Raw genomic sequence first — 55370 nt, 5'->3', positions numbered from 1 at the left:
GCCGCAACCCAGGCCAGCCCCAAACCGAGGATCCTCGACGGCGTGGAACTCACCGTCGAGACCGATGGCAACGACGCCGTGATCGCCAGGACGGCAACGCCCGATCCGCTGCTCCCCCAGCGCCTCTCCAGCCCGCAGCTGGCGGTCTTTGCCGCCGCGGCGTACAAGGAGGGCGGCGTCGTTGATCCGGTGAACGCCGGAACCGGCCCCTACCGCCTGGTGTCGGTGAACGGGACCTCCTCGGCGCGGCTGGACCGCTTCGACGACTACTGGGGCGAGAGGGCAGAGGCGCCGGGCGTGGATGTCCAGTTCGTTCCGGATGGCACCGCGCGGGCTGCGGCGCTCCGGACCGGAAGCGCCGACGTCGTCGAGGCCATCCCGGTGGGACAGGTGGCCCAGATCGACCCTGCCCTGGTGCATGAGGTTCCCATGCCGCGGACCAACACCCTGTACCTCAACACCAAGTCAGGCCCCTTCGCCGACCCCGCCGTCCGTGCCGCGGCACGCAGCGCCATCGACGCCGGCACAATCGTGGACAGGGTCTATGAGGGACGTGCGGACCAGGCGTCTGGGCTCCTTGGGCCTGCGCTGCCCTGGGCAGCCGGGGAACGCACCAGTGACTCTTACGTGGAGGCGCTGGCCGGCAGGGTTGCCGCCACCGCAGTGAAGGGGACCCCCATCCGGCTCGGCACCTTCACGGACCGCGCCGAACTCCCGGAAGTAGCCGTCCAGCTGGAGCAGCAGCTGGAGGCTGCCGGCTTCACCGTGGAACAGGATGTCCGCGAGTACCAGCACATTGAGTCGGATGCCCTGGCGGGCGCCTTCGACGCGTTTATCCTCTCGCGCGCCACCGTCCTTGATTCCGGTGACCCCGTGGCCTATCTGTACAGCGACTTCTCCTGCGCCGGCTCGTTCAACATCTCGCAGTTCTGCGATCCGGCAGTTGACGAGGCATTGGCGAAGGCTGCGGGGATCCCCGCAGGACCGGAACGCCGCTCAGCCATTGCAGCAGCAGAGAGCCTCATCCTGGCCCGCGACGCCGCAATCCCGCTGCTCCACGAGCGTGTCATCCAAGGGGAGTCCAGCCGGATCCGCGGCGTGGAGCGGGATCCGCGCGAACGCGCGCTGATCTCCAGCGGAACAGGCCTCACCGGCGATTCCCCGAAGTAATGCCCGCCGCCTTCATCAAGGTCACCGCGTCCCGGATTGCTGCCCTGCTGGGGCTGGTGGGCCTGATCGGCCTGCTGCCGTGGCTCTCCGGGCGCGGGGCTGAATACACCATCCTTCGCGCCCGGTACTCGGACCGGGAGCCCACCCCTGAGGCACTGGCTGCCGTCCGCGCCGAACTCGGCCTGGACCAGGGCCCGGTGGCGATCCTGTCTGCGTGGGCCCGCGGCGTTTTCTCCGGCGACCTGGGGACGTCCTGGATCAGCAACACCGCTGTGGGCCCGGGTATCGCGGCAGCCTTGGCCGTCTCAGTCACGCTGATGGGTTTTGCCATCGCCGTTGCAGTGCTGATTACCCTGCTGACGTGCATCCCCGCCGTCACGGACGGTATACGCCAGCGGCGCAGGCCGGCATCCGGAGCATTCTCTGCTGCCCTCACCTCGCTTCCCGAGTTCCTGCTCGCAGCCGTGCTGCTGGTGGCGGGGAGCATCTGGCTCCAGTGGTTCCCGCCCTTCGGGTGGAAGGGCCCGGAATATGCCGTGCTGCCGGCACTCGCGCTCGGCATTCCCGCCGGAGGCCTGATAGGCCTGCTGCTCTCCGATGCCCTTCGCGCAGGGTTCAGCGAAAGCTGGGTGGCAACCTGGCGGCTCGCCGGTGCCGGTCCTGCCCGCCTTACTGCCGCCGTCCTCCGGCGTTCGCTGCCGGCGGTCCTGCCGCAGATCGGGCTGGTCCTGATCGGCCTGACCGGCGGCGCGGTGGCCGTGGAAAAGGTCTATGCCATACCCGGGCTGGGCCGCGCCCTGCTTGGTGCTGCCAGCGCCCAGGACATTCCCACCCTGCAGGCAGGCATGCTGGCGCTGATGGGCTTGGCGCTGGCGGTGGGGACAGTATCCACAGCATTGCGTTACCTGTTGCTGGGACCCGCCGTCCGCTTTGGCACGCTCCCCCTGCCTGCGCCCTCCCGCGCACGGAACCGAAGAGCGCTGGCTGTGCCAGCCGCGGCCGCCACCGCCCTGCTGCTGATCATCGGGGCGGGACTGCTGCGAGATCCCTACACCTCCGCCCACAGCAGGCTGGCAGTACCCGGGTGGTCGCTTCCCTTTGGAGCCGATGCAAGCGGACGAGATTTGCTGGCACGGGTAGGGCACGGTGCGGTGGGAACCTTGGGTACCGCGCTCCTGGTGGTCCTGGTGTGCCTGGCAGTGGGGATCGCAGTCGGGCTGTTCCCGCTTGCTGCCGCCGGCCCCCTGGAGGTCACCAATGCCGCGCCGCCCATCCTGGCCGGCCTGGTGGTGGCAGCGCTCATCGGCCCTTCAGCACACGGGGCTGCCCTTGCCGTCGCGGCCGTCAGCTGGGCTCCGCTGGCGGCCCATACGGCAGCGCTGGCGCAGGAGGCCAGGGCACAGCCGTATGTGCAGATCCTGCCGGTGCTCGGGGTGGGACGTGCCCGGATTATGCTGCGGTACATCCTGCCGGCCGTTGCGCAACCACTGGTGCGCCACGCAATGCTCCGACTGCCGGGCATCGCGCTCGCCCTGGCCGCGCTGGGTTTCCTGGGCCTGGGTCCCCAGCAGCCGTCACCGGAGTGGGGACTGATCCTGGCCGAAGGCATCAATTACGTCGAGCGGGCACCGTGGGCTGTGCTGGCTCCGGCGTCAGCGCTGGTCCTCGCCTCAGTGCTCGCCGTGAGCCTGGCCGGTGCCGGCTCGGATGTCAGGCCTGCCCGGCCGCGTGCGGATGGCGTTGCCGCGAAATAGCAGCAGAAAGCCCGCTGCCTGCTCCGTTTCCGGTGCGGGCAGCGGGCCCAATAACTGAAGTCAGCCCCTGCGGTCCAACGGGACCGGGGAGCCGAAAAGAAGCGCTGCACTGGCCTAAAGACCAGGATCCATGTACTGGGTCCACTGGTGCTGCGGCGTCACCAGGGCTGCCCCGTTACGGCAGCAGCACCTTGCGACAACTAGCCGATCCGACGGGTGTCTACCTCGTCGTCGTCTTCTTCCAAATCATCCGCGTACTTATCCACATAAGCCGAATAGTCAGGTTCGACTGGCTCATTCGCATAATGGCTCGTGGCACGACTGCCAGGGCCCGTCAGCTCACGCTGAAGTGCCGAGTAGTCAGTGTTCGGGGAGTAGTACTTGATGTCCCGAGCCTGCTTGGTAGCTTTTGCCTTTTGACGGCCGCGCCCCATGGCGTGACCCCCTTTTGTACTTGGACCGGAGGTGGTCACCTTGGCGTAGGTGAGGCCCCGGAATGTTTGGTCAATTTGTCGTACACCTAGATTACATGCTTTCGACTGCCCCCGCTTGCCACAAGCGCCCCCCGAAGGGGGCGTGGGTTACCATCAGGGCGCCAAACCGCGGGTTTCCCGCTTTTTTCTTCGGTAGAGTCGCTAAAACATCTGTTGATATCCGGGCAGCGGGCTGTCCCGCCGCTGCGCAGAGAACCAGGAGGATGCACCACGTGAACCACCAGGACGTCCCGCCCAAGCCGGCCTCGCCGCCCACGGCTGGCCTGCCGCGCGTGCCTGCACCCGCAGCCGAACCGGTCCTGCACCCCCGCATGGAACCGCAGGCCGGAACTGAGGGGCGCTCCGGGAGGGTCAACGGGCGGACGCTGTGGATAGCAGTATTCGTCGTTGTGCTGCTGGCGGTCATCGGCTCCCTGGTGTGGCTTGCCCTCTGGCTGAACTCCAACCAGGATCCGGAAACTTCCGGGAGCGGCGCTACGGGCGTGCTGGAAACCGCGGTGACGCCTCCCGCCACGGCGCTGCCGCTGCCGCGGGAGGGAGTTCCGCCCGCAGAATTCGCGCTCGGCGACTGCTTCAAGGATTTCGATCCCGAGGCACTCGCATCCACCGTAGTGGCATGCGACACCGGGCACTCGGCCCAGCTCGTGGCGTTATTCCGGTACCCGGAGGATGATTCGTATCCCGGCGCCGAGGCGTTGAAGGCCAAGGCGCTCGAAGCGTGCCAGGCCGCCAGGCTGGGACCGGCCGCCAACGACTACGACCTCAACTACGAGCGCAGCTTCCCGAGCACCACCAGCTGGGAATCCGGAGACCGCAGGGTGGACTGCTACGTGACGGCACCGGGCGGCAACGTGGTCAACGCAAGCGTGCTGCCCTAGCGGCCAAACCGCCAGGGCAGCACCCCTGCCTTCCTGTCCTTCCGGCCTCCTTAGTCCTTGCGGCGGACGGAGAGGCCGCTGCTGCGCCCTTCCGCGGCCGGCAGGTCGGTTCCGGCTGCGGTGAGTTCCCCAACGTCCGCTGCCGTGTCCACCAGCACCGTGTCGCCGTCGCTGATTTCGCCGGCCAGGATGGCCTTCGCCAGGCGGTCGCCGATCTCGCGCTGCACCAGGCGGCGCAGCGGCCGGGCACCGTAAGCGGGATCGAACCCGGAGAGGGCGAGCCAGGCCCGCGCACCCTCCGTCACCTCGAGCGTCAGGCGGCGGTCGTGGAGGCGGCGGCCCAGTTCGTCCACGTGCAGCTCCACGATATGCGCCAGCTCTTCGACGGTGAGTGCGTCGAACAGCACCACCTCGTCCAGCCGGTTCAGGAACTCCGGCTTGAAGGATGCGTTGACGGTAGCCATGACGGCGTTGCGCTTGGCGTCCGCCTCCAGGGTCTGGTCCACCAGGAACTGGCTGCCCAGGTTGGAGGTCAGCACCAGGATCACGTTGCGGAAGTCCACGGTGCGGCCCTGCCCGTCGGTGAGCCGGCCGTCGTCGAGCACCTGCAGGAGGATGTCGAAGACTTCCGGGTGGGCCTTCTCCACCTCGTCCAGCAGCACCACCGAGTAGGGTCGACGGCGGACGGCTTCGGTGAGCTGGCCGCCTTCCTCGTACCCTACGTACCCCGGAGGCGCACCCACCAGCCGGGCCACGGAGTGCTTCTCGCCGTACTCGGACATGTCGATGCGCACCATGGCGCGTTCGTCGTCGAACAGGAAGTCCGCCAGCGCCTTGGCCAGCTCGGTCTTACCGACGCCGGTGGGCCCCAGGAAGAGGAATGATCCGGTGGGGCGGTTGGGGTCGCTGATACCTGCCCGTGCGCGCCGGACGGCGTCCGAGACTGCCGTGACGGCCTTCGCCTGGCCGATCAGCCGCCTGCCCAGTTCCTCCTCCATGTGGAGCAGCTTCTGGCTCTCGCCCTGCAGCATGCGCCCGGCCGGAATGCCGGTCCAGGCGGAGATGACCTCGGCGATGTCGTCAGCGGTCACCTGTTCGGCAACCATCTGCGTGGATTTGTCCACGACGGCGGCTTCGGCCTCCGCGGCAGCGTTCAGCTCGCGCTCCAGGGCGGGAATCTCGCCGTAGAGGATGCGGGAGGCTGTTTCCAGGTCGCCTTCGCGGGCGGCCTTGTCGTAGGCGCTGCGCAGTTCATCCAGCTTTGCCTTGAGGTCGCCCACGCGGTTCAGTCCCGCCTTTTCGGCCTCCCAGCGGGCCTTGAGGGCGTTCAGCTCCTCTTCCTTGTCGGCCTTGTCCGCCCGGAGCGCCGCCAGCCGTTCAACGGACGCGGCGTCCTTTTCGTCCTGGAGGGCCAGCTCCTCCATGGTGAGCCGGTCCACCAGCCGCTGCAGCTGGTCGATTTCCTCGGGCGCCGAGTCGATTTCCATGCGGAGCCGGGACGCTGCCTCATCCACCAGGTCGATGGCCTTGTCCGGAAGCTGGCGGCCGGAAATGTAGCGGTTGGAGAGCGTCGCAGCTGCCACCAGCGCGGCGTCCGCGATGGTCACCTTGTGGTGTGCCTCGTACCGCTCCTTCAGGCCGCGGAGGATGCCGATGGTGTCCTCCACGCTCGGCTCGCCCACGTACACCTGCTGGAACCTGCGCTCCAGGGCGGGGTCCTTTTCAATGTTTTCCCGGTACTCGTCCAGGGTGGTTGCACCGATCAGCCGCAGCTCGCCGCGGGCCAGCATGGGCTTGAGCATGTTGCCGGCGTCCATGGATGAGTCGCCGGTGGCCCCGGCGCCCACCACAGTGTGGATCTCGTCGATGAACGTCACGATCTGGCCCTCGGAGTTCTTGATCTCCTCCAGGACTGCCTTGAGCCGCTCCTCGAATTCGCCGCGGTACTTGGCGCCCGCCACCATGGATGCCAGGTCCAGGGCGATGAGGGTCTTGCCGCGCAGGCTCTCCGGCACGTCCCCGGCGACGATCCGCTGGGCTAGGCCCTCCACCACGGCGGTCTTGCCGACGCCGGGCTCGCCGATGATCACGGGGTTGTTCTTGGTGCGGCGGCTCAGGACCTGGACGATCCTTCGGATTTCCGCGTCCCGGCCGATCACGGGATCAAGCTTGCCGGAGCGGGCCATGGCGGTCAGGTCCGTACCGAACTTTTCCAGCGACTGGAAGGTGTTTTCCGGATCCGGGCTGGTGACCTTGCCGTCGCCGCGGACACCCGGCAGGGCGGCGAGCAGCGCCTCGTGGGAGGCGCCGGCGTCGCGCAGCAGGCGGGCCGCGGCATCGTTGCCGGCCGAGATCCCCAGGAGGAGGACCTCGGTGGAGACGAAGGTATCGCCCAGCCGGTCCGCTTCCTCCTTGGCATTCTGGATGGCCTGCAGTGCCGGGCGCGAGAGCTGGGCCTGCTGGCTGGACCCGCCCGAGGTGGCCGGAAGCGCCTTGATGGCGCTGCTCGCCTGCACGCTGACGGAGTCCGGGTCCGCGCCCGTGGCGCGGAGCAGCGCCACGGCGACGCCTTCACGCTGGTCCATCAGCGCCTTGAGCAGGTGGGCCGGCTCAACCTGCGGGTTTCCGGCCGTGGAGGCGTTCATGGCAGCAGCCGAGAGAGCCTCCTGGCTCTTGGTGGTGAATTTGACGTCCAAAGAGAGCTCCTTCCGGGGGCAGTTTTTATTAACTTGAGTCTACTACGCTCAACTTTGGTTTGGTGCCGTTCCTGACGACTGTTTGCCTACAGCGAAACAGCTCCAGGCGGCGACCGACAGAGTCGACAGACCCTAGTTCCGGGTGGCGGCGGTTTGGCCCCGCAGCGGACAGTCCTACAGCGGGTAGACGGACACTGCTGCGGCCTTGACCACAAGGTGCACCGTCATCCCCGGGACCAGCCCGAGGTCCGCCAAGGCGGCCGGGGTGATGTCAGCCGCCAGCCCGCCGCCCCGCACGCGGATCTGGTCTCCATGAGGTTCCAGGTCCGTAATGGCCACCGCGAAGGTGTTCCGGGGGCTGCCGTGCGCGTCTGTGAGGAATACAGAAACGGCCGACGGCGGGAACGCGGCCACCGCGGGACGGCCGGCGGGGACGGGGTCCTCGCTGTGGCCGGCAATATGCCCGCGGGCGGCCAGGATGCCGTCACCGGCGGAGGTTCCCACCACAAAATTGAGGCCGGCCAGCCCGGCCGCGAACGCGCTGCGCGGCTTCTGCAGGACCTGCCGGGTGGGGCCTTCCTCTGCAATCCGGCCGCTTTCCAGGATGACCACCCTGTCGGCGAGCATCAGGGCGTCCAGGACATCGTGGGTGATGATGATGGCAGGCCGGTCCGCCAGGACGCGCTTGAGCAGGCGCCGGAGCAGCGGGGCTGAATGGATGTCCAGCGCGGCCATCGGTTCGTCCAGGAGGAGGAGCCCGGGATCCGCGGCGAGCGCACGGGCCACCGCCACGCGCTGCGCCTGTCCGCCGGAGAGTTCGGCGGGATGGCGGTCCGCAAGGTCCCCGGCCTCAACGTCGGCGAGCCACCGCACCGCCTGCTGCATTGCCTGGCGTTTCGGCGTCCCCGCGCTCCGCGGCCCGAAGGCCACGTTCTCAGCGGCGGTGAGATGCGGAAAGAGCAGCGGCTCCTGGGCCAGCAGCGCGGTCCCGCGGCGATGGGGAGCGGCCCACCGCGGCTGCCCTTCGCCCAGGCGGAACAGGGTCCGGCCGTCCAGCTGGGCCTGCCCCCTGTCCGGCCTCACCAGCCCGGCGATGACCGAGAGCAGGGTGGACTTGCCGGCACCGTTGGGACCCATCACGGCCACCGTCTCCGTGGGGCCGAGCGAAAGGGCGGCGTCGAAACCGCGCCCGGCCAGGGCTGCCTGGAACGAGAACGTCACGGAACGCCCCCGCCCGTGCCGGCAGCCGTCGTCGGCCGCTCCCCCGAAGCCTGCTGGTTTCGCGCCTTCCCGCCCGGGCGCCGGTAGGCCAGGGCCACCACCGCGATGGCCACGGCCACCAGAACCAGGGAAAGCGCGACGGCGGCGTCCGGGTCGGTTTCGCGCTGCAGGTAGATTTCGAGCGGCAGTGTCCGGGTCACCCCCTGCAGGCTGCCCGCGAACGTCAGCGTGGCACCGAATTCACCGAGGCTCCGGGCGAAGGAGAGGACAGCCCCGGAGGCCAGCCCCGGCAGGACCAGCGGGAGCGTGACGCGCCGGAAGACCGTTCCGGGTGATGCCCCCAGCGTCGCCGCCACCGCCTCATACCGCTGGCCGCCGGTCCGGAGGGCGCCTTCGAGGCTCACCACCAGGAACGGCAGGGCCACGAATGTCTGGGCCAGCACCACGGCAGTGGTTGAAAACGCGATCTGCAGTCCCAGCACCTCCATCGCCCCGCCCAGGAGTCCCTGCCGGCCGAACGTGTACAGGAGGGCGATGCCGCCCACCACCGGTGGCAGGACCAAAGGGAGCAGCACCAGCGCGCGCAGGATCCCCAGCAGCGGAAACCTGCCGCGGGCCAGGACCACCGCAAGCGGAACCCCAAGCACGATGCAAAGGGCGGTGCTGGCCGCTGCCGTGCGGAGGCTCAGGCCCAGCGCTGCCAGGGCTGGACCGGAGGTGACCAGCGGGATGAAGTTGGCCCAGTTGACCCGTGCCACCATCGCCACGAGCGGGAGGACCACCACCAGGGCCGCCAGGACTGCAAGCGCATACAGCCAGCGGGGAACGCCGGTGTACCCAGGCAGGCCGGCCTGCCAGCCAGCCACCTTGTGCCCAACGGGTGCGCTACGCATTATGTGGTTCCCGGTCCGAAGCCTGCCGACGCCAGGACCTCCTGGCCTTCGGGTCCGGCTACGAATTCCAGGAACTTGGCGGCCGCGGCTTTGTTGCCGCTGCCGGCCAGCACGGCCGCCGGATAGGGGTTCACTGCAGCGGCTGCCTCGGGGAACGGGACGCTCTCCACCCTGCTGCCGGCTGACCGGACATCCGTGACGTAGACAAGCCCTGCATCCGCTTCCCCGGAGGTGACCTTGCCCAGGACGTCCGTCACGGAATTTTCCTCGCTGACCGGGCTGAGGACGGTTCCGGTGCTGCCTGCCACCCTGGCCGCAGCTGCCCCGCAGGGCACTTGCCTGGCGCAAGCCACAAGCCTGGTTCCGGTCCTGCCCAGGTCTGCGAAGGAGCTGATGCCGGCCGGGTTTCCTGCCGGGACGGCGATGGCCAGGGTGTTGGTGGCCAAAACGCGCGGTTCGCCGTCCACCAGGCCGGCCTCCTGCACCTTTTCCATGGTGCCGGCATCCGCCGATGCGAAGACATCCGCCGGCGCCCCCTGGCTGACCTGGGCGGCCAGGTCCGCTGACCCCGCGAAGCTGAGGGTGACGGTGGTGCCCGGGTTCTCCCCTTCGAAGCGTTCGGCGATCTCGGTGAAGCTGCCCTTGAGCGAGGCCGCCGCGAACACAGTGAGCGTACTGCTGCCACTGCCGGTGCACCCGGCCAGCGTGCCGGCCAACAGTACCGCCAGCAGCAGCGCCGTCAGTTTTTGTTTCCCCGTCACAGCGCCTTGCCCCGCGGCGTTTCGATGATGACCGTGGTGGCCTTGACCACCGCGGTGGCCACAGAGCCGGGCTCCAGCCCCATCTCCCGCACGGCCTCGCTGCTCATCAGCGACACCACCCGGAAAGGGCCGCACTGCAGTTCCACCTGGGCCATGACCTTGTCTGCGGTGATGCTGGTGACCAGGCCCACGAACCGGTTGCGGGCGGAGCTGCCCGTGCGGTGGGGATCGTCCGGAAGCTGCGCCAGCTTCTGCGCGTGCCGGGCCAGCTCCAGGCCGTCCACCGCCAGCCGGCCGGCGTCGTCCCTGCGTGGTGTCAGGCTCCCGTTCTCCGTCCAGCGGCGGACGGTATCGTCGCTGACGCCCAGGAACCGGGCGGCCTCGGCCACGCGGATAATAGTCATGGGGCAACTCTAGTCCGCACTTGCGGAAGATGCAGGAGTTTGTTTCCGCATCTCCGGATGCGGTGTTCGCGGTGCTGGCTGTTGGGCCGCTGCCCTTCGAGGCCGGCGTGCGTTCCCGCCCAGTTGCCTGCCCCGACACACCCAATCTGACGGCGCGCCGGTGCGGAAACCGGCTGCCGCCGGCACGTAAGCGGGCAGGAGCGCACCTCCGCCGCGAGCACCGCCCCACTAGACTTCCCCCATGGCCATCTTCATCGACCCGCCGCTGTGGCCTGCGCACGGAACCCACTTCTCCCACCTCGTTTCGGATGAGTCCCTCGAGGAGCTGCACGTGTTTGCAGCTGCGGCCGGCATTCCGGAGCGGGCGTTCGACGGTGACCACTACGACGTCCCGGAGCGCCGCTTCGAGGACCTGGTGGCGGCCGGTGCTGCTCCCGTCGAAGCCCGGATCCTGGTCCGCAAGCTGATCGCCAGCGGCCTCCGCATCCCCGCCCGCCGGCGCAACAAATCGTTGAAGGTTCCGCTGCTGAACCGCTGGAACACGGTCATGCCCGGCCACGACGCCCTTTTCCTGGACCTCCTGGACCGCTGGAGCGAACCGCACCGCCGCTATCACGGCTGCACCCACCTGCTCTCGGTCCTCGAATCCCTCGACCTGCTCACCGATCCCGCCGACCCGCCGCGCACGGTCCTGCTGGCGGCTTGGTTCCACGACGCCGTCTACCGCGGGGTGGCCGGCCAGGATGAGGAGGAGTCCGCCCGCCTCGCCGAAGAGCGCCTGCTGGCGGCAGGGCTTCCGGAGGAGGAGGCGTATGAGGTGGGTCGGCTTGTCCGGCTGACCTCGGACCACCGGCCGGAACAAGGGGACGACGACGGCGCCCTCCTCTGCGACGCCGACCTTTCCGTCCTGGGCGGGGAACCTGGGGAGTACGCGCGCTATGTAGCCGCCGTCCGCCAGGATTACGCGCACATTGGCGACGCCGACTTCGCAGCCGGACGCGCCGCCGTCGTGCGCCGCCTGCTGGAACTGGATCCGCTGTTCCACAGCGGCAGGGCAAAGGAGCTGTGGCTGGACGCCGCGCACCGCAACTTGAAAGGCGAACTGGCGTGAACGCATCCCCCTCCAACCCCCGCCACACCGTGACAGCAAGCGCGGCGCACCGGCAGCTGCCCTCCACGGTCCGGATGGAGTGGGGGCTCGACGGCGGCAGGACAGTAGCGTCCGGCGCCGACCTTGCCGTGGTGGTGGACGTCCTGTCCTTCACCACGTGCGTCAGCGTTGCCCTGGACCGGGGCGCGGAGGTTTTCCCTTTTCCCTGGAAGGACACCGGCGCCGAGGACTTCGCCGCACACCACGGCGCCCAGCTGGCCGGTCCCCGCGATGGGGGCGGTCTCAGCCTCTCCCCCTCGAGCCTCCGGGCGGCGGCATCACTGGACCGGGTGGTCCTGCCGTCACCGAACGGTTCCGCGCTGTGCCACGACCTGGCCGGCGACGTCCCGCTGGTCGCCGCAGTGAGCCTCCGCAACGCTGCGGCCACCGCGGAGTGGGTGGCCGCGAACCTCCCAGCGGATGCCGTCATCGCGGTGGTTGCCGCCGGGGAGCGCTGGCCCGGCGGCGGCCTCCGCCCCGCCGTGGAAGACCAGATCGGTGCAGGCGCCTTCATCGCCGGCCTGGTGGCCGCGGGAAAGGGCGGCTACGAGCCCGAAGACGGCCGGCACGGATATTCGCCGGAGGCGGTGGCGGCCATGGCCGCCTTTGAAGCAGCGGAGCCGCGCCTTCGCGAGATGCTCCACGGCTGTTCCAGCGGCCGTGAACTCGCTGGCGGGGGTTATGGGGCCGACGTCGACATCGCCGCCGAACTGGACTGCAGCGACGCCGTGGCCCTCCTGGTCAACGGGGCCTTCAGTCCCCGCTGACCGGTCCTGTCGGCGGGCTGGCCTCTACCCGGAGGCTGGCGCCCAAGCCGGCAGGCGAAATGGCCGGCAGCTCCCGCCTACCGGTAGGTGGAGACGAACGGCTGGCTGGTGGGCACGATCTGCTTGCCCAGCGGCATCAGGGACACCGGAATGAGCTTCAGGTTGGCGATGGCCAGCGGAATGCCAATGATGGTCACTGCCATGGCGAAAGCGGTGACCACGTGCCCGATCGCGATCCAGATGCCCGCCACCAGCAACCAGATCACGTTGCCGAGCAGCGGGAAGACGCCGGTGCCGCCCGGCTTGTCCACCACCGTCCGGCCGAAGGGCCAGAGGGTGTACGCGGCGATCCGGAACGAGGCGATGCCCCAAGGGATGGTGATGATCAGCAGGCAGCAGATGACACCGGCCGCGAAATAACCCAGCGCGAGCCAGAACCCGCCAAAAACAAGCCAGATGATGTTGAGCAGTGTCTTCATCTATCCATTGTGCCCCGGAGTCTCCTGCGGGCAGCTCAGGGGCTTCCCTGAGCTGCCCCTGAACCCGGGACCCTTGAATGCTGTATGGCGGAAACGCAGGCTGGAGGAATGCTGGCTAGACCCGGGACTCGGCTTTCGCTGCCTGCACGAAAGCCCGGACCTTGGCCAGGTCCTTGACGCCGCGGGAAACCTCAACACCGGAAGAAACGTCCACTCCCCAGGCGTGGGCCGCAGCTGACGCTGTCCCAACGTTCTCCGGATCCAGGCCGCCGGCCAGCAGCCAGTTGCGGCCCTGGAGGACGGGCAGTTCGGCCACGGAGGCGTAATCCCAGGCCTCGCCCGAGCCGGGAACGGCGGCGTCGATCAGGAGCAGGTCCTCACCCCAGTCCGCCAGTTCCTCCGGGGTGGCATCCAAGGTGACGGCCCTGACCAGCTTCATGCCGGCGTCGTGCACGGTGGCAACGTCCCCGCGGGTGCGCGTGCCGTGCAGCTGGATCCATTCCAGCCCGGCGGCGCGGGCGATGGCAACGGCGTCAACAACGGGCTCGTCGCGGAACACTCCGATCGGCAAAACCCGTTCCGGCACCTCAGCCAGCAGGGCCGATGCCTGCGAGGGCGAGACGACGCGGGGGCTGGCGGTGAGGACGAAACCCACCGCATCCGCTCCGGCGTCCACAGCTTCGCGAACAGATTCTGGCGCGCTGAGACCACACACTTTGACGAACATTCCCGGCTCCTTCAGGCTGTTTTCGTGTTGTCCCCCCGGAGGAGAGTAGCAGGGAAGGATGGGGGCTGCCGACACCTGCTGCCTGCTCCTCCACGTGGGACGGGCAACTAGGCTGGGCAAATGGAGATCATCCGCTTTGCCGACCTCAAACCCGAACCCTGGCGCAACGGCGGCGGGGTGACCCGCCAGATTGCCGGCCACCCCGGCATCGCCTCCGGACCCGGCGCCGCCTCAGGACACGACGGCGGGTGGGACTGGCGGATCAGCATCGCCGAGGTCAGCAAAGCCGGGGACTTCTCGCCGTTCCCCGGAATGGAACGGGTGCTCACGGTGGTCGAGGGCGAGCTCCTGCTGCTCACCGTGGACGGCGCTGAACATCCCCTCGAAAAGTACCGTGCGTTCCGGTTTTCCGGCGAAGCCGGCACCACCTGCGCCCTTCCCACAGGAGACGTGCGGAACCTGAACGTCATCACCCGGGCGGGGAAGTACAAGGGTTTTACGTCCATCATCGAACTCTCAAAGAAACGGGCCCATCCCCTTTTCGCCGGCCAGCTGGGTGTCCTGCTGCAGGGCCAGGCCACAGCCGCCGACGGGCCTGAGGCAGGCACCGCAACAGGGACCGAAGGACCAGGGCCGGTGGCCCTGGACCGCTACGACGCCGTGGTGGGCTCGGACAGCGGCTCCCCGGAGATCCTGGGCCGCGGCTTCCTGGCCGTCGTGTCCGTCGATGAGGTCACTGGCTAAGGCTGAAGCGCCCGACGTCCACAACGGCACTGTTCCGGCGTGCTTCCTCGGCGGCGAACACGGCGGCGTGGCTGACCAGGGACTCGTCCAGCCCGGACACCACCCCGGACCAGTCGCCGCCGGCGAGCGCGGCAACCCAGGCGGCGATGAGGCCGCGGTCGCCGCCCTCGTGTTTTTCGCCCCGGACCTGCGCAATGGCGGCCGGAACAGGGTGGACAGCGGTTGTTCCGGTCAGGAAGTCGTAGACGGAGATGGCTCCGGCCTCGATGGTGATCTCCCCGTGGCTGCCGAAGATACGGGTCCGCCGGGGGCCCGCGGCGGTGAAGGCAGTGGCGGTGAACGCGGCGGTTGTGCCGTCCTCGTATTCGATGTTCACCACCTGGTGGTCCACGACGTCGTTGTCCGAGAAGTAGACGCAGCGGCCGTAGGGGCCGGTGGCCAGGGCGTGCAGCAATGATTCCGGAGTACCTCCGGGATCCACGACGTCGGCGAAGTACGCCCGTGCGGGGTCCGGCCTGCCGCCGTTCGGTGGCCGGCCGGCGCCGTAGATCTTCAGCGCGGAGTACGGGCAGCGCGGCTCAGCCGGGCAGTCGGTGCAGCGGCGGCCTGCTCCCTCCGGCGCCCCCTCGGGACGGAAGTGTGCCAGCCGCCCGAAGGAGGACACCCGCACTGGCCTGCTGCCGATAATGAAGGAAAGCCAGTCGACGTCGTGCGTGCACTTGGCCAGCAGGAACGGACTGGAGTTTTCCTCGCGGCGCCAGTTTCCGCGGACGTAGGAATGCGCGAAGTGCCAGAAGCCAACAGGTTCCAGGTGCTGGACGGAAATGATCCGGCCTACCGCCCCGCCGGCCAGGATCTGCTTGAGCAGGACCGTCAGCGGGGTGTAGCGCAGCACATGGCAGACCGTTGCCCTGGTGCCGGTTTCACGGCTGAGGCGGTCAAGGTCCGCGCAGCCGGAGGGGTTGACGGCGACGGGCTTCTCCAGGAGGATCGGGTAGCCGTGGGCTGCGGCTGCCGCGAAGGGAGCTGCGTGTTCACGGTCCGGTGTGGCGATGATGATGCCGTCGGCCGGCAGCCGGGATTGCAGCATTGCCTGCCAGTTGTCGAACACCCCGCCGTCCGGTATCCCGAGCTCGTTTGCGAGCCGGCCGCGCAGCTCGGCGCGGGGCTCGGCAAGGCCCACCACGGTGGCCAGACCGGTGGCCACGGCCAGGCGGGCGTAGGCCGCACCCCTGGCCCCGGCGCCGGCGATGAGGAGGCGCACGGGGCGCCCGTGCCGGCGCTCGCCGTCGTCGTTTGTGGGAAAGCCAGGCGGCAGGGCACCCACGGGTCAGCCGTTCTCAGGATCGGCGAGCCACTCCAGCGCCACGGCCGCTGTCCATGACTGGTCCATGCTGCCCAGCGGCTCACCGGTGAACGGCTCATAGTATTCACCGAAGTGGCCTTCCATCAGCTGGGCGAGGGAAGCCTCGCGCAGCTGGCGGTAGCGCTTGCCGTCGCCGCGCCTGCGCAGGCAGTGGGCCAGGTACCAGTTCATCACCGGCCACACCGGGCCCCGCCAGTACTGGCGCGGCTTCAACCCCTCATACGTGGTGGACGTGGACGCGGGCAGCGGGAAGGCCAGCCGCGGGTCGCCGGTCCAGTCCGGCCCCTCGAAAATCTCCAGCTGCCGGTCCAGCAGGGCCTGGTCCGCGGTGGAAATGAGGGGCGCGAAACCGGCGATGGTGGGCGGCCCGATCCATTCACCCGTCAGCACGTCCCGGTCCCGCGCAAGGCCTGTCTGCGCATCCACGGTGGCGTCCACGCCGTCGCGGAATTCCTGCGCCCACTGCCGCAGCTGGGGAGCTTCCTCCGGCAGGCCGAACTGTTCGGCCAGCACCGCAAGATCCTCGCTGGCCGCGGCAAAGATCGCAGACATAAAGACATCCTTGACCTGGAAGGACATCACCCCCGGCAGCCGTGCGTCGTCGAACCCCACCTCAGCCATCTGCTGCACCAGCCACAGGTAGCGGCTGTACTCCTCGTCGCTGGGACGCTGGCTGTGGTCCGTGACCTTCAGGGTGTCGGTCCGGACGAACGGTTCCATCTCACCGGGCTGGACCCTGGAGTACGGGCCGTCAAAGCGCGGCGAGTTGTCCATCCCGGATTCCCAGCCGTGGTAAATGGTGAGCAGGCCCGTGCCGTCCCCGCCCCGCGCGCTCCGCAGCCAGCCGTGCCAGTCGATCCATTGCGGCAGCGTCCGCCGGGTGAATTCCTCCGCGAGCCTGGCATCCTCGCCGCCGGCCGCCGTCGCCCTTTCCACGATGCGGCGCAGCATGGTGGCATGCACCGGCGGCTGGCAAATGCCGCTGGACTGCACGCCCTCCGGCGACACGCCGCGGGTCCCCCACCGGTCCACGTCGGGGAAGTAGCCCGGGACGTCGGAGAACACGATGTGCGGGATCATCCCGCTTTTCCACTGTGCGGCCACCAGGTAGTCCAGCTCCTGGAGTGCGCGGGCCACGCTCACGGTGGAGAGGCCGGTGGCTACGAAAGCGGCATCCCAGCTCCACATGTGCGGGTAGAGGTTCGGCGCCGCCGTCACCATGGTGCCGATGTCGTTCGCTGCCAGGACGTCCTTCGCCCGGCTCCCCAGCTCATCAAGGGTTCGGATTGGAAAGGTGTCCCCGTCCGGCGCCGGGCTCATGCCGTGAGTCCCAGCTGGGTTTCCGTGTCGAAGAACCGGATGGCGGCCTGGTCAAAGCGCAGGCCAACCTTTTCTCCCGGGGAGACCCGCACCGTGGAGGCGACCTGCACTTTGATGGTCTGCCCGCCCAGGTCCACGGTCAACAGCGTGGCGTGGCCCAGCGGTTCCACCACTTCCACAGTGGCGTCCAGGGTCCCCGGAGCGCCGCGCTGTTCGAGGTAGATGTTCTCCGCCCGGATGCCGACCATCACGGGGAGGCCTCCGGACCGGGCCGCTGAGTGGGCCAGGAATTCGGGGGCCTCGGTGCTCTGGCCCGCCACTTCCAGGGCTCCCTGCTGGGTGACGCGCCCCTCCAGGAAGTTCATGGGCGGGGAGCCGATGAACCCTCCCACGAACCGGTCGGCCGGTTCCTCGTAGACGGTGATGGGGTGGCCAAGCTGGGCGATCTGCCCCTTCTTCATCACGGCCACCCGGTCCGAGAGGCTCATGGCCTCCACCTGGTCGTGGGTCACGTACAGCGTGGTGGAGCCCAGCTGCTGGACGATCTTCTTCAGCTCCGCCCGGAAGTCCAGGCGCAGGAGCGCATCGAGGTTGGACAGCGGCTCGTCCATGAGCAGCACGTCGGCATCCATGACGATGGCGCGTGCCACCGCGACGCGCTGCCGCTGCCCGCCCGAGAGCTGGGCGGGGTACCGGTCCAGGTAGGGGGTGAGCTGGAGCAGGTCCGCCGCCCACGCGACCTTCTTTTCCACCTCGTCCCGCGGCATCTTCTTCATCACCAGCCCGAACCCGATATTGGTGCGGACTTTCCGGTGCGGGAAGACGGCGTAGGACTGGAACACCATGGACAGGTTCCGGTCCTGCGGCGGCAGGTAGGTCACGTCCCTGCCCCCAATGGAGATGCTTCCCTCGTCCGGGAAGTCCAGCCCCGCCACCATGCGCAGCAGGGTGGTCTTTCCGCAGCCCGAAGGCCCCAGGAGCACCATGAACTCGCCCTCGGCAACATCGAGGGAAACGTTGTTGGTGGCCAGCTCGGTGCTGCCGGGGTAGGTCTTTTTGAGACCCTTGATCGAGATGTCAGCCATGGAACAGCCTCTCTGGAACGCACTCAGCGGATGGTGGAGCCCCACATGTTGGTGAGGTAGCGGCGCATGAAGAAGATGAAGATCAGTGCCGGGATCACCAGCAGGAAGCCGCCGGCGAACCGGTAGGCCAGCGGTGACTCGGCGAGGGAACTGAGGACCTGGGCCGGCAGGGTGCGCTGGTTTAGGGTGAGGATCGACGCGCCCAGCACCTCGTTCCAGGACATCACGAAGGTGAAGATCGAGGCCGCGGCGATGCCGGGGATGGCCATGGGCATGACCACCTTGAGGAAGGCCTGCACCGGGCTGCAGCCGAAGATCCGGGCAGCTTCCTCAACGTCCCGGGGCACGCCCAGGAACACCGAGGAGGTGATGAGGATGGTGGTGGGCAGTGCCAGTGCGGTGTGGAGCAGGACAACGGCCAGGACACTGTCGTACAGCCCGGTCTGCAGGAAGAGCTGGGCCAGCGGCACGGACAGCACCACGATCGGCAGTGCCCGGGTGAACAGCAGGAAAAGCTGGTACGGGTCCCTCCCGGGGAAGGCGAAACGCGCCACGGCGTAACCCGCCGGGACGCCGATGATCAGGGACAGCAGGAGGGTGAAGATGCCCACCTGGACGGAGTTGATGAGACCGCCCAGGATGCCCGTGGACTGCAGGAACGTCTGCATGGTCTCCAGGGAGAAGTTGTTCGGGATGAAGCTCAGGGGGAACTCCTGCAGGGCAGCCCTGCTGGAGGTGGCGGACAGCGCGATCAGGTCGATGGGCAGTGCCATGAAGAGCGTGATCAGGATGCACCCAACCTGCAGCAGGATCCGGTTCCGGCGCCGCTTTGCCAGCGGCCGGCGGTCAACCTCCGGCTCCGGGCGGCCTGCCGGGGCGGTTGCCTTGTTGGTGGTGGCGTGGCTCATCGCGGGGCCTCCGACTGGTCTTTCAGGAGCTTGAGGTAGCCGACGGCGGTGACCATGGACACTGCCATGACCACCAGGGCCAGGGCCGAGGCCACGTTGGCGTCCTGGAGCCCGGTGTACCAGCGGTAGGTCTCACCGACCACCAGCGGGAAATTCTGCCCGGTGAGGGCCAGTGCCACCGCGAAGGTCTGGAAGGCCAGGATGGTCCGCAGGATCAGGGCGGTCTGGAGGCTGGGCCGCAGCAGCGGCAGGGTCACGTGCCACAGCCGGTCCCAGAAGCCGGCCCCGAAAACGCCGGCCGCTTCCTCATAGTCCTTGGGGATGGACTGCAGCCCGGCGACGACAATCACGAACACCAGCGACGTTGCCCGCCAGACTTCCGCGATCAGCACGGCCATGAACATCGAGGCGTAGTTGTCATAGGCGAGCCAGGAGACCGGTTCAAGGCCCACGGAGGCCAGGACGGAGTTGAGGTAGCCGCGGTCCGTGAACACCGTCAGCCAGACCAGGCCGGCGGCAAGGTCGCTGACCGCCAGGGGGATGGCCCAGATGTAGAAATACAGCGAGGATCCCCGCGGTTTGGCCCGGATCAGCAGGGCCATGGCCAGTGCCAGGACAAACTGGATGGGAATCATTACCACGATCAGCAGCAGGGTGTTGCCCACGGAAGACCAGAAGTAGGGGTCCTGCGCCATCCGGGTGAAGTTCGCGGTGGTCAGCCCCTCCGGGCCGCCGAACGCCTGGAGGATGCCGCTGACCATGGGCCAGCCGAACAGCAGGGTCATGAAGACAATCGACGGGGCAATCAGCAGCATTGCTGCCGAGGTTCCGCTCCTCCGCGGCGGCCGACCGCGCGGCCTGGCGGGCCGGGGCCGGGGCCTGGCGGCAGCGGGTGCGTCGGGGGAAGCCATCACGCAACCCTGCACTGGTCAGCGTCGGGATCCGGCGCCCAGCAGGGAACATTCAGCGTGTCCATGATGCCGGCCAACTCCGCCCCCTGGCGGTCCAGCGTCGCCTTGACGTCCGCGTTGTTGAGGCAGATCTCCTGGAAGCAGTTCTTGAACAGCTGCGAGACCTGCGGGTCCTTGTCGCCCAGGCCCACCGGCGGGAGCGCCAGGATGGCGTCCTGGGCTTCCTGCTGCGCCTTGACCGCCTTGGCCTCCAGGGCGATGCCGCCCGGGAGGTCGCTTCCGATGTCCGCCTCCACCACCGGGAAGAAGGCGTTGGACTTGAGCGTCTCGATCTGCGCCTCCGGCTTCGACAGCGCCTTGATCAGCTCGAAGGCCTTGTCCTTTTCCGGCGAACCCTGGGGTACGGCCATGCCGCCGACGACCAGCAGGTAGCCCTTACCCTTCGGGCCGGACGGGGCGGGCACCATCAGCCAGTCGTCAGGCTTGTCCTGGACCGCGTTGATGAGGCGTGCCACATGGTCCCACGCAACCAGGACTTCCCCGTTGCCCAGCGGTTCCTGCATGAAGTCGTAATTCGCGGAGGCCGGGTTCATGTTGGCCCAGAGGTCGCGCATGTAGGTCCAGGCGGTGACGGCATCGGCATTGCGGAACGTGGTGATCTGCCCGCCCGTGAAGCTGGGGAGCAGGAAACCCTGGTAGAAGCGGTGGTGGAGGCCCTTCGGCCCGGCAGGAATGCCGAACACCGGACGCCCCCCGTTCGCCGCCTTGGCCGCCTGGGCCCATGCCAGGAAGTTCTCATAGGTGAGGTTGTTGACGTCGGCACCTGCCGGAAGCCAGTCCAGCGCCTTCTTGTTGACCGCCACCACATACGTCGCCTGGATCCAGGGGATGTACCGGGGAGTGTCGGTGCCGAGCTTTGCCAGCTCCAGCAGGTCCTCGGAGTAGCCGGCAGACGAAAGGTCGCTGGTGAGGGAGCTGAGGTCCTCGAACTGCGACGCGAAGGGAATGAGGTCGCTGTGCAGGCCCGCGGCGATGCCTATCTCGACTTTCCCGGCGGCTAGCTGGGACTTCAGCGTGGTGTTGAAGACGCCGGTGTCAACGGGGTTGTAGGCCACCTGGATGTCCCCGGCGAACTTCTTGAGCGTGGCTTCATACCGCTGCCGCTCCTCCACCGGGGAGAACTGGGTGGAAAGGAAGTTGACGGAGCCTTCGCCTCCGCTCCCGCTGGTGTTCACGCCGCAGGCTGCAAGCAGGGGGCCGGTGGCCAGAGCCATCAGCCCTCCCTTCAACAAGGCCCGCCGGCTGACGTCATGGGCAAGATCCGACATTGGAACCTCCTGCTGCAAGGGCAGATAGTATTTTTGTCTGATGATCGATCATAATTGTGTGATCCAGACCACGTCAATGATCAGACCGCGGCACAGATACGCCGCACGGGGCAAAGGGAACGGACAGCATGATCCAGCAGAGGACGCTCATCGGGGGCTCAGGCCAGCCTCCCGCAGGGCCCGCCACGAGCGCCGGCCATATCCTCCAGCTGTTGCGCTCAAGCCCGGACGGCTACAGCCGCGCGGACCTGCTGGACATCACGGGCATGGCCCGGTCCACCCTTTACGAGCGGCTGGATGCGCTCTTCGCTGCCGGCCTGGTCTATGAATCCACGCCACTGCGCTCACAGCGCGGCAGGCCGCCCCGGGCCCTGCGCTTCGATGACCGCGGCAAGCTGGTCCTCGCGATCGAGATCGGGCACACCCACGCCAGCATCCATCTCCTCTCCCTGGGCCGGGACATCGTGGCCTCTGCACGGCTGCCCATCGAGATCAGCCTGTCCCAGGAAGGCGTGGCCGGCAGCGTCATCGAGGAGTCCCTCCGGCTCCTTGACGGGCGCCAGCCGGTGGGAGCCGGGGTGGGACTGCCTGCCCCGGTGGACCCCCTCCACCGGCTTGGCCTGGAACGCACCGTCCTTGCCCACTGGGACCTGCAGCGACTTCAGGAAGTGATGGAGGCGAGGCTCGACTGCCCGGTCCTGCTGGAAAATGATGCCCGGTCCATGGCCGTGGGCGAGGTCCGGGAGCCGCTCGAGTCCCTTGTGGCAGTAAAGGTCAGCACCGGCGTCGGCTCTGGCATCATCGTGCGGGGAGCCCTGGTCCGCGGCGCCCACGGGGCCGCCGGGGACATCGGGCACGTGCGGATTCCCGAGGCCGCGGGCCGCCGCTGCCGGTGCGGCAGGGACGGCTGCCTGGCGGCGGCGGCGTCAGGACGCGCGCTCCTCGCGGAACCGGGACTTGCCGGCTACGGCACCCTGCGGCAGCTCGTTGATGCATGCGGCAGCGATCCCGCCGTGCGCTCGGCCGTCACCGAAGCCGGGCGCGTCCTGGGACGCGCCCTCGCAGCCACCGTGGGGACGTTGAATCCCGGCCGAATCGCAGTAGGCGGGCTCGTGGGCGTACTGCCGGATTTCCTGCGGGCCTGCCGGCAGCAGATCCTCGACGACGCTTTCGAACCGTCCCTGGTTGACCTTGAGGTTGTCTCCGCGGACAGCCGGACGGCAACGGCTGTTGGACTGTGCAAGCTCGTGGAGGAGAGCCTCTACGCCCCGGAGCGGGTGGAACAGCTGCTGGCGCAGCGGGCCGGCTAAGCAGGGTGCCGGCTGAGCAGGTTGCCGGAGGGCAGCCTTGCCTTGGAGAAGCAGAGCCTTTCCACACTGGTGGCACTACCGGGCCGTCCCTAGACTCGGGCTATGACCACTTCATCCTTTAATGCGCTCCTGTCCACCCAGATCGGCAACGAGTTCACCGCGTCGCAGCAGTACATTGCCGTGGCCACCTGGTTCGCCAACCAGGACCTCCCCCAACTGGCCCGCTACTTCTACCGCCAGTCCGTGGAGGAACGGAACCACGCCATGATGATGGTGCAGTACATGCTTGACCGGGACATCCCCTTCACCATCCCCGGCGTTCCGGCCGTCCGCAACGACTTCGCTTCCGTCACCGAGCCGCTGGCCCTGGCGCTGCAGCAGGAGAAGGAAGTCACCCGCAACATCGAGGACCTGTTCCGGGCTGCCCGCGGCGAAAACGATGCCCTGGGCGAACAGTTCATGCTGTGGTTCCTGAAGGAGCAGGTGGAGGAGGTGGCCTCCATGACCACCCTGCTGAACATCGCAGAGCGTGCGGACAACCTGTTCGACATCGAGAACTTCATTGCCCGGGAAACCGTCGGCGACGGCGGCCGTGACGCCTCCGCCCCAGAGGCGGCCGGCGGCACGCTTTAGATCCCGCGCCCGCCCAACTGAGTAGCAGCAGATGTCGTTTTGACGGCTCATAACGACATCTGCTGCTACCTAGTTGGGGGGGCAGGCGCCCTGGTGAGGTTGGGCACCAAAAGTGCCCGCCGCCGTCGGGCGTTGCTACGCTGGAAACCAAGGCTCCGCACCTGAGCCTCCGGACGACGGTTCAGTACCCGGAACGCGACAAGACTGGCCAAAGGATCTGCCATGTCGTGGCTAATACTTCTTCTCTCCGGAGCGCTCGAAGCCGTCTGGGCCGCATCCCTGCACCGCGCGTTCCAGGCCTCCGGGCGGCAGCGCCTGGCTCCCGCCGCCCTCTTCCTGGCCTCCGTCGCCGCGAGCACGGGCGGCCTTGCCATCGCAATGCAGTCCATCCCCACCGGCACCGCCTACGCGGTCTGGGTTGGGGTGGGCGTGGTGCTGACCTCCGCCTACGCCATGGTGACCAGGGTGGAACGCCCGACGGCGGCGCGCCTCCTCCTGCTCTCCGGCATCGCCGTGTGCGTGGTTGGCCTGAAGGTGGTGGCGTAATGCTGCGGTGTTCACTTCCCTGGCTGGTGCTCCTGGCCTCGGCTGTCCTCGAAGCGGTGTGGGCCACCGCTCTGGGACTGTCCGACGGCTTCAGCCGGCCCGGCCCAACCCTTGTTTTCGCCGTGACAGCCACCCTCAGCATGCTGGGCCTTGGCTGGGCCATCCGCACCATCCCGCTGGGCAGCGCCTACGCCGTATGGGTGGGCCTGGGCGCCGCACTCACTGTGGGCTGGGCGATGGCCACCGGCATGGAGCCGTTCAGCGTTCTGAAGGTTGTGTTCATTGCCGGGATTGTTGGCTGCGCCGCCGGCCTCAAGGCGCTGCCAAAGGACCCGTAGAGCCCCTCAGCACCAGATCGGACCCCAGGACCACCGGCGAGTGTGAGGACCGCTCACCGGCCATGTCCGCTGCGAGCGCATGCACTGCAGCATGCGCGATCGCGGCGGCAGGCTGGCGAAGCGTCGTCAGTGGCGGGTCGGTGAGGGCCATCAGCGTGGAATCGTCAAAGCCCACGATGGATACGTCCTCAGGCACCCGCAGCCCCCTTGCCCGTGCCGCGCGGATGGCACCGAGCGCCATGACGTCGGATGCGCAGACGATCGCCGTGTGGCCCGAGTCCAGGAGTTCGTTGGCCGCGCTCTGGCCGCCTTCCACCGTGTACATGCTCGTGGCGGTGTGGGGCGCGGGATCGTCAACGCCCAGGTAGTCCGCCAGCGCAGAGCGGAAGCCTGCCAGTTTTTGCCGGCTTGGAATGAAGCGGTGCGGGCCGATTGCCAGTCCCACCTTCCGGTGCCCCAGGCTGGCCAGGTGCTGGACAGCCGTCCTGATCGCGGCGGCGTCGTCATTGGACACCGAGGCCGCCCCAAGCTCCGGGCGGGGGCCGTTGACCAGGACGTACGGGATACCCCGGCCGCGCAGCCGATGGTAGCGCTCCAGGCTGGCCTGGCCGTCCGCGTGGGCGCTGCAGATGAAGATGATGCCGGCTGCGCCCTGGGCCACGAGCATCTCGATGTACTCGTCCTCCGACCGTCCGCCGCCGGGCAGGGCGCAGATGACGGGGATGAAGTCCTCCTGGGAGAGGAGCGAGACCACCGCCTGGGCGATGGCCGGGAAGATCGGGTTGGTGAGGTCCGGGACGATGATCCCCACCTGCCCCCTGGCTGCGCTGCGGGTGCGGTCGGGTCGCTCGTAGCCCAGATCGTCCATGGCGGCGAGGACTGCCTGGCGCACCTCCCTGGAAACGCCCTTTCGCCCGTTGACCACGCGGGAGACGGTGGCAATGCTGACGCCGACCTTCCGCGCAAGGTCTTCCAGTTTTGGCCGTTCGGCCGCGGCGGGGTCCGCCCCGCTCCCGGACATGCTCATGGTACTCCTTCGCCGGAACAGCATTCCGGAAGTCTCGTGCTTCCCAGTGTACGGAAACCGGGACACGGTCGGAATGAAAACAGAGCGTGAAATTTTCAGCAAACCGTTGACGTGCGCCTGAAGCGAAACTTAGGCTCTTGGAACACCCCCGCTCCCCACCGTTGCCGTTCGGGGCGTTTCCAAGGAAGGTTCTCCATGTCCCACAAGTCCTCCCCAGCCGGGCAGCCGCCTGCGCTCAACAAAAAACTGGCAGCCGCTTTGGCGGCAGCCTGCGCCACGCCCCTTGCACTGGGCGGCCTCGCCCTCCCGGCCTCCGCGGACCACACCGCCGCGCCCCAGGCCGCGGCGCTCGTCGGTTCGCTGCAGTCCGAAATCGGCTGCCCCGGAGATTGGCAGCCCGGCTGCGGGGCCAGCAGGCTGCAGCCGGTTGAAGGGTCCGCGACGCTGTACCGCGCCACGTTCGATGTCCCTGCGGGAACGTACGGAATGAAAGTTGCCCTCAACAACTCGTGGGACGAAAACTACGGTGCAGGCGGCGCGGCCGGCGGAGGCGACCTGGTCCTCAATGCTCCGGGCGGGCCTGTGACCTTCACCTACGACCACGCCAGCCACGCACTGACGGACGACGTCCCTGATGCCCTCGGCACCGAGGCAGGAGCACACTGGCTGTCGGCGGACACCATCGCCTGGCAGGCGCCCGCAGCGGAAGGAACCACCTACCGTCTTTACAACGCGCCCGACGGCGGCCTGGCAGTAGCGGACGGCCAGGTCACCGGCGGCAGCTACGTACCGCTCGAAAAGGTGGCCGACGGACTGGATCCAGACGTTGCAGCCAAGTATCCCCACCTCGCCGGATTCGCCTCCCTGCAGCTGGCGGCAGGTGACGCGGCCCGGGCCCAGGACCTGTTGAAGGGCCAGTTGCTGGTTGCCGCCGTCGGTGCGGACGGCCAGGTCACCGCTGCCACCGGCGTGCAGGTCCCCGGGGTTTTGGACACCCTCTACCAGGGCGCGGCGGGGCGCGAACTCGGACTTGCCTGGAAGGGCAACCGGCCGGAGCTGTCCCTGTGGGCGCCCACAGCGCGCAGCGTCACCGTCCACACCTACGCTTCCGGCTCCGGCGGTGATCCCGTCTCCAGCCACCCCATGGAACCGGCGCAGGACGGCGTCTGGTCCCTGACCGGTGAGAAGGACTGGAAGGGCGCCTACTACCTGTACGAGGTGGAAGTCTTTGTCCCGGAAACCGGCAAGGTTGAGCGGAACCTGGTCACCGACCCCTACAGCGTGGGCCTTTCCGCCAACTCCGCACGCAGCCTGTTCGTGGACCTGGAGGACAAGTCGCTGGCCCCTGAGGGCTGGAAGAAGCTGCAGAAGCCTGCCCTCGCCAAACCCGAGGACCTCTCCCTCTACGAACTCCACGTCCGCGACTTCTCCATCACCGATGAGACCGTCCCGGACGCGCACCGCGGCACCTACAAAGCCTTCACGGACACCGGCAGCAACGGCATGCAGCGCCTCCGGGAGCTGACGGCCGCCGGGATGAACGCGGTCCACCTGCTGCCGGTCAATGACATCGGCACCATCGAGGAACGGCGCAGCGAGCAGCTGGAACCGGCCTGCGACCTCGCTGCCCTGCCGGCAGATTCAGAGGAGCAGCAGGCCTGCGTAGCGGAGACTGCTGCCAAGGACGGCTTCAACTGGGGCTACGATCCCCTGCACTACACAACCCCTGAGGGCTCCTACGCCACCAACCCGGACGGAACCACCAGGATCACCGAATTCCGGGAGATGGTGGCCGCCCTCAACACCGCAGGGGCGCGGGTCATCCAGGATGTTGTCTACAACCACACCTCGAGTGCCGGCCAGTCCGGGAGCAACAACCTGGACCGCATCGTTCCGGGCTACTACCACCGGCTGAACCCCGGCACCGGATCCCTTGAGACGTCCACCTGCTGCGCCAACACGGCCACCGAGAACACCATGATGGGCAAGCTCATGGTCGACTCCCTGGTGACCCTGGCCAGGACCTACAAGCTGGACGGCTTCCGCTTTGACCTCATGGGCCACCACTCGAAACAGAACATGCTGGACGTCCGGGCGGCCCTGGACAAGCTGACCCTGGCCAAGGACGGCGTGGACGGTAAGGCCATCACCCTGTACGGCGAGGGCTGGAACTTCGGCGAGGTGGCCAACAACGCCCGGTTCGTCCAGGCCACCCAGGAAAACATGGCCGGCACCGGCATCGGCACCTTCAACGACCGCCTTCGCGATGCCGTCCGCGGCGGCGGCCCCTTCGACCCCGACCCCCGGGTGCAGGGCTTCGGATCCGGCCTTTACACGGATCCCAATGACTCCCCGGCCAACGGCACCCCGGAGCAGCAGAAGGAAGCCCTCCTCCTGGCCCAGGACCTGGTGAAGGTGGGCCTGACCGGCAACCTGAAGGACTACTCCTTTGTTGACCGGACCGGCGCCACCGTCACCGGGGCGGACGTGCCGTACAACGGTGCGCCGGCGGGCTACACCAGCGACCCGCAGGAGGCCGTCACCTATGTGGAGGCCCATGACAACGAGACGCTCTTTGACGCCCTTGCGCTGAAGCTGCCGCAGGACACCCCCATGGCTGACCGGACCCGGATGCAGACCCTGGCCCTCAGCACCACCACCTTTGGCCAGGGCATCTCCTTCTGGCACGCGGGCGGCGAAGCGCTGCGCAGCAAGTCCCTGGACCGCAACAGCTACGATTCGGGCGACTGGTTCAACATCATGGACCACACGGACGGCACCAACGGCTTCGGCCGCGGGCTGCCGCCCAAGGCGGACAATGAGGACAAGTACGGCTACATGCGCCCGCTGCTGGCAGACCCCACGCAGAAGCCGGCTCCCGCCGAGATTGCTGAAGCGCGCGGCCGGGCTGCCGAGCTCCTGCAGATCCGCAAGAGCACGCCGCTGTTCCACCTCGGCGAGGCCGGCCTGGTCCAGCAGAAGGTGTCCTTCCCCGACGGCGGTCCCGGACAGGCTCCGGGCGTCGTGGTGATGCACATCGACGATTCCGTGGGCCCGGACGTGGACAAGGACCTGCGCGGGCTGGTGGTGGTCTTCAACGCCGCCGATGAAGCCGCCAGCCAGACGGTTGCCGCCACAGCCGGGGCGGCTTACGGACTGCATCCCGTCCAGTCCGGAGGCATCGATCCCGTGGTCAAGACGGCCAGCCACGATCCCGCGACCGGCACCTTCACCGTTCCGGCCCGCACCGTGGCAGTGTTCCAGCTCGGCTAGGCCCGCACAGCTGTCCTGCCACTTCAGCTGAACAACCCACCGCTGAGTCTCCCCGCCTTCAAGGACGGCCGACGGCGTGTCCCGGCGAAACGCCGTCGGCCGCCTCATCTGCCGCGCGAAAGGCGGGGAGACTCAGCGGCTTGTGCAGGGGCGGGCAGTCTAGGCTTTTGCCATGGAATCCCCCCAGATCGCCGAGGCCGTCACCGCGCTGCGCGGCGCCTTGAACGGCGCCCCGCACGGCGGGCGGCGGATGCTGCTGGGCATCGCGGGCGCGCCGGGCGCCGGCAAGTCCACCTTCGCTGCCTGGCTGCAGCAGCAGTTCGGGCCCGGGCAGGCTGTGGTGGTGCCGATGGACGGCTTCCACCTGGGCAACGCCATCATTGAGGGCACGCCGCTGCGGCAGCGCAAGGGGGCCATCGACACGTTCGACGCCGGCGGGTACCTGTCGCTGCTGCGCCGCCTGGTTCGGCGGGACGAGGCAGTGGTGTACGCCCCGGAGTTCAACCGCACCCTTGATGAACCGGTGGCGGCCTCCGTCGCCATCCCTGCGGAGGTGCCCCTGGTGATCACGGAAGGCAACTACCTGTTGTTTGAACAGGAACCCTGGAAGGACATCCGGTCGCAGCTGGACGAGGTCTGGTTTGTTGATGTGCCCTCGGCGCTGAGGCTGAACCGGCTGGTGGAGCGGCACATCTCGTTCGGGATGGAGCGGGCCGCGGCAGAAGCGTGGGCCGCTGGCCCGGACCAGGCCAACGCCGTGCTGATCGAGGCCACTCGTCCGGCAGCCAACAGGATTATTCCCTGGCACTAGGGGGTTACCACTACCAGCAGCATCCGGAAACAGTGCTGGTAATGGCAAAGAAACAGGAGAACTCATGGCACACGCGGTAACCCTCGGCGACGGACTCAACGTCAGCCAGCTCGGCTTCGGCGGCATGGCCCTGACGCCCGTCTACGGGGAGGTGGACCAGGAGGACGCGCTCCGCACGCTGCACCACGCCGTGGACTCCGGTGTCAGCTTCATCGACACCGCGGACATCTACGGCGGCGGCAGCAACGAGGAACTGATCGCTCAGCTGCTGAAGGCGCGGCGGGACGAGGTCCAGCTGGCCACCAAGTTCGGGCTGGTGGGCACGCCGGCGGACGGCTACACGGACATCCGCGGCGATGCTGCCTATATCCGCCAGGCCGTGGACCGCAGCCTGCAGCGGCTGGGTACCGACGTGATCGACCTTTACTACATGCACCGCCGCGACCTCCGCGTTCCCATTGAGGAAACCGTGGGAGCCATGGCGGAGCTTGTGCAGCAGGGCAAGGTCCGGCACCTGGGGCTGTCCGAGGTGACGGCCCAGGAACTGGAGGAAGCCAGTGCCGTGCATCCCGTAGCCGCTGTCCAGAGCGAATGGTCCATCTGGAGCCGGGACGTGGAACGCAACGTTGTCCCTGCCGCTGCCACCCTGGGGGTGGGCTTCGTGCCGTACTCGCCGCTGGGCCGGGGATTCCTCACCGGCACCGTCGACGCCTCGAGCCTGGGGGACAACGACTTCCGGCGCCGGATCCCCCGTTTCGCCCCGGATGCCGCCGGCGCCAACCAGGCGGTGGTGGACGCGGTGCAGTCCGTGGCGGACCAGCTGGACGCGACGCCGGCGCAGGTCGCCCTCGCCTGGCTGCTCGCCCAGGGCAGGAGGCTAGGGCTGCCGGTCGTCCCCATCCCGGGCACCCGCAAAGCGCACCGGATCGACGAGAACCTGGGGGCCCTGGACCTGGAACTGACCCCGGCGCACCTCGACGCGCTCGGCGCAGCCTCGGACGCCGTCGTCGGCTCCCGTTCCGCCGACCCCGCCTGGGTCTCGGAGGGGCGCGAATAAACTCAAGCCCATGGACTCACTCATTCATGACCTGCGTGACATCACCATCCGCCGGATTTCGGTCAGCGGGATGGACAACAACGTGTACCTGCTGACTGCCAAAGCCAGCGGCGAACAGGTGCTGATCGACGCCGCGGATGATGCGCCGGCCATCCGGCAGCTGCTGCGGGACGCCGCCGCGGACACATCCGCGACGCCGAAGCTCGCTGCCATTGCCACCACCCACCAGCACTGGGACCACGTCCGGGCACTGAAGGAGATGGTGGGGGCAACCGGCGCCCCCACTGCCGCAGGAACGGACGACGCCGATGCGCTGCCGGTTGCGCCGGACCGGAACCTGGAGCACGGGGACACGGTGGCCGTGGACGGCTTTACGCTTACGGCGGTCCACCTGCGCGGGCACACGCCCGGCTCGATTGCCTTTGTTTATGAGGACCCCGAAGGACCCGCGCATATTTTCTCCGGCGATTCGCTGTTCCCCGGCGGCGTGGGCAACACCCAGAACGATCCCGAGCGTTTCACACAGCTTTTGGACGATGTAGCCCAGCGGCTGTTCGGGGCCTACTCGGATGACACCGTGGTCCACCCGGGCCACGGCAAGCCGACAACCCTGGGGGCCGAGCGGCCCCACCTGGAGGAGTGGCGCGCACGCGGCTGGTGACCGGGCGCGACTGACAGCTCCGCGTCAACCGCCGGAATATTCCAGTTAAAGGGCGAAGGGCCCAACCATCCCTGGTTGGGCCCTTCGGACGTTGCTGGTGCCTAGCGGCTGCGCCGTTCGTTGGACGCCGGAGCCGAGGCGCGGCGGGGGCCGCTGCGGGCGGGACGGCCGGAACCGCCGCCGTTGCCTGCGTAGGACCCGCCGGAGGTGCCACCGGTGTTGGAGGACCAGACGGCCTTGTTGCCGCCGCTGGCTGCGCCGGCCCCTGCGGAGCGCTGTCCGCCGGTCCGGGCACCCGTTCCCGCGCCGGCTGCGGCACGCTGGCCGGTTGCCGGCCGGCCGCTGCGCTGGCCGCCTGACGAAGCCGGACGGCCTGAGCTGGCCGGACGTCCGGTGCCGCCACGCGGAGCGTCACTGCGGGTGACGCGTGATTCTGCACGCCCGTCCGATCCGCGGCCAGCCGATGCACGGCCACCTGCCGCGGGGACGTCGTTGCGGTGTGTGGAGGCCGTGCCGCGTCCGCGGTTGTTGCGGCGGGCGGCTGCTGCCGCTACCGCGCGGTCCTCGTTCTGCTCCGACACGCGGTCGAAGGCGGCCCGGGCTTCGGTCCGGCCTTCGAAGGCGACAGCACGGCGCTCGGCGCGCGGGATATCGGTGCGGGTGGGCTCAGCCGAAACCCGGCCGCGTCCACCGCGTCCGCCACGCCCGCCTGCAGTGGGTGCAGCCTGGCGGCGGGCCCGCTTGCGCTCGGCGTTGGCACCGGTGGAGGTGCCGCCGCCCTGCTGCGCAGCCTTCTTGGCCAGCAGCGCCGCGCGGGTGCGGGGATCGATCTTCTCGGCCATTTCGCCCACCAGCTCCGCAACCAGCGGGGAGTTGGCGGTGACGCGCTCGAAGTTGACCTCCACGCCGGCAGCCTTCATCAGTTTCTTGACGTCGGTCTGCTGCTCGGGGAGGGTCAGCGTGACCACGGTGCCGTCGGAACCGGCGCGGGCGGTACGGCCTGAACGGTGCAGGTACGCCTTGTGCTCGGTGGGCGGGTCAACGTGGATGACCAGTTCGACGTCGTCCACGTGCACGCCGCGGGCTGCAACGTCGGTGGCCACCAGGACGCGGACGTCACCGGAGGAGAACTCGGCCAGGTTGCGGTCGCGGGCATTCTGCGACAGGTTGCCGTGCAGGTCCACGGCGGGGATCCCGGCGTCGGTCAAGGTCTTGGCGAGCTTGCGGGCGTGGTGCTTGGTCCGCATGAAAAGTACGCGGCGGCCGGCACCGGAGGCAAGCTCAACGATCAGCTGCTTCTTGACGGTCTGGTCGTTGACCACCAGTACGTGGTGCTCCATGGTGGTCACCGCTGCCTGCGGATCGTCCACGGAGTGGGTCAGCGGGTTGGACAGGTAGCGCTGGACGATCTTGTCCACGCCGTTGTCCAGCGTTGCGGAGAAAAGCAGGCGCTGGCCCTGGCTGGGGGTCATGTCCATGAGCTTCTTCACCACGGGCAGGAAGCCGAGGTCGGCCATGTGGTCCGCCTCGTCCAGGACCGTGATTTCCACGGCCTCAAGGGTGAGGACGCGCTGGCGGATGAGGTCCTCCAGGCGGCCGGGGCAGGCGATGACAATGTCGACGCCGGCACGCAGCGCCTTTTCCTGGCGCGCCTGGGAGATTCCGCCGTAGATCACGGTGGTGTTCAGGCCGGCGGCCTTGGCCAGCGGCTCGATGGTGGCGTTGATCTGGGTGGCCAGCTCACGGGTGGGTGCCAGGACCAGGCCCATGGGGCGTCCGGGCTTGCGGAAGTGCTTGGCTTCCCGCTCAGCGAGTCTTGCTACAAGCGGGATGGCGAAAGCGATGGTTTTACCGGATCCGGTCCGGCCGCGGCCCAGGACGTCGCGCCCGGACAGCGTGTCCGGGAGGGTCTTGACCTGGATGGGGAACGGTTCAACAATTCCCTGTGCGGTGAGGGTGTCTGCAAGGGCCTTGGGTGTACCGAGGGCAGAAAAAGTAGTCATGTATTTATACGGTCTTTCAGGCGGTATCCAGGCGGATATCGGCCCCCGATGCCGGTTGGACCAGGGGTTCGCCGAAGAAAAGTCAGGTGATCAACCGGGCCGCTGCAAATTTTGGCAGTCAGACGGGACCAAATGGAACGCGTTCATCGACGCAGGATGTGCCTCTCACATGAAAAAAGCCCAGTCCCTGGCTGGAGGTGTACCTCCGAACAGGAAAACCTGGGCATCACTGCACATCAAGTTCCACCAGTCTAGCATCCCGCCGCAGTCGGCCCGTTCCCCGGTCACATTCCACCCCCCCAACTAGGTAGCAGCACATGTCGCTTTGAGCACCCATAACGACATGTGCTGCTACTTAGTTGGGGGCGTTGCCTTCGTTGGCGCCGCGGGGCAGGCTTGTGGCATGAGCGAACACGCGGCCCACCAGCATGAGACGCAGCATGACACGCACGACGGCGGTCCGGGCCTTCCGGGCGGAACGCCAGCCGACGCCGCGGCCACCTGGGATGAGCGGTACCGGAGCAAACCCCAGATGTGGAGCGGCAAACCCAACCCGCAGCTGGTCCGGGAAGCCGGGGGCCTGCGGCCGGGAAAAGCCCTGGACCTGGGCTGCGGTGAAGGCGCGGACGCCATCTGGCTCGCCCAGCAGTGCTGGACCGTCACCGCCGTCGACGTTTCCGCGGTGGCCCTGAACCGGGCCCGCTCGCACGAGAAGGCGGCACTGGCCCGGGAAAGCGTCCACGCCGCGGAAGGCGCCATCGCCAGCCGGATCACCTGGCAGCAGGCGGACCTGGAGCAGTGGCAGCCAGGGAACTCGTTCGACCTGGTGACAACGCAGTTCCTGCATTCCCAGGAGCTCGCCTGGCAGGGCCCGCTGCGCACGGCTGCGGCAGCGGTCAAGCCCGGCGGCACACTGCTGGTGGTGGGCCACCACCCGGACCGGCTGCCGCCGTGGGGCGGCGCCAGCCACCACCACCGCGGGATGTTCTACACGGGCGATGAGCTGGTCCAGGAACTGGGACTGGACGGACCGGAGTGGCAGCTGGAGGTCCAGACCAGCCGGGAGCGTCCGGTGACCGGCCCGGAGGGCCAGCACGCAACAATCGCCGACGTCGTGGTGCGGGCAACCCGGCTCCCCTGACTCCCCTGACACACAGAGAGTTTTTGTCCAGGTATGGAGCCTTCGGAGCCCTGGAACTCGCCATATCTGGACAAAAACTCTGTACGTTAAGGGGTTTTGGCGGCGGTGACCCGGGGTGCCACGGCGGCCGCGGCTGCGGCGAGCACGGCGGCAAGGCCGAAGACCCCGGCGAAGGAACCCGCCGTCGTCGTAAAGGCCGCGAACACGATACCCGTGGTGGCGAGCGCCAGCGCCCCGCCCAGGGAATCCGCAATGGACATGGCCGAGCTGTTGAAGCCCTCGTTCTCCTTGGTGGAAAGTGCCAGGGTCATCACGCTGAGCCGCGGATACAGCAGTCCCATGCCTCCACCGGCAGAGATCCAACCTGCGATGGCGACGGCGGCCGGCCAGTTGAGCGCTGCCGTTGCCAGGGCCAGGACCACCGCCCCAAGGACCATCAGCGCCCCGATGCCCACGGCGCGCCGGTGCGGCAGCCTGGCACCCAGCCGGCCCTGGACGGCTGACGCGCCGGCCCAGGACAGTGCCCCGGCGGTGAGGGTCAGGCCCGCGAAGGTGGGCGAGAAGGCGTACTGCTCGATCAGCAGGTAGGGCAGGTAAACCTCGGCGCCGAAGAACCCGGCCGAGGCGAGCCCCCGGGTAAGGATGACGCTGGGCAGTCCGCGGCGGGCCGTGAGGGTGCCCCGGGGAACCAGGGGCCGGACCGCCAGCAGCGCCACGCCCACGGCCGCGACGGCGAGGGCGGCTGAAGCTGCGGGGATGCCGGGGACGCGCACCCCGGCGGACAGGTTGAGCCCGAGCACCGCAGCGGCGGCCAGCGCCGCCCACCCCAGCCGGCCTGCCGCCCACGGTGTGGCGGGCGTCGCGGCGGGTTTGTCCAGCCCCCGAAGGACCGGGGCGATCATCAGCAGCGCCGGGATGACCAGGCCCACCACGCCCAGGAACACCCAGTGCCAGCTGAAGACCTGCGCCACGATCCCGGCAGCGAACGGCCCCACCAGCGAAGGGATCACCCACGCGGCTGAGAACGCCGCGAAGATTTTGGGGTGCAGCGCGCCGGGATAAATACGGGCCACCAGCACATACAGCGAGACGGTCAGGGCTCCCCCGCCGAGGCCCTGCACCAGGCGTCCCGCCACGAGCACCGGCATGGATACGGATGTTCCCGCAATGAGAAGACCCAGCACAAACAACGCCACAGAGGTGTAGAGCGGGGCGGTGGGTCCGCGCCGGTCCGACCAGTTTCCCGCTGCAACCATGCCGATTACTCCGGTTGCCAGCGGACCGGCGAAAGCGAGGGCGTAGAGGGCGGCGCCGTCGAGTTCGCGGCTGACGAGGGGCATGATGGTGGTCACGGCGAGGGATTCGAACGCGGCCAGGAACACCAGGGCGCACGTCCCAACCGTCACCCAGAGGTATGAACCCCTCAGGATGCCCGCCGCCGGACGGGTGGCTGGAACAACGGAGTCCTGCACCTTATCCCCTTAGCTGACGTACTTGTTGCGCCCGGCGCGGTACCCGAAAATCCCCGCCAGCAGGCCGACCACCAGGAACAGGACTCCTGCGGCGGTGAAGGACCCGGTGGCCTGGTGCAGCTGGCCCACCATCAGCGTCCCCGTGGAGCCAAGGCCGTAGCCGACGCCCTGCATCATGCCGGACAGGTGCGCCGCAGTGTGCCCGTCACGGGTCCGGAGCATGATCATGGTGAGCGCGACCGCCGTCAGGCTTCCCTGCCCAAGGCCCAGCAAGCCCGCCCACACCCAGACCAGGTCAAGGGGACCGAAGATACTGAGGGCGAAGCCGCCGCCGGTCATCAGGGCCACCACGGTGTTGATGGCACGCTGGTCCCGGAGCCTGGCTGCGAGCGCGGGCGCGAACAGCGAGCCGAGCATCTGCAGGACGATGCACATGGAGACGATCAGCCCGGCGGTTGCCCCGTCCACGCCCCGTTCCCGCAGGATGGGCGCCAGCCAGGCGAAGACGCTGAAGGACATCATGGCTTGCAGCACCATGAAGATGGTCACCTGCCAGGCAACCGGGGAGCGCCACACGTTGACGCCGTCCCTGACGGCCTGGTGCCGGATGCGGGGCTGGCGGAGTGCCACCGGCAGGAACAGCAGAAGTACGACGGCGGCAGGCACCGCCCAGGACCACAGCGCCAGGGTCCACTCCCCCGAGGCCGCGTACACCGGGTAGGTGAAGCCCGCCCCGAGTGCCGCGGAGGCGCAGATGGCTGTGGTGTAGAGCCCTCCCATCAGGCCCAGCCGGTGCGGGAAGTCCCGCTTGACCAGCCCGGGCAGCAGGACGTTGCACAGGGCGATGGCTGCTCCACAGGCGGCTGTCCCGGCGAGTAGCGCGGGCAGGTGGCTGGGACCGGGCAGCTCAACCGGGCGCAGCAGCAGCCCGGCCGTGAGTACCGCCATGGCAAAGAGGAGCACGCGTTCAGCGCCGAACCGCCTTGCCAGGACCGGGGCAAGCGGCGCGAACACGCCCAGCAGGGTGACGGGCACCGTGGTCAGCACCACCACGGCCCAGCCGGGAAGGGCGGCCTGGGCCGTCACCTCGGGCAGGACCGCCGAGAAGCTGGAGAAGACTGTGCGCAGGTTGAGCCCGATCAGGACGAGGCACAGGCCCAGGTAGGCGAGCTGCCGGCGGCTCCCAACGTGGGTGGGTCCGGGTGCAGGCGCCTCATCCACCTCGGCGTCAACCAAGGTGCCTGGCTGCTCCTTCGCCGCAGGTTCAGGTGCCCGCTGCTTCCTTGCCCCGGTGTTCGTCGCTTCCCTCACCCGCCCATTCTTGCAGGACTTGTTTCCCGGGTTATCCACATAGAACCTGCGCGCCTCCCACCGCCGCGGATCCGGACCATACCTTGGAAAGCATGAGCAACACCCACCCACCCGGCCCGGGCACTCCGATTGCAGATTCAGCGCCTCCACCCGGGATCGCCCGTTCTGCCACGTCCAGCCTGATGCTGGCGGTTATCGCCCCGGCGAGCATCTATCTCACCTTCCCTGTCGCGCTCCTCGCACTAATGGGAGCCGCTGATTCCGGACGACACACCCTGTTCTCCTGGCTGGCCCCCTTGATTTTCTGGAGCCTTCCGTTGCCCCTTGGGGTCCTCTCCATCTCCCTGGCCCTTTCCACCATCAGGAGGTTTGGGCCCGAGTCCGAAAACGGGCGCCTGGCGGTGAAGTCATTGTGGATTTCCGGCGTTGTTTCCATTGTCGGCTTCTTCGTCACACTGAGTTTCATGCACGGAATGCAGTATTTCTGAAGCATCCACCCGCTTTGGAAGCACGTATAGCGTCCGCGCACTGCCTTACGCTGCTTTCTGCAACCACTCCTGCCCGCCGCTATTCTGGAAGGGATGAGCGAATCCCCAGAAAACCCCCAGCAGCCGCATGTCCCGAGGCCCGTCACGCCCGGCACGCAGGCTTCCTTCGGCACGTATGGCGGACGTCCGGTGAGCTTTGTCCGCCGCGGCACGCGCCTGCAGGGCCGGCGGCAGGCGGCATGGGATGAGCACGCGGAACGGTGGGCTGTTGACGTTCCGCGGCACGTTGCCAACACCTCCGTCCACCCGGACTACACCTTCGACGCCGAAGCCGAGTTCGGCCGCACGGCCCCCCTCATTGTGGAGATCGGCTCCGGCCTGGGGGATGCCGTGTGCCACGCCGCCGAGCAGAACCCGGACACCGATTTCCTGGCAGTGGAGGTTTATACCCCGGGCCTGGCCAACACCATCATCAAGATCAACAGCCGCGGGCTCAGCAACGTCCGCGTGGTTGAGGCCAATGCGCCCGAAGTACTGGCCACGATGCTTCCGCCCGGCTCAGTCAGTGAGCTCTGGGTCTTTTTCCCCGATCCGTGGCACAAGTCCCGGCACCACAAGCGCCGCCTCATCCAGCCCGAGTTCGCGGACCTGGCGGCGAGGGCGCTGAAGCCGGGCGGGTTGTGGCGGATTGCCACCGACTGGTCGAACTACGCCGTCCACGTCCGCGATGTCCTGGCGGGCTCCGAGGATTTCGAAAACCTCCACACCGGCGAGCGCCGCGGGCCGGAAAGCCCCCTGACGCAGGTGTGGCAGTCCGGCGTCGAGTCCGTTGTGGGCGGGGCCCCGGTCAGGGAGGGCCGCGCTCCGGTCAGCACTGCGCACACGGGACCGAATGAGGGCATCGATGAAACGGGCGGCTGGGCACCCCGTTTCGAAGGAAGGATCCGGACCAGCTTCGAAGCGAAGGCCCATGACGCCGGGCGGCTGATCTTCGACCTCTGCTACCGCCGGCGCTAACAAGCACCAGGGCAGGCAGCAGACAGGGAAGGCCCAACGCAGGGTCAGGTGACGCTGATGGCGGCCACAATCTCCTTCAGCATGCCGAGCCTCGGTTCAATCGACGGGTCCATATAAGGCCAGAGGACCACCACGCCGATGAACCGCCCGTTCTCCCAGACACCCACCGTGGCTGCAACCTTCGCCGATCCCCCGGCATCGTTGTAACCCACCACCACGGCGTACGCGGCTTTCCCCGGAAGGTCCAGTTCGCCTTCGGCCAGGAGGGTGCCGCCCCGCTCGTCCCGGTAGAACTCGGACATCAGGTGCGCCCACCCGTTCGCCTGCGGGGCGCCCTGCACGGAGGCATCGTCCTTGATGACGGTCACCAGGACATCGCCCAGGAGTCCGTACTGCTCGGTGTTGGGCCCGGCGGTGGAATCATCCAGGATTTGGGTGTGCTCGGGAAATTCTGCGGTGAACCCCAGCGGGGATTCGATGTGCACTGACATGGGTCACAGCCTCTCGAGCTTGGTGTCGTTGGGCACCTTATAGTACGTGGACACGTTGGTGGTGGCCTGGTTTTCGGTCTTGACCTCCACCTCGCCCACCTTCACGTCAAGGCCCGCCTCGTGCGAGGCGGTGACAACACTGTTGACCTGGACCGTGGCAGACCCTGCCTCGTAGAGCTTCGCAGCGTCCCGGGCCGCGGCGTAGTCGTTGCCCAGCGCGACGTTCCGCAGGTAGCTGTCGATCACGCCCCTGTTCTCCGGGGTGTAGTCAACGTTGATCTTCACCGTGCCCTGGCTGCCCACGCTCACGGATGATTCCACCTTGGCCGCCTCAACATCCGTTCCTGCCGTGACGCCCTGGGCCACCGTTCCGTCCATCGACACCGTCACCGAGTCGATGTTGCTGTCCTTGTCCAGGCTGACCTGCAGCCCGCCCTTGCCGGAGGCCTCGAATACCCGGCCGTCCAGGTTGAGCTTGCCCTGCGCAGAAACCTCGCCGCCCGCCGTCGCGGTCCCGTCCGTCAGGTTCCGTTCGTAGGCGAGGTCCAGCTTCGCCGATCCGGAGGCGGTGCCTGCCTCCCCTGTGGCCTCCAGGGACAGGGTTCCCTTGGCCTTGTCCGTCTGGCCTGTGGAGCCGTTGTCGCCGGCGGCCTCGTTGATGGTGTCCAGGATGTACCCAGGCGGGTTGCCGGCCACGTCCTTGATCTCCCCCACGCTGTCCGGCGGCAGGTCCCGGTACATCTGCTCCCGGGCCTCCATGGCCTCCTCCACGCTCTCGAACGTGTACTCGCGGGAAACCTCGCCGCTGAGCGTGACTCCGGCGGCGCCGGTGGTGTCGTTCACGCCCAGGCCCATATTTCCGTACACCTTCATGGTGGCGGAGCCGTCAGCGTTCTCCACCACTTCCGTCCCCACTTCGGCGCCGCCGTGCACCCACGCGACCCTCGCCTCGATGGAAGCCTTGCCGGTTTCGGAGTAGACGGGGATGTCCGCCTTGGCGAGCTCCTGGAGGTGCTCCCTGGCCTGCTCCTGCACGGAGGCGGGGACCCCGCCGTCCATGCGCATGAGGTCCCGGGCAAACGGGCCGTCGTCGTTGCCGCCTTCGATCAGGTACTGCCGGTCAGCCGTGGACAGGCTGTCCCACCAGGCGGCCTGCTCCACCGGGCCCGCCTCAAGCATGCGCTCCAGGTCCGACTGCAGTTCACGGCGGTGCTCAGCAGCTGCTGCGGCTGCGGCGGCCTGTTCCCTCAGCCATTCCCGGGCCTGGTCAGCCAGTGATGTGATCCGGTCCCAGGCGCTGTCTCCGCCGTTGCCGGCCGGGGAGGACGTGGATGATTTTTCCTGCTCCTCAGCGTGCTGCAACAGGATCCTGGAGTTCTCCCGCAGGCTGTTCACCACTTTATCCAGGCCTGGGCGGTGGCTTCCGCTCCATTCCTGCCGGAACCGGTCCCCGTCACTGCCCTTCCACGGTGCGGACTGGATCTGGCTTTGCAGTGAGTTTGCCTGGGTACTCAGCGATGCCGCTGCCCGGTCGGCGGCTTTGGCCAGGGCCCGCAGCTGGCTGACGTCAGCGCCGTAAAAAGTCATGGTGTTCCCCCGGGAGAAGTTCGCGGTGCGTGTTCAATCGCTGGTCCATATGGTTGCACAGCGTCCGCGGCCGGGCGATGGGGATCCCTCCCCATCCCTGTGGTGTCATGGGCAGCGGGGCATCGGCCGGCCCGGCCGCAAAGCCCGCGGCAAGGCCACGAAAGGCCCCCACTGTTCCAGTACCGCCCGGCGTGGCACGATTGCCCTAGTGTGCAGGGGCGCACACCGGAAGAGCACTTGCACAAAGGACCCGCCATCAAAAGAGAACTGAAGCAGGCCGCCGACGCGGCGGAGAATGTCACCAACTCGCGGACGCTGGAACTGCTGGCGAGGGCGGGGTTCGCGGCGAGCGGGATCCTCCACCTGCTGGTGGGGGCAATCGCCATCCGGCTGGCGTTTGGCGGTACGGGGAACGCGGACTTCAGCGGCGCGGTGTCCGAGCTTGCCACCCAGCCGGCAGGGCCGTTCCTTCTTTGGGCAAGTTTCGCGGCCTGCGCTGCGCTTGCGCTCTGGCAGGCCAGCGATGCCATTTTTGACTACAACCGCCTGCCCACCAAGGAAAAAGCCGGCAAGAAGGCAAAGGCGGGGGCCCAGGCTGTGGTGTTCACCGGGCTCGCCCTGACCCTGATGTCCTTCGCCACGGGAACGGGCTCGGGCGGGGACAATCAACGGACCGCCAGCGATCTGACCATATCGCTCATGAAGGCCCCCGGCGGCGTGGCCCTGCTGGTCCTGCTGGGTGTGGGTATAGCCGTGACCGGGGTGGTGTACGGCATCCGCGGGCTGAGGAAATCGTTCGAAAAGCACCTGGTGATGCCCGCATCGCCCTCGGCGCGGACCGCGGTAACCGTCCTGGGTGTTACCGGGTACGTGGCCAAGGGAATAGTCCTGCTGCTGACGGGCCTGCTGATCGCCATCGCAACCCTTCAGGCGCATCCGGAGGACTCCACCGGGCTCGACGGCGGTCTGCGGGCCCTGCGCGACCAGCCCTTCGGGATCTACCTCCTGGCCGCGGTGGGTGCCGGGCTCATCTGTTACGGCGTGTTCATGATGGTGCGGGCCAAGCTGGCCAGAATGAACAGGTAATCCAGGGCAGGGAAGACTGTCCGCACAGTACTCAGGGCACGGAGACCACTGCCACGGCGCGCTGGGTGCCGTCCCGCAGTTCCACGCTTGAAATGCTTCCCAGCTGGACGGGCGTGGCCCCCGTGATCCTGACCCTGCCGCTGGGGGTGGCGGTCCAGGCGCAGGCACGGTCCTCGCCGCCCGCACGGTCCCGGACCCACAGGGACAGTGTCCCGTCCTGCGGCAGGCTGCTTCCGTTCACGGCCAGCTCGGTTCCCCACGTCTTCCGGGCGAGGTCGATGCTGAACTGGAGTCCGTCCGCGGCCTGCACCGAGTAGGTGGCGTCCGGCTGCGGCGGCCGGGCCAGGAGGGGCCCCGCGGCCAGGCCCAAGGCAAGGCAAGCGGCGGCTGCCGCGCCCGCCAGCGCCGCCCACCGCCGTCGAAATGTCCGACGGCGGCGGGCCAGCTTACGCAGCAGCGGCGCGGAATCGTCGGCAGGCACGCGGTCCTTCGCCCCTCCCGGAGCGACCGTCAGCGCAACGGCGTCCGGCACCGGAAGGGCGTCCAGCAACACGGGCACCTTCTCCAGGACGGAAAGCTCACTCCGGCACTGCCCGCACTCCTGCAGATGGGCTTCGAAGGCCTGCAGGTCCCCTGCGTCCAGCCCGCCCAGGAGGTAGGCGCCCAGCAGGTGGTGCGCTTCGGTGTTCACCGTTCCACCCCCATCTCATCCAGAATGGTGCGCAACGCCCGCACGGCATAATAGGCGCGCGACTTGACCGTCCCGCTGGGGATGTTGAGCTGGACGGCGGCCTCGTTCACCGTGAACCTGCGGTAATGCAGCGCCACCAGGACGTCCCGGTGTTCCTTGCTCAGCCGCAGCAGGGCCTCCTCCACCAGCACCCGGTTGAGCAGTTCGTCCACCTTCTCCGGAACAGCGGCCGCCGGCTCTGCCAGGCCGCTTTCCAGGGTTTCGGCGGGACGGCGCCGTGCCCTGCGGTAGTTGTCGATCATGATGTTCCTGGCCGTCCGGTACAGGTAGCTGCGGAGGCTGCCCGTGATCTCAGGTGTGTGCTGCCAGACGCGCAGCACCGTTTCCTGCACCACGTCCTCAGCAAGCTGGGGGTCGTGGGAGGCGCTGAGCACAAAGCGGCGCAGGGCTGCGCCGTGGTCGCGGTAAATTGACGCCACCACGTCCTCATCCAGCGGCATGCCGTTCCTCCTGCCGGGGCACTGTCCCCCATTCCTGCCTACTCCTTAAAGACGCCGCGAACGGACAGAAGGTTCAACCGCCGGCAGCCGCCCCATGTGAACCATTGTTCACCCCGGTACGTCGTAAGGGTTAGCGTCCGGTGGTCCGACGCCGGGCCCAGCCAACAAGGAGCAACGCCATGAAACTCAACGTGGGCGCAGGCCTCGCCATCCTGGCCCTTTCCGCAGCTTTGACTGCCTGCGGCGGCAGCACCGGCACGGCGCCGGCCACCACCAGTCCCGCCGTCACGGAGGGTTCGCCTCAGGCCTCTGCAACAGCCCCCGCCGCGTCTGTCACCCCGCCGTCCGCAACGTCCGCCCCGCCGGCAAGTGCCGCCGTCGACCTTAAGACGGCTTCCTCAAGCGCCGGGGACATTGTGGTGGCCGCCAACGGGATGAGCGTGTATTTCTTCACGAAGGACGTGAAGGACTCCGGGACCAGTGCCTGCACGGACGCCTGCCTGGCAGCGTGGCCCCCAGTCACCACTGCCGCTGAGACGCCCCAGGTGGAAGGGGTAACCGGGACTTTGGGCACCATTGCGACGCCGGACGGCGCGAAGCAGGTGACGCTGAACGGCCTGCCGCTGTACTACTTCGCCAAGGACACCAAGGCGGGCGACATCCTGGGCCAGGGCGTGAACGGCGTCTGGTACCTGGCGGATCCGTCCGGCGAAATGATCAGGATGGGTGTATCCGGCTACTGAGCCGGCTTTCCTGTGCCGGGCCCTGCTGTGCTGTGCGCTGCTGTGCAGCAGGCAGGCGTCACGGGAGGGGGACGGACGGAAGGTTCCCGGGCAGCGGAACCTCTGAGGGGACCGGGACTTCCGGCGGCTTGCCCAGCCCATCGGCAACGTGACCGGGGACAGCCCCGGGCAGAGTGCCGGGAGCGGGGACTTCCGCCGACTTTCCCGGGGAATCTGGCTGGCCTGCAGGGGTCCCAGGGGCAACTGCACCGTCCGACGGCGGGGCGGCGGCCGGTTGCGTGGCTTCGGCGGGGTCCCCGGGAACCGAGGCGGATCCGCCCGGCGCAGTGCCGGACGGCGCGGCTCCGGCGGGTGCGGTTCCGGCGGGTGCACTGGGCAGCGGCGCGGCGGGCTGTCCGGTCTGGTGACCGGCCGGGGATGGGGCGGCACCCGTCACGAAGGCGGTGATGGTGTGGTTCAGCTGGGTGAGGGACTCCCGGATTCCCTGGTCCGATGCTGCGGCAACAGCCCCGCCGGCACTCAGCGAAACAGCCACGGAAAGGGTGGTGAGGGCGATCCGTCGCTTAACTTTGCGGCGGGCGGCCAGCTCGTCCACCCGCGGGGACTCTTCGGGGGCGGCGGGAGCAGGTGCGGCAGGACCTGCCGCTCCGGCGGGAGCCATCAGCGCCGCGATCGCGGCGGAAGGCTCGGGCGCCGTGTCCGCTAGGGCACGAAGTTCCAGCAGCGCGGGGCGGAGGCGGCCGTCGTCGTCCATGCCTGCCTCGAGCAGCAGCTGGTCGACGAAGGCGTCGCTGCGGGTTCCTGCCGTGTCACTCATGATTCGCCTGGTTTCTCTGGAGCGTTTGTGCCTTGAGGCCCTGAAGGGCCCTGCGCTGGAGCTGCTTGATGGCTCCGGGGCTTTTGCCCATAATCTGGGCAACCTGTTCGATGGACAGATCGGCCACCACGCGAAGGGCCAGCACTTCCTGGTGTTCCTCGCTGAGTCCGTCCAGCAGGGCTGCCGCCCCGCCGTTGAGTTCAATGGCGTGGTCCTCTGCGGACGGTGTGGTCCTGGCATCCTGTTGTGGATCGTAGGGGCTGAGCTGGGGCCTGCGCTCCACCCGGCGGTAGTAGTCCACCATCCGAGCGTGCGCAATGGAGAAGATCAGGGACTTGGCGCCCTGGAGTCCCCCGGTAAGTTCACTGATTTTCGGGTAGAAGGCCAGGAACACGTCCTGGGTGACTGCTTCCGGATCATCCACGCCCCGGGCTTTGAGGTATCCCTGCACCGGCCCGGCGAAGGACCGGTAGGCAGCGCCGAAGAGTGCGGCCGGGTCTGTTCCGGCCGCACTCTCGAATATGTCGATCTCTTCTTGGGCCAAAGTGCTGAGCACCAGCGGCTCCTCCATCCCAGGATGCGGGGTGCAGCTGTCCCGGTCTCCGGAGCGGGCAGCCTGTCCCCTGTGTTTCCTGCTGCCTCTCGGCAGGCGCTCCCGGCGCGTTCCCGAACGGCGGTGCGTCCGGGCAGCCGGGGCTGTCTGTACTGCGGGAACAGACCTTTGGCCGGTTCCCGCAGTACAGACTAGCGATCAGTCCTTAGCGGACTGAAACGGCGGGGGTGTCCACTACCTTGCCGCCCTGGGCGGGAACAGCGGGGACGGCAGGAACGGCGGGTTCGCCGTCAACGCCGGGAACGGCGGGGACTGCCGGAACGGCCGGCAGTTCAGGGCGCTCAACCTCAACAGCTGCGGAACCGTTGGCTGCAGCGCCGGCCTCTGCGGCGGCGCCAGCTTCGGTTACGACGTCGGCGCAGTAGCTTTCGACGTTCGCTTCGCCTTCCGCGGCGATCACCAGGGAGGAGAAGGCTTCGGAGGAAGCGTTCAGGCCACCGTTGGTGAAGGCGGTGCACAGGCCGAACGCTGCGGCGCCGGCCGCGTCAACGGCGGTGTCCGCGGCAGCGGAGGCCGAGGCCTCGGCGGAGGCGTTCTCGTTGGTGACCTTGGCGTCGCCTGCCGCTGTTGCCTCTGCGTCGGCAGCAACGTCCGCGTCGGCGTCGGCGGCCGTCTTTGCAGCGTCAGCAGCAGTCTCGACAGCGGCTGCGGCGGTTGCCTGGCCTTCAGCGGCTGCTGCCGCGGCGAATTCCGGGGCGGGTGCGCCGAAGAGGTCGTGGGCGGTCTGCTGCGCCTGGGCGGGGAGGACACCGGAAACGGCTGCGGCGCCGGTTCCGCCCACGGCGATGGTGCCGGCGGCCAGGACTCCGGCAGCGACTTTGCTGGTGGCGAGGACGGTGAACAACGACATAAGACACTCCAAAACCTAGACAACACTTGTGATTCGGGCCCGCCGGGCGGACCCATCACCTCCTACATCGCAGGGGACGGCGAAAAGGTTACGGGTGGTCACGAAGTTTTTTGCGCGCCTCAGGCCTGGCCCGTCCGCACTACGATCGATGCATGACCAGCGAGATCGGTATGGAGGACTACGCGGGTTTCCTGCCGCTGGCCCGAAGGGAGGCAGTGATGCCCCCGGCCTCTGAGTGGTGGCCCTGGAGGAAGCATCGCATCCACCTCCTTCGGTTAAGGGACGCCAGCGCCCCGGTTCGGCTACTCGTCGTCCACGGCGCCGGAGCCCATGCGTCGGCGCTCTGGCCTGTTGCGTCCCTCCTGGCAGGGCGCGGCTTCGACCTGGCTGCCGTGGATTTGCCGCTCTACGGCCGAACGGTGACAACCTCGCGCGGAACAGTGACCTACCAGGACTGGGTCGACTTATTGGTCGACCTCATTGCAGCTGAGGACGATGGCCGCCCCCTAATCCTCCTCGGTGCCAGCATCGGCGGTCTGCTGACCGTGGAAGCCGGAGCCAGCTCACACCGCGTTGCGGCCGTGGTCGCTACCTGCCTGCTCGACCCGCGGAAGAGGTCCGCCCGCTCAGCGATGACCCGGTTCCATTCTCTGGCGCTGGTTTTCATGCCTCTGCTCAAGCTGGTCCGCGGGCCGATCGCCAGGATCCCCATCAAGGTCTCCTGGATTGCCGATCTCAGGAACATGGGGCGCGACCCCGGACTGGGGCGGCTCTGCGCCAAAGATTCGCGCGGAGGTGGCGCGTGGGTCCCCCTCGGGTTCCTCGCCAGCTATATGCAGCATCCACATTCCAATGCCCGAATGGCCCACTCCCCAGTGCACCTGATACATCCCGAACTCGACGAGTGGACCCCGGTGACGCTCAGCGAGGACACTCTGGAAACCCTGCACGGCCCCACCTCCGTCCAACTTCTGCGCGGCTGCGGCCACTTTCCCCTCGAAGAACCCGGTTTGGCAGACCTCCTGGGCGGCATCGAAAAGGTGGCTGCCGATGCAGTGCCAGGCGTGGAGGCGATGCCAAGCTGAGCGCAGTCTGCCTGGATAACTGGGCCTCGTCTCCCTATGGTTTCGATGCGCAGGAATTTCGAGTTGGACTTGGAGAAGGGTTCGGCTGTCCGCAAGGGGATGGTCGAACGCGCACCAAATGAACGCTGTGAAGCAAGTGGTGAGTGGATGTCAGTTTGTGGCCGGCGCAACCGGTTGCCGAAGGTTTGAACGGAAGAACGCGACTTCCTTGCCCATCGCGTACCCGGCCGCCGATGTCGGGATGGGCACGAAGGTGAGCCCCTGCCAGGGGTGGGGCAGCAGGAGAAGTACAGCCAATCCGGTGAAGATCAGAGCGTAGATCGGCCAGTGCGGCCCGCGAATGCCCGTGAAGAATCCGAGGGCGCCGCCGATCAAGAGCGCAGCCCCGGTGATCAACAGTGCAGGCGGAAGCGCATCAAGTTGCACGGAGGTGAAGAGAAGGAGGAGCAGCCCGGCGAAGAGCACGGCGGGAATCGTTAAGCGAAGCCAGAAATCTCGGACAATCCGCCGTCGATCCAACACATGTTCGTCCACAATGTCCCCCAATCCGTCCTCTACCCAACTTACCGAGCGCGGAGCGAGACGTCGGGTGCCGCAGTTTAGTGTGCTGTGGCAGCGTGGGCACATCGCCGCCCGTAAGTTCGTGGTCCGCCGGACGTTTTAGGCGCCCGGCTGGGGATCCTCACCCGACGCTGTCGTTCAAGTGCTGGAACATAAGGTGGTCCTGCCATGTGCCTGCGATCTTCAAATACTTCGGGGCGAGTCCGTACTGCTGAAAGCCTGTCTTGGCTAGGACGTTTTGAGAAGCGACATTGGCAACCAATGTTTCAGCTTGCACTCGATGAAGTTCCAGCTCGGTGTAGGCGGAGACGAGTGCTGCTTGGACGGCCTCCGTCGCCAGACCCTTGCCTGTTCGGTCCTCCGACAGCCAGTACCCCATGTTGCAGGATTGGAAGGGGCCGCGGGTGATGCCGCTGAGCGTCAAGCGCCCAGCTACCGCGCCGTCGTCGTCCAAAATGACCCAGGGCATCGCATCACCGCGCCCGTGACGTGCCAGTGCTGCCTCAATGTCGGCGCGCTGACCTTCCACCGTGAAATAGTCCTCAGCCCGCGTGGGACCCCACGGTGACAGGAAATCGCGGTTGCGTACTTGCAGTTCAGCCAGGGCTTCACAGTCACCGGTGTTGATGAGCCGGATGCGTAAGGTCATGGTTCTACCTTTCCAGATCCTGCCCCGCCCCTGTTGTCATTGGAGTGTTGCGCGTTGCAGTCGCCGTCTGAGCTGATCCTGATGTGCCTGCTTGGACTAAGAACATCCGGTCGTAAGCCGGTGGCCTAACGGGCGCTCCTGCGTCAATAGGGGATCCTTTACCGGGCACTGGAAACCATGTCGGGACTGATGACTCTCGGTGACGTGAAATCCGAGTTATCCACCACGAACGTAGCGCGTTCCCACGGTCGTGCCGCATCAAAGTAGAGGCGCTGTCCTCGGACATATCGGCGCATCGTTGGGTGCTCAGGGTCTGGGTTACTGCCGTTTCGAACTGCCATTCGTGCCGCGGTTTCGGTGAAAGGAACGTCCAGGAATATTGAAGCATCCCAATAGGAGGCCAGTTCATCGCGGTGCAGGAACATGCCTTCCACAAAGACGAGTGCTTCTGATGGAGCAAGCAGGACGTCCACTTGCGCCGTTCGGTCGGTCACGGAATTGTAGGAAGCCGGTGAGTACCAGCCGGTCCCTCTTGGGCCGAGCGGTCTGAGTAGCTGATCTTCCAGGGCGGCGTAGTTGTAAGTGTCTTTCCAGAACCCTTCTGGTGAAGCACGTCCCTTGGCATGCCGAATGGACGACGGGTTTAGAAAGTCGTCGGCGGGGATGACGGTCACTGGGCGATTCCGGATCTCCGCTACCAGGTTTGCGGCGAAGGATGTCTTGCCGCTGCCATCTACACCGTCGATTGCGACGAGTCGGCGCCCTGGTCCGATGCCGTCGAGAATGTTGTTTGCCAGCGATCGCATGAACTTCTTCATATCGTCATTTTCACAGAAGCACCCTTCGCCGGTACCCGTAAGCCGGTCCCCCAGCCGGGTCAGTGCGACAGACAGATGATTTCCATTGAGAAGCGCGGCATCCCGGTGCCCGATGATTCCCGTAAGACCCGCCCGCAAAAATGCCCGGTGAAGGTGCCGTAAACGCTATACATCAAATCGTCTCGAAACCTCAGGGATGCTACACGTCCGACGACGAGGCTGACGACGGCGGCACCGCTGCAAGAGTCCCGTGATGGTGGAGTTCGTCCCCCGGCCGGTGATTCCCGCAACGATGAACCGTATCCTCCAGCTCGATTCGGCCCTACTGACTCTTAGTTAGTAGTTACGTCGGAACCCCTACCCCAAATCCGCGTTCCCGGCTGCGGCCAGAGGCAGCATGCGTTCCCAGAAGTCCTCCGGGATGCTCCACTGGGCCAACCGGGCAGTTTCGGCAACCCGTCCGGGCTCCGCTATCCCCACGATGGTTGAGGTGATGCGCGGATCGCGGGTGGAAAACTGCAGCGCCGCGGCGGCAAGCGGCACCGAGTACTCGCGGCAGAGGTCCTGCATCTCCCGGACCCGGCCCAGCAGTTCCGGGCTGGCCGGCCGGTAGCAGTAGTTGGCGGTGGCGTCGGGTCCCTTCACCAGCAGGCCGCCCCCAAAAGGCGCGGCATTGATGAAGGCGACGCCCCGCCGTCGTGCGTCCTCAATGAGCGGCTCCGCCGTCTGGTCCACCAGGGTGTACCGGTTGTGGCTGATGACAACATCGAACACGTCCAGGGCCAGGTACTTCAGTTCCAGGTCAATGGGCCCGCCGGCCACGCCGAGATGCCCAATCAGCCCCTGGTCCCTCAGGTCAACGAGCGCCTCCAGCGGCCCGCCAGCGGCCACCCCCTCCCCAAAGCTGACCTTCTCCGGATCGTGGAGATGGACCAGCGCCAGCCTGTCCAGCCCCAGCCGCTCCAGGCTTTCCTCCACGCTGCGCCGGACACGCTCACCCGAGTAGTCCGCCGTCCCCACGATGGGATCCACCTTCGTGGACAGGACAAAGCCCTCCGGCAGCCCGCCCGCCTCCCTGATGGCCTGCCCGATCCAGCGCTCGCTCCCGCCGTCGTGCCCGTACTCGTTGGAGGTGTCCAGGAAGTTGAAGGGACCGGCCATCGCCTCGCGGACGGCGGCCACCGCCGTTTCCGTCCGCTCCGCCGCGCTGCCGTTCCGGGGGTGGTTTCCCAGCGAACTCGTGCCGACGCAAATATCGGTGACGGGGAGGCCGGTGCGGCCCAGGGTCTTCATGGCTGTGTGTATCCTCGCCTCGGTGACAGGTTCCATCAGACTACGACGGCGGAAACGTCGCCGCCGCTGACGGTCACGTCAAAGGCCGTTGTGGAACCGTCCGGCGAGGGCACCCCAATACGCCGTGTCCCGTCCGCCGCGGCGAACGCCCAGAACTGCATGTCCACCGCCCAGTCGTAGTCCGGCCGGTCCGACACTGTACCGATGGGCAGCACAGCGCCTTCGCGGACCCAGGTGGCAGCCTGCATCACCGAATACTCCTTGCGGTGCCAGCGCGGGCCCGCCAGCTGCTCCCCCGTTTCCAGGTGCGTCCAGGTGCCCTCGGGCAGGTAGAAGGACACGGTGCCGGACGGGTCCATGACCGGTGCCACCAGGATGTCCGGCCCCAGCATGTACTGCCGGTCCAGGTGCGCGCAGCCCGGGTCCTCGGGGAACTCCATAAAGAGCGGACGCATCAGGGGAATACCCTCCGCATACGCCTGCTCGGCCGCCATCTGCAGGTAGGGCATCAGCCGCATCTTCTGCTCCGTGAAGTGCCGGAGCACGTCCACGGACTCCTCGTCCACCAGCCACGGCACACGGTAGGAGTTGGACCCGTGCAGCCTCGAGTGCGAGGACAACAGGCCGAACGCAATCCACCGTTTGAAGATTTCCGGCTCGGGCGTGCCCTCAAAACCGCCGATGTCATGGCTCCAGAAGGAGAAGCCCGACGCCGCCAGGGACAGCCCGCCGCGCAGCGATTCAGCCATGGCAGCGAACGTGGACTCACAGTCGCCGCCCCAGTGCACCGGCATGGTCTGGCCGCCGGCCGTGGCCGAACGGGCAAACACCACCGCTTCGCCCTCGCCCAGTTCCTTGGACAGCAGGTCGAAAACCGTCCTGTTGTACAGCTGCGCGTAGTAGTTGTGCATCCTGTCCGGATCGGAGCCGTCGTGCCACACCACATCCGTGGGGATGCGCTCGCCGAAGTCCGTCTTGAACGAGTCAACGCCCTGGCCCAGCAGGCCGCGGAGCTTGTCCTGGTACCAGAGCACGGCCTCGGGGTTGGTGAAGTCCACCAGCCCCATGCCCGCCTGCCACATGTCCCACTGCCACACGGACCCGTCCGCCCGCTTGACCAGGAAGCCACGCTCCAGCCCCTCCCGGAACAGGTGCGAGCGCTGGGCTATGTATGGGTTGATCCACACGCAGACCTTCAATCCGCGGTCGTGAAGCCGGGCCAGCATGCCCTCCGGGTCAGGGAAAGTGGCGGGGTCCCAGACGAAGTCGCTCCAGTGGAAGGACCTCATCCAGTGGCAGTCGAAGTGGAAGACGGACAGGGGCAGCTTCCGCTCCTCCATGCCGTCAATGAACGAGTTCACGGTCTTTTCGTCGTAGTCCGTGGTGAAGGAGGTGGAGAGCCACAGGCCGTAGGACCAGGCCGGGATCCGTGATGGCCGCCCGGTCAGTTCGGTGTACCGCCGGATGATGTCCTTCGGTGAGGGCCCGTGGATGACGAAGTACTGGAGCTTCTGGCCCTCCACGCTGAACTGGGTGCGGGACACCACCTCCGAACCCACCTCGAAGGACACCTTCTCGGGGTGGTTCACGAACACGCCGTAACCGTCGTTGGTGATGAAGAACGGCACGTTCTTGTACGCGAGATCGCTGGAGGTGCCGCCGTCCTCGTTCCAGATGTCCACCGACTGGCCGTTCTTGACGAACGCGCCGAACCGCTCGCCCAGGCCGTACACATTGGTACCCACGCCCAGGCTGAGCTGTTCATGCACAAACGTCCGTCCGCCGTCGTCCGTGATGACGCCGACGCTGCGCGGCGTGGAGGTGGTCAGCAGCCTGCCGTTCCCCAGGAAATCAACCCCCCAGTCCCCGGCCGTGCTGATCCGTGCCGTGAGCCCGCCGGAGGTGATGCTGGCCGTATCCCCGTCCCGGCTGAACTTCGGCTCCGCTCCTGTCCGGTTCACGTCAAAGTGGGGGCCGTTGTCCAGCCCGCCCTGGAAGTGCTCGATGGTCACGCCGATGACGTCCGGCAGGGGCGCATCGAAGGCGACCGTCAGCTGCGGAAGGTTCAGGGCATCGCCGCGGGAGTTGATGCGCTTGGTGGGTGCGTAAACCGTCAGGCTCCGCTCGTCCTCCACCACGTCCGAGACATCGCGCGGGTGCAGCGCCGAGAAGCCTTTGCGGTACAGCCAGTAGCCGTCGGTGAATTTCATGGGATGTCAGTTTCCGTTCTCAAGAGGTGCAGTGCTGTCTTTGAGGACCAGGGCGCCGTACGGTTCCAGGGTCAGGTGGGGCCCGCAGGCGTCCCCGGTGAGCAGGTCCACAGACTGCCCGGTAAGCGTCACGGTGCGCGGTTCCGGGCTGTGGTTCAGCAGGAAGTGGTGGCCGCCGCGGGTGGCGAGTTCGACGTCGTCCGGCAGCATTCCTGCCACCGGCGAGGGAATGCGGGCTGCCGCCAGGGCCTCCCCCACGATGTGGTCCAGGGCTGCCTCGGGCAGGTCGCATCCGGCGTACCAGGCGGTGCCCCGGCCGTGGCTGTTGCGGACTACCGCCGGCTTTCCGGCCAGGGCGCCGGAGGCAAACGTTGCCGCCGCCGAGGCTCCCGCGCCGTCCAGGCGCAGGTCCTCGGACCAGACGGTTGCCTCGAGGCCGGCGGGTCCGTCTGCAGAGACACCGCCCGGGCCGGATGAAGCAAAATCGAGTCCAATGCCTTCCGCCAGCGGCCGCCATTCCTCGCCGCTGGTGCCGAGCATGGAAGAAAGGACTGACGGGAACCGCCCCTGCCGGAGGTGGCCGTTGCTGTCCGCCACCCCGGTGAAGGGCCCCACGACGGCGGTCCCGCCCTGGTGCACCCATTCCGTCAGGGCCGCGGCATGGTCCTCCGCCAGGAGGAAGAGGCTGGGGACGAGCACCAGGTCGAAGCGGTCCAGCGGAGTTGAGGGGTGCACCACTTCCACGGACAGGCCGCGGCGCAGCAGCGGCCGGTAGTAGGCCTGGAGCTGGTCCAGGACGCCGAGCCGGTCAGTGGGGCAGTCGGGGGACTCAGCCGCCCACCAGCTGTCCCAGTCGAACAGGATGGCAATCCGGGAGTGCGCCGGGGTGCCGGCGAGGAGCCGCAGGTCCTGCAGCTGGGAGCCGAGCTCCGCGACCTCGCGGAACACACGGGTGTCCTCCCCCGCCAGCGGCACCACGGCGGAGTGGAAGCGTTCGGCGCCGAAGGCCGACTGGCGGAACTGGAAGAAGCAGATGCCGTCGGAACCGCGGGCCAGGGCGGAGAACGAGTCCACGCGGAGGGCGCCGGGTTCCTTGGCGCTGTTGTGGGGCCGCCAGTTCACGGCGGAGGCTGCGGATTCCATCAGGAGCCAGGGTGTGCCGCCGGCCAGTCCGCGGCACAGGTCGTGGGTGAGGGCGCCCAGTTCCCAGGTCTGCGGCTGCCCGGGATCCGTGTACCAGTTGTTGCCCACCAGGTCCGTCTCCCCCGCGAAGCTGAAGTAGTCCGCGCCGCGGAAGAACCCCATCAGGTTGGTGGTGACCGGGACATCCGGGGAGTACTGGCGGATGATGTCCCGTTCAGCGGTGAAGAGTTTGAGCAGCGACTCCGAGGTGAAGCGCTTGAAGTCCAGGACCTGCGTTGGGTTGTGCAGGTACGGGGCCGTACGCGGCGGCAGGATTTCCTCCCAGGTGCTGTAGCCCTGGCTCCAGAAAGTGGTCCCCCAGGCGGAGTTCAGGTGTTCCAGGGAGCCGTAGCGGCGCAGGAGCCAGGTGCGGAACGCGGCGGCGGTCTCGTCGTCGTAACTGATCTGTCCCAGCTCGTTCCCAACGTGCCACATCACCACGGCCGGGTGCTGGCCGTACCGCTCGGCGAGCGCCGCGGTGACCTGCCGTGCGGCGCTGCGGTACACGGCCGACGACGGCGAGAACTGGTTGCGGGACCCGTACCAGAGCGTTGTCCCGGCTGCGTCCGTGGGCAGCGTGCTGGGGTAGCGGTGCCCCAGCCAGGGCGGCGGCGATGCGGTGGGCGTGGCCAGGCAGACCTGGATGTTTGCCTCCTCCAGGAGGGCAAGGATCCGGTCCAGCCAGCCGAAGTCCCAGGTGCCCTCGGTGGGCTGCAGGCGTGCCCAGCTGAAGACGCCCAGGGTGACCAGGTTGATGCCGGCCTCCTGCATCAGCCGGATGTCCTCCGGCCAGCTTTCCTCCGGCCACTGCTCAGGGTTGTAGTCGGCGCCGAAGAGCAGCCCGGCCCGCTCTGTCACGGCGCTCAGGCCGTGGCTTCGAGGATGCATGGAATTCCTTGGTTAAATGATGGATATGAGTAATCGAAAGGCTTCAACGGCGGCGACCATCAGTGACGTGGCCAAAGAAGCAGGGGTTTCCACGAGTACCGTGTCCTACGTGATGAGCGGGAACCGTCCCATTTCGAAAGAAACCCGCGAAATCGTCGAAGCCGCGATGCGCCGGCTGAAGTACAGCCCCCGGTCCAGTGCCCGCGCCCTGGCCTCGAGCCGCTCCAATGTCCTGGGCCTGGTGGTGCCCCTGCGCGCGGACGTCAACGTGGGTGTGGTGATGCAGTTCGTCACCGCCGTGGTGACCACTGCCCGGACGTTCAACCAGGACGTCCTGCTCCTGACCCAGGACGACGCCGGCAGCATTGAGCGGGTGACGTCCCAGTCCATGGTGGACGGCCTGGTGATGATGGACATCGAGGCCCGCGATCCCCGCATCCCCGTGCTGGCCAAGCTGGACAAGCCCGCGGTGCTGATCGGCATGCCGGACGATCCGCGCGGCCTCAGCTGCGTTGACTTCGACTTCGCCGGAGCCTCCCGTACCGCCGTCCGCCATCTGGCCGAGCTGGGCCACCGCGGCATCGCCTTCATCGGCTCCCCGCCCGCCTCGCTGCGCCGGCACGCAACCTACGCGGACCGTGCCCTGCGCGGTTTCGAGGAGGCGTGCCGCGAACTCGAGGTCACCGATGTTTCGGTGGCCTGCGAGGCGAACTCCAAGGACCTGGCCCGGGCGCTGGAGAAGGTCTTCGCCGGCCCGGAGGCCATCACTGCCCTCCTGGTGCACAACGAGGGGTTGCTGCCCATCCTGCGGGAGAACCTTGCCGCGCACGGCCGGTCCGTCCCGGGGGACATCTCGGTGGTGGTCATTGCCCCGGCCGATGTGGCCACGGCTGCCTTCCTGCCCTGGACGGCGGTGTCCATCCCGGCGATGGACATCGGCCGCGCCGCCGTGGAGATGGTCATGGACCGGCTGAGCCTGGCCAAGCCCGCCGAGCTGCGCCTCATTGCCCCCTCCCTTTCCGAGGGGGCAAGCACCGCGGCGGTCCGTTGAGGGCCACATGAAGGACACCGAAGCCGGGCCGGTCATCCCTTGACCGCGCCGATCATCACGCCTTTGGTGAAGTGCTTCTGCACGAAGGGGTAGACGATCAGGATGGGGATC

53 protein-coding genes and 1 riboswitch (2 of these 54 cut by a window edge) are annotated in these 55370 nt (G+C 67.7%); of the genes, 21 read left to right on the top strand and 32 right to left on the bottom strand.

The window, feature by feature from the left end; translation table 11 throughout:
• Both WHH00_RS01015 and WHH00_RS01010 read left to right on the top strand, forming a co-directional pair.
• Nucleotides 1–1170: the 3' portion of an ABC transporter substrate-binding protein gene (locus tag WHH00_RS01015; RefSeq protein WP_406638457.1), read on the top strand. 330 nt of this gene lie to the left of the window's left edge; the window shows 1170 of its 1500 coding nt (coding positions 331–1500); the start codon falls outside the window, past its left edge; it ends in the stop codon at nucleotides 1168–1170.
• Complete coding sequence (locus WHH00_RS01010) at nucleotides 1170–2924, top strand: ABC transporter permease subunit (protein ID WP_406635734.1); 1755 nt, start codon at nucleotides 1170–1172, stop codon at nucleotides 2922–2924. Before WHH00_RS01015 ends, WHH00_RS01010 begins: the two co-directional genes overlap by 1 nt.
• 200 nt (nucleotides 2925–3124) lie before the next feature.
• Here WHH00_RS01010 and WHH00_RS01005 read toward each other — a convergent pair whose 3' ends face one another.
• Entirely contained in the window at nucleotides 3125–3358 is a 234-nt protein-coding gene (locus tag WHH00_RS01005) for a DUF3073 domain-containing protein (RefSeq protein ID WP_050053419.1), read from the bottom strand.
• 272 nt (nucleotides 3359–3630) lie between these two features.
• Between WHH00_RS01005 and WHH00_RS01000 the strand changes: the two genes are divergently transcribed.
• The gene (locus WHH00_RS01000) at nucleotides 3631–4296 is read left to right on the top strand and encodes a septum formation family protein (RefSeq protein WP_406635732.1); all 666 of its coding nucleotides are present in this window, start codon (nucleotides 3631–3633) and stop codon (nucleotides 4294–4296) included.
• 50 nt (nucleotides 4297–4346) lie between these two features.
• Here WHH00_RS01000 and clpB read toward each other — a convergent pair whose 3' ends face one another.
• The 5 genes from clpB to WHH00_RS00975 form a co-directional block, all read right to left on the bottom strand.
• Nucleotides 4347–6992: an ATP-dependent chaperone ClpB gene (gene clpB, locus WHH00_RS00995; RefSeq protein WP_406635730.1), complete on the bottom strand. Its 2646-nt coding sequence runs from the start codon at nucleotides 6990–6992 to the stop codon at nucleotides 4347–4349.
• Between the two features lie 174 nt (nucleotides 6993–7166).
• Entirely contained in the window at nucleotides 7167–8213 is a 1047-nt protein-coding gene (locus WHH00_RS00990) for a sulfate/molybdate ABC transporter ATP-binding protein (RefSeq protein WP_406635728.1), read from the bottom strand.
• Complete coding sequence (locus tag WHH00_RS00985) at nucleotides 8210–9106, bottom strand: ABC transporter permease (protein ID WP_406635726.1); 897 nt, start codon at nucleotides 9104–9106, stop codon at nucleotides 8210–8212. Before WHH00_RS00985 ends, WHH00_RS00990 begins: the two co-directional genes overlap by 4 nt.
• Complete coding sequence (gene modA / locus WHH00_RS00980) at nucleotides 9106–9867, bottom strand: molybdate ABC transporter substrate-binding protein (protein WP_406635724.1); 762 nt, start codon at nucleotides 9865–9867, stop codon at nucleotides 9106–9108. The genes WHH00_RS00985 and modA overlap by 1 nt, the downstream gene beginning before the upstream one ends.
• Nucleotides 9864–10271, bottom strand: coding sequence for a molybdopterin-binding protein (locus WHH00_RS00975; RefSeq protein WP_231453825.1), 408 nt, complete (start codon nucleotides 10269–10271; stop codon nucleotides 9864–9866). Before WHH00_RS00975 ends, modA begins: the two co-directional genes overlap by 4 nt.
• A gap of 241 nt (nucleotides 10272–10512) precedes the next feature.
• Between WHH00_RS00975 and WHH00_RS00970 the strand changes: the two genes are divergently transcribed.
• Together WHH00_RS00970 and WHH00_RS00965 are read left to right on the top strand one after the other, a co-directional pair.
• Nucleotides 10513–11382, top strand: a complete 870-nt coding sequence (locus WHH00_RS00970; RefSeq protein ID WP_406635723.1) for a DUF4031 domain-containing protein — start codon at nucleotides 10513–10515, stop codon at nucleotides 11380–11382.
• Nucleotides 11379–12188: a 2-phosphosulfolactate phosphatase gene (locus tag WHH00_RS00965; RefSeq protein ID WP_406635721.1), complete on the top strand. Its 810-nt coding sequence runs from the start codon at nucleotides 11379–11381 to the stop codon at nucleotides 12186–12188. The genes WHH00_RS00970 and WHH00_RS00965 overlap by 4 nt, the downstream gene beginning before the upstream one ends.
• A gap of 77 nt (nucleotides 12189–12265) precedes the next feature.
• On the opposite strand, the gene WHH00_RS00960 is transcribed toward WHH00_RS00965, so the two are convergent.
• Both WHH00_RS00960 and WHH00_RS00955 read right to left on the bottom strand, forming a co-directional pair.
• Nucleotides 12266–12667, bottom strand: a complete 402-nt coding sequence (locus tag WHH00_RS00960; RefSeq protein ID WP_231453828.1) for a YccF domain-containing protein — start codon at nucleotides 12665–12667, stop codon at nucleotides 12266–12268.
• Nucleotides 12668–12782: 115 nt separating this feature from the next.
• The gene (locus tag WHH00_RS00955) at nucleotides 12783–13394 is read right to left on the bottom strand and encodes a phosphoribosylanthranilate isomerase (protein WP_406635719.1); all 612 of its coding nucleotides are present in this window, start codon (nucleotides 13392–13394) and stop codon (nucleotides 12783–12785) included.
• A gap of 120 nt (nucleotides 13395–13514) precedes the next feature.
• Between WHH00_RS00955 and WHH00_RS00950 the strand changes: the two genes are divergently transcribed.
• Entirely contained in the window at nucleotides 13515–14138 is a 624-nt protein-coding gene (locus WHH00_RS00950; RefSeq protein WP_406635717.1) for a HutD family protein, read from the top strand.
• On the opposite strand, the gene WHH00_RS00945 is transcribed toward WHH00_RS00950, so the two are convergent.
• The 6 genes from WHH00_RS00945 to WHH00_RS00920 are packed head-to-tail and all read right to left on the bottom strand — an operon-like array spanning nucleotide 14128 to nucleotide 21056.
• Nucleotides 14128–15465, bottom strand: coding sequence for a Gfo/Idh/MocA family protein (locus WHH00_RS00945; protein ID WP_406635715.1), 1338 nt, complete (start codon nucleotides 15463–15465; stop codon nucleotides 14128–14130). The genes WHH00_RS00950 and WHH00_RS00945 overlap by 11 nt on opposite strands.
• 3 nt (nucleotides 15466–15468) lie before the next feature.
• Nucleotides 15469–16824, bottom strand: coding sequence for an MGH1-like glycoside hydrolase domain-containing protein (locus WHH00_RS00940; protein WP_406635713.1), 1356 nt, complete (start codon nucleotides 16822–16824; stop codon nucleotides 15469–15471).
• Nucleotides 16821–17909 (bottom strand): ABC transporter ATP-binding protein, encoded by a 1089-nt coding sequence (locus WHH00_RS00935; protein ID WP_406635711.1) that lies wholly within the window; start codon nucleotides 17907–17909, stop codon nucleotides 16821–16823. Before WHH00_RS00935 ends, WHH00_RS00940 begins: the two co-directional genes overlap by 4 nt.
• 23 nt (nucleotides 17910–17932) lie before the next feature.
• Nucleotides 17933–18817 carry a carbohydrate ABC transporter permease gene (locus tag WHH00_RS00930; protein WP_406635709.1) on the bottom strand — a complete coding sequence of 295 codons (885 nt, stop codon included), beginning with the start codon at nucleotides 18815–18817 and terminating at the stop codon, nucleotides 17933–17935.
• Nucleotides 18814–19728: a carbohydrate ABC transporter permease gene (locus WHH00_RS00925; protein WP_406635707.1), complete on the bottom strand. Its 915-nt coding sequence runs from the start codon at nucleotides 19726–19728 to the stop codon at nucleotides 18814–18816. Before WHH00_RS00925 ends, WHH00_RS00930 begins: the two co-directional genes overlap by 4 nt.
• Nucleotides 19728–21056 carry an ABC transporter substrate-binding protein gene (locus tag WHH00_RS00920; protein ID WP_406635705.1) on the bottom strand — a complete coding sequence of 443 codons (1329 nt, stop codon included), beginning with the start codon at nucleotides 21054–21056 and terminating at the stop codon, nucleotides 19728–19730. Before WHH00_RS00920 ends, WHH00_RS00925 begins: the two co-directional genes overlap by 1 nt.
• 128 nt (nucleotides 21057–21184) lie before the next feature.
• Here WHH00_RS00920 and WHH00_RS00915 point away from each other — a divergent pair, with 128 nt between their 5' ends.
• The 4 genes from WHH00_RS00915 (at nucleotide 21185) to WHH00_RS00900 (ending at nucleotide 23883) form a co-directional block, all read left to right on the top strand.
• Entirely contained in the window at nucleotides 21185–22366 is a 1182-nt protein-coding gene (locus tag WHH00_RS00915) for an ROK family protein (protein WP_406635702.1), read from the top strand.
• A gap of 102 nt (nucleotides 22367–22468) precedes the next feature.
• Complete coding sequence (locus WHH00_RS00910; protein WP_231453837.1) at nucleotides 22469–22999, top strand: ferritin; 531 nt, start codon at nucleotides 22469–22471, stop codon at nucleotides 22997–22999.
• Nucleotides 23000–23146: 147 nt separating this feature from the next.
• A riboswitch (guanidine-III (ykkC-III) riboswitch) is annotated at nucleotides 23147–23212 on the top strand.
• 9 nt (nucleotides 23213–23221) lie between these two features.
• On the top strand, nucleotides 23222–23545 hold the full coding sequence (locus WHH00_RS00905; protein WP_406635699.1) for a DMT family transporter: 324 nt from the start codon (nucleotides 23222–23224) through the stop codon (nucleotides 23543–23545).
• Nucleotides 23545–23883, top strand: a complete 339-nt coding sequence (locus WHH00_RS00900) for a DMT family transporter (RefSeq protein WP_406635697.1) — start codon at nucleotides 23545–23547, stop codon at nucleotides 23881–23883. Before WHH00_RS00905 ends, WHH00_RS00900 begins: the two co-directional genes overlap by 1 nt.
• On the opposite strand, the gene WHH00_RS00895 is transcribed toward WHH00_RS00900, so the two are convergent.
• The gene (locus WHH00_RS00895; RefSeq protein ID WP_406635694.1) at nucleotides 23858–24910 is read right to left on the bottom strand and encodes a LacI family DNA-binding transcriptional regulator; all 1053 of its coding nucleotides are present in this window, start codon (nucleotides 24908–24910) and stop codon (nucleotides 23858–23860) included. The genes WHH00_RS00900 and WHH00_RS00895 overlap by 26 nt on opposite strands.
• A gap of 195 nt (nucleotides 24911–25105) precedes the next feature.
• Between WHH00_RS00895 and pulA the strand changes: the two genes are divergently transcribed.
• From pulA to WHH00_RS00875, 4 genes are all read left to right on the top strand, one after another.
• Nucleotides 25106–28183, top strand: coding sequence for a pullulanase-type alpha-1,6-glucosidase (pulA, locus tag WHH00_RS00890; RefSeq protein WP_406635692.1), 3078 nt, complete (start codon nucleotides 25106–25108; stop codon nucleotides 28181–28183).
• Nucleotides 28184–28355: 172 nt separating this feature from the next.
• Nucleotides 28356–28994, top strand: a complete 639-nt coding sequence (locus WHH00_RS00885; RefSeq protein WP_406635690.1) for a nucleoside/nucleotide kinase family protein — start codon at nucleotides 28356–28358, stop codon at nucleotides 28992–28994.
• A gap of 64 nt (nucleotides 28995–29058) precedes the next feature.
• A complete protein-coding gene (locus tag WHH00_RS00880; RefSeq protein ID WP_406635688.1) occupies nucleotides 29059–30051 on the top strand; it encodes an aldo/keto reductase in 993 nt (330 codons plus the stop codon).
• A gap of 10 nt (nucleotides 30052–30061) precedes the next feature.
• Nucleotides 30062–30712: an MBL fold metallo-hydrolase gene (locus WHH00_RS00875; protein WP_350005246.1), complete on the top strand. Its 651-nt coding sequence runs from the start codon at nucleotides 30062–30064 to the stop codon at nucleotides 30710–30712.
• Nucleotides 30713–30813: 101 nt separating this feature from the next.
• On the opposite strand, the gene WHH00_RS00870 is transcribed toward WHH00_RS00875, so the two are convergent.
• Complete coding sequence (locus WHH00_RS00870) at nucleotides 30814–32715, bottom strand: DEAD/DEAH box helicase (RefSeq protein WP_406635686.1); 1902 nt, start codon at nucleotides 32713–32715, stop codon at nucleotides 30814–30816.
• A 403-nt stretch (nucleotides 32716–33118) separates the two neighbouring features.
• On the opposite strand from WHH00_RS00870, the gene WHH00_RS00865 reads away from it, so the two are divergent.
• Nucleotides 33119–33856, top strand: a complete 738-nt coding sequence (locus tag WHH00_RS00865; RefSeq protein ID WP_406635684.1) for a class I SAM-dependent methyltransferase — start codon at nucleotides 33119–33121, stop codon at nucleotides 33854–33856.
• 86 nt (nucleotides 33857–33942) lie between these two features.
• On the opposite strand, the gene WHH00_RS00860 is transcribed toward WHH00_RS00865, so the two are convergent.
• Together WHH00_RS00860 and WHH00_RS00855 are read right to left on the bottom strand one after the other, a co-directional pair.
• Nucleotides 33943–35328, bottom strand: coding sequence for an MFS transporter (locus WHH00_RS00860; protein WP_406635682.1), 1386 nt, complete (start codon nucleotides 35326–35328; stop codon nucleotides 33943–33945).
• A gap of 9 nt (nucleotides 35329–35337) precedes the next feature.
• Complete coding sequence (locus WHH00_RS00855; protein WP_406635679.1) at nucleotides 35338–36639, bottom strand: MFS transporter; 1302 nt, start codon at nucleotides 36637–36639, stop codon at nucleotides 35338–35340.
• A 92-nt stretch (nucleotides 36640–36731) separates the two neighbouring features.
• On the opposite strand from WHH00_RS00855, the gene WHH00_RS00850 reads away from it, so the two are divergent.
• The gene (locus WHH00_RS00850; RefSeq protein ID WP_406635677.1) at nucleotides 36732–37127 is read left to right on the top strand and encodes a hypothetical protein; all 396 of its coding nucleotides are present in this window, start codon (nucleotides 36732–36734) and stop codon (nucleotides 37125–37127) included.
• 93 nt (nucleotides 37128–37220) lie between these two features.
• Nucleotides 37221–38144 (top strand): tRNA (guanosine(46)-N7)-methyltransferase TrmB, encoded by a 924-nt coding sequence (gene trmB / locus WHH00_RS00845; RefSeq protein ID WP_406635675.1) that lies wholly within the window; start codon nucleotides 37221–37223, stop codon nucleotides 38142–38144.
• Nucleotides 38145–38188: 44 nt separating this feature from the next.
• Here the strand turns inward: trmB and WHH00_RS00840 are convergent, their stop codons facing one another.
• A complete protein-coding gene (locus tag WHH00_RS00840) occupies nucleotides 38189–38635 on the bottom strand; it encodes a hypothetical protein (protein WP_406635673.1) in 447 nt (148 codons plus the stop codon).
• 3 nt (nucleotides 38636–38638) lie between these two features.
• The gene (locus WHH00_RS00835; RefSeq protein WP_406635671.1) at nucleotides 38639–40222 is read right to left on the bottom strand and encodes a hypothetical protein; all 1584 of its coding nucleotides are present in this window, start codon (nucleotides 40220–40222) and stop codon (nucleotides 38639–38641) included.
• Between the two features lie 237 nt (nucleotides 40223–40459).
• On the opposite strand from WHH00_RS00835, the gene WHH00_RS00830 reads away from it, so the two are divergent.
• Nucleotides 40460–41308 carry a DUF1206 domain-containing protein gene (locus WHH00_RS00830; RefSeq protein ID WP_406635669.1) on the top strand — a complete coding sequence of 283 codons (849 nt, stop codon included), beginning with the start codon at nucleotides 40460–40462 and terminating at the stop codon, nucleotides 41306–41308.
• 31 nt (nucleotides 41309–41339) lie between these two features.
• On the opposite strand, the gene WHH00_RS00825 is transcribed toward WHH00_RS00830, so the two are convergent.
• Nucleotides 41340–41999 (bottom strand): zf-HC2 domain-containing protein, encoded by a 660-nt coding sequence (locus WHH00_RS00825; RefSeq protein WP_406635667.1) that lies wholly within the window; start codon nucleotides 41997–41999, stop codon nucleotides 41340–41342.
• Nucleotides 41996–42499: a sigma-70 family RNA polymerase sigma factor gene (locus WHH00_RS00820; protein WP_400516034.1), complete on the bottom strand. Its 504-nt coding sequence runs from the start codon at nucleotides 42497–42499 to the stop codon at nucleotides 41996–41998. The genes WHH00_RS00825 and WHH00_RS00820 overlap by 4 nt, the downstream gene beginning before the upstream one ends.
• 179 nt (nucleotides 42500–42678) lie before the next feature.
• On the opposite strand from WHH00_RS00820, the gene WHH00_RS00815 reads away from it, so the two are divergent.
• Nucleotides 42679–43242 (top strand): hypothetical protein, encoded by a 564-nt coding sequence (locus WHH00_RS00815; RefSeq protein ID WP_406635665.1) that lies wholly within the window; start codon nucleotides 42679–42681, stop codon nucleotides 43240–43242.
• A gap of 58 nt (nucleotides 43243–43300) precedes the next feature.
• Here the strand turns inward: WHH00_RS00815 and WHH00_RS00810 are convergent, their stop codons facing one another.
• From WHH00_RS00810 to WHH00_RS00800, 3 genes are all read right to left on the bottom strand, one after another.
• The gene (locus tag WHH00_RS00810; RefSeq protein WP_406635663.1) at nucleotides 43301–44059 is read right to left on the bottom strand and encodes a hypothetical protein; all 759 of its coding nucleotides are present in this window, start codon (nucleotides 44057–44059) and stop codon (nucleotides 43301–43303) included.
• Nucleotides 44052–44630 carry an RNA polymerase sigma factor gene (locus WHH00_RS00805; RefSeq protein ID WP_406635661.1) on the bottom strand — a complete coding sequence of 193 codons (579 nt, stop codon included), beginning with the start codon at nucleotides 44628–44630 and terminating at the stop codon, nucleotides 44052–44054. Before WHH00_RS00805 ends, WHH00_RS00810 begins: the two co-directional genes overlap by 8 nt.
• A gap of 187 nt (nucleotides 44631–44817) precedes the next feature.
• Nucleotides 44818–45522 carry a protein tyrosine phosphatase gene (locus WHH00_RS00800; RefSeq protein WP_406635659.1) on the bottom strand — a complete coding sequence of 235 codons (705 nt, stop codon included), beginning with the start codon at nucleotides 45520–45522 and terminating at the stop codon, nucleotides 44818–44820.
• Between the two features lie 152 nt (nucleotides 45523–45674).
• Here WHH00_RS00800 and WHH00_RS00795 point away from each other — a divergent pair, with 152 nt between their 5' ends.
• Complete coding sequence (locus tag WHH00_RS00795; RefSeq protein ID WP_406635657.1) at nucleotides 45675–46607, top strand: alpha/beta hydrolase; 933 nt, start codon at nucleotides 45675–45677, stop codon at nucleotides 46605–46607.
• A 150-nt stretch (nucleotides 46608–46757) separates the two neighbouring features.
• Here WHH00_RS00795 and WHH00_RS00790 read toward each other — a convergent pair whose 3' ends face one another.
• The 6 genes from WHH00_RS00790 to WHH00_RS00765 all read right to left on the bottom strand — a co-directional run bounded on the left by WHH00_RS00790 (nucleotide 46758) and on the right by WHH00_RS00765 (nucleotide 54208).
• Nucleotides 46758–47141 (bottom strand): hypothetical protein, encoded by a 384-nt coding sequence (locus WHH00_RS00790; RefSeq protein ID WP_406635655.1) that lies wholly within the window; start codon nucleotides 47139–47141, stop codon nucleotides 46758–46760.
• Between the two features lie 148 nt (nucleotides 47142–47289).
• Entirely contained in the window at nucleotides 47290–47817 is a 528-nt protein-coding gene (locus WHH00_RS00785) for a GNAT family N-acetyltransferase (RefSeq protein WP_406635653.1), read from the bottom strand.
• 158 nt (nucleotides 47818–47975) lie between these two features.
• The gene (locus tag WHH00_RS00780) at nucleotides 47976–48635 is read right to left on the bottom strand and encodes a uridine kinase (protein WP_406635651.1); all 660 of its coding nucleotides are present in this window, start codon (nucleotides 48633–48635) and stop codon (nucleotides 47976–47978) included.
• 357 nt (nucleotides 48636–48992) lie between these two features.
• Nucleotides 48993–49928, bottom strand: a complete 936-nt coding sequence (locus WHH00_RS00775; RefSeq protein ID WP_406635649.1) for an aldo/keto reductase — start codon at nucleotides 49926–49928, stop codon at nucleotides 48993–48995.
• Between the two features lie 35 nt (nucleotides 49929–49963).
• A complete protein-coding gene (gene yicI, locus WHH00_RS00770; RefSeq protein ID WP_406635647.1) occupies nucleotides 49964–52138 on the bottom strand; it encodes an alpha-xylosidase in 2175 nt (724 codons plus the stop codon).
• Between the two features lie 6 nt (nucleotides 52139–52144).
• Entirely contained in the window at nucleotides 52145–54208 is a 2064-nt protein-coding gene (locus WHH00_RS00765) for a beta-galactosidase (protein ID WP_406635645.1), read from the bottom strand.
• A 25-nt stretch (nucleotides 54209–54233) separates the two neighbouring features.
• Between WHH00_RS00765 and WHH00_RS00760 the strand changes: the two genes are divergently transcribed.
• Nucleotides 54234–55259 (top strand): LacI family DNA-binding transcriptional regulator, encoded by a 1026-nt coding sequence (locus WHH00_RS00760; RefSeq protein ID WP_406635644.1) that lies wholly within the window; start codon nucleotides 54234–54236, stop codon nucleotides 55257–55259.
• A gap of 32 nt (nucleotides 55260–55291) precedes the next feature.
• Here WHH00_RS00760 and WHH00_RS00755 read toward each other — a convergent pair whose 3' ends face one another.
• Nucleotides 55292–55370: the 3' end of a carbohydrate ABC transporter permease gene (locus WHH00_RS00755; protein ID WP_406635642.1), read on the bottom strand. It continues 872 nt past the right edge of the window; only the last 79 of its 951 coding nucleotides appear in the window; its start codon lies off the right edge, out of view — the gene reads right to left on this strand; its stop codon occupies nucleotides 55292–55294.

Source organism: Pseudarthrobacter quantipunctorum, from assembly GCF_045291495.1.
GTDB lineage: Bacteria > Actinomycetota > Actinomycetes > Actinomycetales > Micrococcaceae > Arthrobacter > Arthrobacter quantipunctorum.
Note: the sequence above shows the minus strand (reverse complement) of the source record. Positions and strands in the feature narration are given on the sequence as shown.

Excerpts from the sequence above, each read along its gene's own strand:
- WHH00_RS00940 (WP_406635713.1), bottom strand. The coding sequence starts at position 16,824 with ATGAGCCCGGCGCCGGACGGGGACACCTTTCCAATCCGAACCCTTGAT.
- WHH00_RS00870 (WP_406635686.1), bottom strand. The coding sequence starts at position 32,715 with ATGACTACTTTTTCTGCCCTCGGTACACCCAAGGCCCTTGCAGACACC.
- WHH00_RS00805 (WP_406635661.1), bottom strand. The coding sequence starts at position 44,630 with ATGGAGGAGCCGCTGGTGCTCAGCACTTTGGCCCAAGAAGAGATCGAC.
- WHH00_RS00935 (WP_406635711.1), bottom strand. The coding sequence starts at position 17,909 with ATGGCTGACATCTCGATCAAGGGTCTCAAAAAGACCTACCCCGGCAGC.
- WHH00_RS00960 (WP_231453828.1), bottom strand. The coding sequence starts at position 12,667 with ATGAAGACACTGCTCAACATCATCTGGCTTGTTTTTGGCGGGTTCTGG.
- WHH00_RS00895 (WP_406635694.1), bottom strand. The coding sequence starts at position 24,910 with ATGAGCATGTCCGGGAGCGGGGCGGACCCCGCCGCGGCCGAACGGCCA.
- WHH00_RS00765 (WP_406635645.1), bottom strand. The coding sequence starts at position 54,208 with ATGCATCCTCGAAGCCACGGCCTGAGCGCCGTGACAGAGCGGGCCGGG.
- WHH00_RS01005 (WP_050053419.1), bottom strand. The coding sequence starts at position 3,358 with ATGGGGCGCGGCCGTCAAAAGGCAAAAGCTACCAAGCAGGCTCGGGAC.
- WHH00_RS00780 (WP_406635651.1), bottom strand. The coding sequence starts at position 48,635 with ATGAAGAAGTTCATGCGATCGCTGGCAAACAACATTCTCGACGGCATC.
- WHH00_RS00955 (WP_406635719.1), bottom strand. The coding sequence starts at position 13,394 with ATGTTCGTCAAAGTGTGTGGTCTCAGCGCGCCAGAATCTGTTCGCGAA.
- pulA (WP_406635692.1), top strand. The coding sequence starts at position 25,106 with ATGTCCCACAAGTCCTCCCCAGCCGGGCAGCCGCCTGCGCTCAACAAA.
- WHH00_RS00900 (WP_406635697.1), top strand. The coding sequence starts at position 23,545 with ATGCTGCGGTGTTCACTTCCCTGGCTGGTGCTCCTGGCCTCGGCTGTC.
- WHH00_RS00930 (WP_406635709.1), bottom strand. The coding sequence starts at position 18,817 with ATGAGCCACGCCACCACCAACAAGGCAACCGCCCCGGCAGGCCGCCCG.
- WHH00_RS00775 (WP_406635649.1), bottom strand. The coding sequence starts at position 49,928 with ATGAAGACCCTGGGCCGCACCGGCCTCCCCGTCACCGATATTTGCGTC.
- WHH00_RS00915 (WP_406635702.1), top strand. The coding sequence starts at position 21,185 with ATGATCCAGCAGAGGACGCTCATCGGGGGCTCAGGCCAGCCTCCCGCA.
- WHH00_RS00795 (WP_406635657.1), top strand. The coding sequence starts at position 45,675 with ATGACCAGCGAGATCGGTATGGAGGACTACGCGGGTTTCCTGCCGCTG.
- yicI (WP_406635647.1), bottom strand. The coding sequence starts at position 52,138 with ATGAAATTCACCGACGGCTACTGGCTGTACCGCAAAGGCTTCTCGGCG.
- WHH00_RS00975 (WP_231453825.1), bottom strand. The coding sequence starts at position 10,271 with ATGACTATTATCCGCGTGGCCGAGGCCGCCCGGTTCCTGGGCGTCAGC.
- WHH00_RS00970 (WP_406635723.1), top strand. The coding sequence starts at position 10,513 with ATGGCCATCTTCATCGACCCGCCGCTGTGGCCTGCGCACGGAACCCAC.
- WHH00_RS00910 (WP_231453837.1), top strand. The coding sequence starts at position 22,469 with ATGACCACTTCATCCTTTAATGCGCTCCTGTCCACCCAGATCGGCAAC.
- trmB (WP_406635675.1), top strand. The coding sequence starts at position 37,221 with ATGAGCGAATCCCCAGAAAACCCCCAGCAGCCGCATGTCCCGAGGCCC.
- WHH00_RS00840 (WP_406635673.1), bottom strand. The coding sequence starts at position 38,635 with ATGTCAGTGCACATCGAATCCCCGCTGGGGTTCACCGCAGAATTTCCC.
- WHH00_RS00885 (WP_406635690.1), top strand. The coding sequence starts at position 28,356 with ATGGAATCCCCCCAGATCGCCGAGGCCGTCACCGCGCTGCGCGGCGCC.
- WHH00_RS00920 (WP_406635705.1), bottom strand. The coding sequence starts at position 21,056 with ATGTCGGATCTTGCCCATGACGTCAGCCGGCGGGCCTTGTTGAAGGGA.
- WHH00_RS00905 (WP_406635699.1), top strand. The coding sequence starts at position 23,222 with ATGTCGTGGCTAATACTTCTTCTCTCCGGAGCGCTCGAAGCCGTCTGG.
- WHH00_RS00800 (WP_406635659.1), bottom strand. The coding sequence starts at position 45,522 with ATGTCGTTGTTCACCGTCCTCGCCACCAGCAAAGTCGCTGCCGGAGTC.
- WHH00_RS00880 (WP_406635688.1), top strand. The coding sequence starts at position 29,059 with ATGGCACACGCGGTAACCCTCGGCGACGGACTCAACGTCAGCCAGCTC.
- WHH00_RS00785 (WP_406635653.1), bottom strand. The coding sequence starts at position 47,817 with ATGACCTTACGCATCCGGCTCATCAACACCGGTGACTGTGAAGCCCTG.
- WHH00_RS00865 (WP_406635684.1), top strand. The coding sequence starts at position 33,119 with ATGAGCGAACACGCGGCCCACCAGCATGAGACGCAGCATGACACGCAC.
- WHH00_RS00985 (WP_406635726.1), bottom strand. The coding sequence starts at position 9,106 with ATGCGTAGCGCACCCGTTGGGCACAAGGTGGCTGGCTGGCAGGCCGGC.
- WHH00_RS00875 (WP_350005246.1), top strand. The coding sequence starts at position 30,062 with ATGGACTCACTCATTCATGACCTGCGTGACATCACCATCCGCCGGATT.
- WHH00_RS00810 (WP_406635663.1), bottom strand. The coding sequence starts at position 44,059 with ATGAGTGACACGGCAGGAACCCGCAGCGACGCCTTCGTCGACCAGCTG.
- WHH00_RS00850 (WP_406635677.1), top strand. The coding sequence starts at position 36,732 with ATGAGCAACACCCACCCACCCGGCCCGGGCACTCCGATTGCAGATTCA.
- WHH00_RS00820 (WP_400516034.1), bottom strand. The coding sequence starts at position 42,499 with ATGCCGCTGGATGAGGACGTGGTGGCGTCAATTTACCGCGACCACGGC.
- WHH00_RS00950 (WP_406635717.1), top strand. The coding sequence starts at position 13,515 with ATGGAGATCATCCGCTTTGCCGACCTCAAACCCGAACCCTGGCGCAAC.
- WHH00_RS00760 (WP_406635644.1), top strand. The coding sequence starts at position 54,234 with ATGAGTAATCGAAAGGCTTCAACGGCGGCGACCATCAGTGACGTGGCC.
- WHH00_RS00925 (WP_406635707.1), bottom strand. The coding sequence starts at position 19,728 with ATGGCTTCCCCCGACGCACCCGCTGCCGCCAGGCCCCGGCCCCGGCCC.
- WHH00_RS00815 (WP_406635665.1), top strand. The coding sequence starts at position 42,679 with ATGAAACTCAACGTGGGCGCAGGCCTCGCCATCCTGGCCCTTTCCGCA.
- WHH00_RS00835 (WP_406635671.1), bottom strand. The coding sequence starts at position 40,222 with ATGACTTTTTACGGCGCTGACGTCAGCCAGCTGCGGGCCCTGGCCAAA.
- WHH00_RS01010 (WP_406635734.1), top strand. The coding sequence starts at position 1,170 with ATGCCCGCCGCCTTCATCAAGGTCACCGCGTCCCGGATTGCTGCCCTG.